Annotated in this window: 29 protein-coding genes, 1 tRNA gene, 2 pseudogenes and 1 riboswitch (2 of these 33 running past the window's edge); of the genes and pseudogenes, 12 read left to right on the forward strand and 20 right to left on the reverse strand. The window is 57.8% G+C overall.

Going from position 1 to position 42,158, the window contains the following annotated elements:
- From lnt to J7I12_RS00520, 6 genes are all read right to left on the reverse strand, one after another.
- Positions 1–648, reverse strand: the start of a protein-coding gene (gene lnt, locus J7I12_RS00495; protein WP_118229552.1) for an apolipoprotein N-acyltransferase. It extends 960 nt beyond the left edge of the window; 648 of the gene's 1,608 nt are visible here — the first part of the coding sequence; its start codon is at positions 646–648; its stop codon lies off the left edge, out of view.
- The gene (locus J7I12_RS00500) at positions 645–1,517 is read right to left on the reverse strand and encodes a hemolysin family protein (protein WP_118229553.1); all 873 of its coding nucleotides are present in this window, start codon (positions 1,515–1,517) and stop codon (positions 645–647) included. Before J7I12_RS00500 ends, lnt begins: the two co-directional genes overlap by 4 nt.
- A 44-nt stretch (positions 1,518–1,561) precedes the next feature.
- The gene (locus J7I12_RS00505) at positions 1,562–2,491 is read right to left on the reverse strand and encodes a PilZ domain-containing protein (RefSeq protein ID WP_118229554.1); all 930 of its coding nucleotides are present in this window, start codon (positions 2,489–2,491) and stop codon (positions 1,562–1,564) included.
- 123 nt (positions 2,492–2,614) lie between these two features.
- Positions 2,615–4,540 (reverse strand): tRNA uridine-5-carboxymethylaminomethyl(34) synthesis enzyme MnmG, encoded by a 1,926-nt coding sequence (gene mnmG / locus J7I12_RS00510; protein WP_118229555.1) that lies wholly within the window; start codon positions 4,538–4,540, stop codon positions 2,615–2,617.
- Positions 4,533–5,774: a M20 family metallo-hydrolase gene (locus J7I12_RS00515; RefSeq protein ID WP_118229556.1), complete on the reverse strand. Its 1,242-nt coding sequence runs from the start codon at positions 5,772–5,774 to the stop codon at positions 4,533–4,535. Before J7I12_RS00515 ends, mnmG begins: the two co-directional genes overlap by 8 nt.
- A gap of 251 nt (positions 5,775–6,025) precedes the next feature.
- The gene (locus J7I12_RS00520) at positions 6,026–6,289 is read right to left on the reverse strand and encodes a PxxKW family cysteine-rich protein (RefSeq protein WP_118229557.1); all 264 of its coding nucleotides are present in this window, start codon (positions 6,287–6,289) and stop codon (positions 6,026–6,028) included.
- Positions 6,290–6,674: 385 nt separating this feature from the next.
- On the opposite strand from J7I12_RS00520, the gene J7I12_RS00525 reads away from it, so the two are divergent.
- The 4 genes from J7I12_RS00525 to J7I12_RS00540 are packed head-to-tail and all read left to right on the forward strand — an operon-like array spanning position 6,675 to position 10,649.
- A complete protein-coding gene (locus J7I12_RS00525) occupies positions 6,675–8,051 on the forward strand; it encodes a PadR family transcriptional regulator (protein ID WP_302548746.1) in 1,377 nt (458 codons plus the stop codon).
- A 48-nt stretch (positions 8,052–8,099) separates the two neighbouring features.
- Positions 8,100–9,101, forward strand: coding sequence for an ABC transporter substrate-binding protein (locus J7I12_RS00530; protein ID WP_498793830.1), 1,002 nt, complete (start codon positions 8,100–8,102; stop codon positions 9,099–9,101).
- Positions 9,094–9,870: an ABC transporter permease gene (locus J7I12_RS00535; protein ID WP_302548747.1), complete on the forward strand. Its 777-nt coding sequence runs from the start codon at positions 9,094–9,096 to the stop codon at positions 9,868–9,870. Before J7I12_RS00530 ends, J7I12_RS00535 begins: the two co-directional genes overlap by 8 nt.
- Positions 9,867–10,649 (forward strand): ABC transporter ATP-binding protein, encoded by a 783-nt coding sequence (locus J7I12_RS00540; protein ID WP_130958288.1) that lies wholly within the window; start codon positions 9,867–9,869, stop codon positions 10,647–10,649. The genes J7I12_RS00535 and J7I12_RS00540 overlap by 4 nt, the downstream gene beginning before the upstream one ends.
- A 12-nt stretch (positions 10,650–10,661) precedes the next feature.
- Here J7I12_RS00540 and ald read toward each other — a convergent pair whose 3' ends face one another.
- Positions 10,662–11,780, reverse strand: a complete 1,119-nt coding sequence (ald, locus tag J7I12_RS00545) for an alanine dehydrogenase (protein WP_118229561.1) — start codon at positions 11,778–11,780, stop codon at positions 10,662–10,664.
- A gap of 511 nt (positions 11,781–12,291) precedes the next feature.
- On the opposite strand from ald, the gene J7I12_RS00550 reads away from it, so the two are divergent.
- Positions 12,292–16,215, forward strand: coding sequence for a glycosyltransferase (locus J7I12_RS00550; RefSeq protein ID WP_303193204.1), 3,924 nt, complete (start codon positions 12,292–12,294; stop codon positions 16,213–16,215).
- Positions 16,216–16,305: 90 nt separating this feature from the next.
- Here J7I12_RS00550 and J7I12_RS00555 read toward each other — a convergent pair whose 3' ends face one another.
- The 6 genes from J7I12_RS00555 to J7I12_RS00580 form a co-directional block, all read right to left on the reverse strand.
- Positions 16,306–19,041: an FkbM family methyltransferase gene (locus J7I12_RS00555; protein ID WP_487125876.1), complete on the reverse strand. Its 2,736-nt coding sequence runs from the start codon at positions 19,039–19,041 to the stop codon at positions 16,306–16,308.
- 632 nt (positions 19,042–19,673) lie between these two features.
- Positions 19,674–21,701 (reverse strand): methyl-accepting chemotaxis protein, encoded by a 2,028-nt coding sequence (locus J7I12_RS00560; RefSeq protein ID WP_498793834.1) that lies wholly within the window; start codon positions 21,699–21,701, stop codon positions 19,674–19,676.
- Positions 21,702–22,376: 675 nt separating this feature from the next.
- The gene (locus J7I12_RS00565; protein WP_118229568.1) at positions 22,377–23,189 is read right to left on the reverse strand and encodes an RNA methyltransferase; all 813 of its coding nucleotides are present in this window, start codon (positions 23,187–23,189) and stop codon (positions 22,377–22,379) included.
- Positions 23,190–23,197: 8 nt separating this feature from the next.
- Positions 23,198–23,797, reverse strand: coding sequence for a DUF456 domain-containing protein (locus tag J7I12_RS00570; protein ID WP_118229569.1), 600 nt, complete (start codon positions 23,795–23,797; stop codon positions 23,198–23,200).
- A 39-nt stretch (positions 23,798–23,836) separates the two neighbouring features.
- Complete coding sequence (locus J7I12_RS00575; protein ID WP_288907806.1) at positions 23,837–25,135, reverse strand: phenylacetate--CoA ligase family protein; 1,299 nt, start codon at positions 25,133–25,135, stop codon at positions 23,837–23,839.
- A gap of 24 nt (positions 25,136–25,159) precedes the next feature.
- The gene (locus J7I12_RS00580; RefSeq protein ID WP_118229571.1) at positions 25,160–26,215 is read right to left on the reverse strand and encodes a DUF1786 domain-containing protein; all 1,056 of its coding nucleotides are present in this window, start codon (positions 26,213–26,215) and stop codon (positions 25,160–25,162) included.
- 113 nt (positions 26,216–26,328) lie between these two features.
- On the opposite strand from J7I12_RS00580, the gene J7I12_RS00585 reads away from it, so the two are divergent.
- Positions 26,329–26,413, forward strand: a tRNA-Leu gene (locus tag J7I12_RS00585).
- Between the two features lie 175 nt (positions 26,414–26,588).
- On the opposite strand, the gene J7I12_RS00590 is transcribed toward J7I12_RS00585, so the two are convergent.
- On the reverse strand, positions 26,589–27,209 hold the full coding sequence (locus J7I12_RS00590; RefSeq protein ID WP_498793837.1) for a transposase: 621 nt from the start codon (positions 27,207–27,209) through the stop codon (positions 26,589–26,591).
- 115 nt (positions 27,210–27,324) lie between these two features.
- On the opposite strand from J7I12_RS00590, the gene J7I12_RS00595 reads away from it, so the two are divergent.
- Positions 27,325–28,457, forward strand: a protein-coding gene (locus J7I12_RS00595) for an IS3 family transposase (RefSeq protein WP_498793839.1) whose coding sequence is annotated in 2 segments (ribosomal slippage) — positions 27,325–27,577 and positions 27,577–28,457 — 1,134 coding nt in all. Because the reading frame shifts where the segments join, the coding sequence is not laid out codon by codon here.
- On the opposite strand, the gene J7I12_RS00600 is transcribed toward J7I12_RS00595, so the two are convergent.
- The 3 genes from J7I12_RS00600 to J7I12_RS00610 form a co-directional block, all read right to left on the reverse strand.
- A complete protein-coding gene (locus J7I12_RS00600) occupies positions 28,431–28,913 on the reverse strand; it encodes a hypothetical protein (RefSeq protein ID WP_498793841.1) in 483 nt (160 codons plus the stop codon). The genes J7I12_RS00595 and J7I12_RS00600 overlap by 27 nt on opposite strands.
- Positions 28,914–29,011: 98 nt before the next feature.
- A complete protein-coding gene (locus J7I12_RS00605) occupies positions 29,012–30,457 on the reverse strand; it encodes a hypothetical protein (RefSeq protein ID WP_487126189.1) in 1,446 nt (481 codons plus the stop codon).
- Positions 30,417–31,535 carry a hypothetical protein gene (locus J7I12_RS00610; RefSeq protein ID WP_498793843.1) on the reverse strand — a complete coding sequence of 373 codons (1,119 nt, stop codon included), beginning with the start codon at positions 31,533–31,535 and terminating at the stop codon, positions 30,417–30,419. The genes J7I12_RS00605 and J7I12_RS00610 overlap by 41 nt, the downstream gene beginning before the upstream one ends.
- Positions 31,536–31,658: 123 nt before the next feature.
- On the opposite strand from J7I12_RS00610, the gene J7I12_RS00615 reads away from it, so the two are divergent.
- Positions 31,659–32,894, forward strand: coding sequence for an ISL3 family transposase (locus J7I12_RS00615; RefSeq protein WP_096152604.1), 1,236 nt, complete (start codon positions 31,659–31,661; stop codon positions 32,892–32,894).
- Between the two features lie 6 nt (positions 32,895–32,900).
- Here the strand turns inward: J7I12_RS00615 and zorA are convergent, their stop codons facing one another.
- Positions 32,901–33,938, reverse strand: coding sequence for an anti-phage ZorAB system protein ZorA (gene zorA, locus J7I12_RS00620; protein ID WP_498793845.1), 1,038 nt, complete (start codon positions 33,936–33,938; stop codon positions 32,901–32,903).
- A 418-nt stretch (positions 33,939–34,356) separates the two neighbouring features.
- Positions 34,357–35,488, reverse strand: a pseudogene (locus J7I12_RS00625) (IS3 family transposase).
- Between the two features lie 62 nt (positions 35,489–35,550).
- Here J7I12_RS00625 and J7I12_RS00630 point away from each other — a divergent pair.
- From J7I12_RS00630 to J7I12_RS00645, 4 genes and pseudogenes are all read left to right on the forward strand, one after another.
- Positions 35,551–35,778: pseudogene (locus J7I12_RS00630) on the forward strand (integrase core domain-containing protein); the annotation flags it as partial.
- Between the two features lie 161 nt (positions 35,779–35,939).
- A riboswitch (FMN riboswitch) is annotated at positions 35,940–36,090 on the forward strand.
- Positions 36,091–36,201: 111 nt separating this feature from the next.
- The gene (gene ribB / locus J7I12_RS00635) at positions 36,202–36,870 is read left to right on the forward strand and encodes a 3,4-dihydroxy-2-butanone-4-phosphate synthase (RefSeq protein ID WP_303193048.1); all 669 of its coding nucleotides are present in this window, start codon (positions 36,202–36,204) and stop codon (positions 36,868–36,870) included.
- 765 nt (positions 36,871–37,635) lie between these two features.
- Positions 37,636–38,031: a squalene cyclase gene (locus J7I12_RS00640; RefSeq protein WP_118230824.1), complete on the forward strand. Its 396-nt coding sequence runs from the start codon at positions 37,636–37,638 to the stop codon at positions 38,029–38,031.
- A 126-nt stretch (positions 38,032–38,157) separates the two neighbouring features.
- A complete protein-coding gene (locus J7I12_RS00645; protein WP_118230825.1) occupies positions 38,158–39,789 on the forward strand; it encodes an outer membrane homotrimeric porin in 1,632 nt (543 codons plus the stop codon).
- Positions 39,790–40,505: 716 nt separating this feature from the next.
- Here the strand turns inward: J7I12_RS00645 and J7I12_RS00650 are convergent.
- Positions 40,506–42,158 carry the 3' portion of a heavy metal translocating P-type ATPase gene (locus tag J7I12_RS00650; RefSeq protein WP_302549133.1) on the reverse strand. Its footprint extends 456 nt past the window's final position, so only the last 1,653 of its 2,109 coding nucleotides appear in the window; its start codon lies off the right edge, out of view — the gene reads right to left on this strand; the stop codon is at positions 40,506–40,508.

The following is a 42,158-nucleotide window of genomic DNA, read 5'->3' on the forward strand; positions in this document are numbered from 1 at the left end:
GTAGCTCAGGAGCAGGGCCGTCAAGGCAAAGCCTGCCAAAACGGCATGGCGGCCGCCGCGCGGGGGGGCGGCTTGTGCCGGGGGGCGGCAGGCGGTTGCGGCGCAGAGCAGGGCCGCGCCGACCCAGACCCCGGCCAGTCCGTACGCGCCCAGTACGTCCGCTCCCTGCACCAGCAGGGGCCAGGGGGCCAGAGCGCCGGAAAGGCTCAGCCAGGGGAAGCCCAGCACGCGGGCAAAGACGTCTTCCAGCACAAACCAGCACAGGCCCAGAACCACGGCCCAAAGCCAGGGAGGACGGCGGCGCAGCTCGTGGGCCGCCAGGGCAAAAAGGCTGCCGGCCAGAGCCAGGCAGGCGGCAATGAACAGGGCGCAGGGCACTGCCAGGGCCCAGGGCAGGCCGCCCACGTTGTGGACGGGCAGGGTCAGCCAATAGAGGGCCGCCGTGCCGCCGGCCAGGTGACAGAGCCAGCCCCGGCGCAGGGCTGCGCCCCGGTCGGGGGCGTTGACGCCCAACCAGGCCAGGGCCACGGGCCAGAGCAGAACCAGGGGCGGCAGGGATGCCAGGTCGTTGGGAAAACCCAGCCAAAGGGCGCAGGCCCCCGCCAGGGCCACGGCCCCGGCGGAGAGGGAGAGCGGAGCGCGGGTCATGCGGGCAGGGCCGGGGGCGGGGCAGCTTCGTCTTTGCTTGCGGGTTCCATGCGCAGGCGGAGGATGAGCTTTTTGTCCGCCTCCAGCACGGTGAAGGTCCAGCCGTCCAGGGTAAAACTTTCGCCCGGGGCGGGCACATGCCCGGCTTCCATGCTCAGGTAGCCGCCGACGGTGTCCACCTCGTCCGAGTCCAGGTTTATGCCCATGTCCTCCAGATCTTCAAGCAGGGCGCGGCCCGTAAGCTCATAAGCCCCGTCGCCCAGGGGCCGGATGTCCTCCTGGCGGGGGGCGTCGTGTTCGTCTTCAATGTCGCCCACGATTTCTTCCAGCACGTCTTCGATGGTGATCAGGCCGGAGGTGCCGCCGTACTCGTCCAGTGCGATGGCAATGTGCTGCTTGCGGGCGCGGAATTCCTGCAGCAGGGTACGGATGGATTTGGTTTCCGGTACAAAGAAGGGTTCGCGCATGACTGCGGCCGCGGGCGGGTCTGCCGCCTGCGCGTTTTGGTTGTGCGCGTCCAGCAGGCTGTGGAGCACGTCCTTGGCGTGGACGATACCCACGATGTTGTCGCGGGTTTCATGGTATACGGGTATGCGGGAATGCCCGGAGCGGACGATGATGCGCGCCACATCGGGCAAAGGCATATCGTCCGGCACGCAGTCGATGTCGGTGCGGGGGGTCATGGTGTCCTGCACCTGCAGATCGTTGAAGCGCAGGATGCCGAGGAGCATGGATTCCTCGTCCGGTTCCACCTCGCCTTCGGCTCTGGCTTCGAGAATGGCTTTTTCCAGGGATTCTTCATCATCGTGCCCGAACAGTTTGCTCAGGCGCGACCAGATGGTACTGTGACCTTCCGTGCCGCCGTCCAAAATATGCCTCCTTGTCAGGGGTCAGCGGGAGCGCCCCCATGCTCTCAGAGCAGTTTGCGCTGTACCATATCCAGATACATGACCCACTGGGTGATAGGCAAGACCCCGTGGGTGGGCGAACAGTGGAACCAGCTGATCTCCGTGCCGCCCGGCTCCAGGATGGCCCAATTGGTAAACCGCACGCCCAAAATGAGGGCGGGCTTGTCCATTTTGATCTCGCGGGTGTGGACCACTTCGCAGGCGCACCAGAAGGTGATGACGCGTTCCTCCCGACCGGCCTCGAAAATGACAAGACAGAGTATCCGGGAACCTTTGTCCAGGTCAACCGGTCTGTTCTCCGGATCCGGCATGGGAAAGCGCAGGGCCAGGCCCGTGCCCGAAATGTCTTCAATGCACAGGGGAGCGTCTTTCATGCCGCGCTTGGCGTAGGTGAAGGGTTTGCCGATTTCAGAAGTCTGGGCGGGCAGCGGCTGCGCAAGCCCCAGCTTCCAGAAGGCCAGCACCCGGATGGATCGGCTGGGCGGCTGCACGCGGATGAAGGTGCGCTTCTGCCCCACGTCCAGATCCAGCGGGGCGGTCACCGTCAGCAGAGAACGCGACCGGCCGGGATCCACATTCAGAATAGTGGTGTGAAATTTGTAAAATGTGGAGCCTTCGGGCAGGGTGGCGCGAAAGTATATTTCTGCGGAAAGGCCTGTGAGCCCGTGCGGGGCGTAAGAAAAAACGTCCAGGACGAGCTGCCCGTCGCTGATGCGCTGCAGCAGGCCGGCCAGGCCTTTGTGGGCCTGACCGTCCAGCACGTTGATTTCAAAAATTTCGTTCTGCGTCTGGGCCAGATCCAGCATGCGGCCCACCACGGCCCTGCGTTTGGCCTCCTGTCGCTGGCGGCTGACGTTGCCGCGCAGGCGCAGCAGCAGCAGTATCAAGGCCAGCATAAGCGCCGCAAAAACGAAAATCAGTTCTTTGCCTGTCATAGCAACCACCAGGAGCACGCCGGCGTACCGGCCTCAAAAAGTGCGCGCAAGGGGTCTTGCAAGGACGCGCTGGTTTCGCTTTCCCGTGCACGGCAACCTGGCGGGCACGGGCCTGCGGGCGGGTCAGAGGCCGGGCGTGCCCACGCGGCAGGGGCGTTTTTCCTGGCGCAGCAGGCCCAGCTTGTGCAGGTGCACTTCCAGACAGGCCACCGCGGCCGGGGTTACGCCGGAAATGCGGCCGGCCTGCCCCAGGTTGCGCGGACGCACCCGGCTGAGCTTCTCTACGACTTCATGGGATAGCCCGGCGATTTTGGCATAATCCAGTTCAGACGGCAAGGCCGTCGCCTCCAGTCGGGCCGTGCGCGCCACCAGTTCGCGCTGGCGCGTGAGGTACCCCGCATATTTGATCTCGGTCTGCACGCCGCGGCGGACGTCTTCTCCTGCCTGGCCCAGCGCCGTGGCCAAGGCCACGCCAAGTTCAGGCGCGGCGTGCTGCAAAAGCTCCGCCAGGGCCGCCAGGTCCAGGTCCGGCCGACGCAGGGCCTCCGCCAGGCTGCGTCCGGCGGGCAGCGCGGCCGTCTTATACTGCATATCGGCAGGCAGGCGCGTTTCCTCAAGGTGTCCGCGCAGCCGGGCGGCGGCGTCCTGTTTGCGGCAAAACAGCTCCCAGTGGGCGTCGTCCACCAGGCCCAGTTCGCGGCCCAGGGGCGTGAGGCGGGCGTCGGCGTTGTCTTCGCGCAGGAGCAGGCGGTGCTCCGCGCGGGAGGTAAACATGCGGTAGGGTTCGCGAGTGCCCAGGGTAACCAGGTCGTCCACCAGCACGGCCATATAGGCTGTGTCCCGCCCCGGCGTGAAGGGCGGCAGGCCGCGCAGGCGGCAGGACATGTTCAGTGCTGCCCAGAGGCCCTGGGCTGCCGCTTCTTCATAACCTGAGGTGCCGTTGATCTGCCCCGCCAGCCAGAGGCCGGGCACGGCCTTGGTTTCCAGGGTGGATTGCAGCTGCACGGGGTCGGCGTAGTCGTATTCGATGGCGTAGCCGGGACGCAGCATGACGGCCTTTTCCAGGCCGGGGATGGCGTGGAGCATGGCGATCTGCACGTCCAGGGGCAGGCTGGTGGGGATGCCGTTGGCGTAGACCTCGGCGCTTTCCAGGCCTTCGGGCTCCAGAAAGATCTGGTGCCGCTCGCGCTGGGGAAAGCGGGCCACCTTATCCTCAATGGACGGGCAGTAGCGCGCCCCCGTGCCCTTGATGACGCCCGTGAACATGGGTGAACGGTCAAAACCGCTGCGGATGATCTCGTGCGCGCGGGCGTTGGTCCAGGTGATGTGGCAGGAAACCTGCGGCAACCGGGGGCCGGGGCCGCGGAAGCTGAAGCCGCGGGGCGGATCGTCGCCCTTTTGCTCCTCCAGGCGGGAAAAATCAATGGAGGTGCCCAGCAGGCGCGGCGTGGTGCCTGTTTTAAGGCGCCCCAGGGCAAGCCCCAGGCTGCGCAGGCTTTCTGAAAGGCCCAGGGCAGGCGCGTCGCCCAGGCGGCCGCCCGGCAGATGGGTGAGCCCCATGTGCAGGCGTCCGTCCAGGAAGGTGCCTGTGGTCAGAAGCACCTGGCGGGCGGTAAAGCAAAGCCCCTGGGCCGTGCTCACGCCCGTAACCCCGGCGTCGTCCGTAGTCACGGCCGTGACCTGGTCCTGCCAGAGGCGCAGGCCCGGCGTGTGGTAGAGCGTCTTCTTGAGGACGCGCTGGTAAGCCTCGCGGTCTATTTGAGCGCGGGTGGCGCGCACGGCCGGGCCCTTGCTCATGTTCAGCACGCGGAACTGGATGCCCGCGGCATCGGCCCAGAGGCCCATCATGCCCCCCAGGGCGTCGATTTCGCGTACCATGTGGCCCTTGGCCAGGCCGCCGATGGCCGGGTTGCAGGAAAGATAACCCAGGCGGTCCAGATTGCCGGTGATGAGCAGCACGTTGTGCCCCAGACGGGCCAGGGCCACAGCGGCCTCGCAGCCGGCATGGCCGCCGCCCGTCACAATGCAGTCAAAAAAAGAATCAGACATGGGCGGCGTTCATAAGGATGTGGGCAAACACCTGGGCGTCCTTGAGAGTTGCGGTGATGGAGGAGCGTTCGTTGGGCTGATGGCAGGTGTTGGCAATGCAGCTCCAGACCACGGCGGGCAGGCCGCGTTCGCGCAGCAGGGCGGCCACGGTGCCGCCGCCGATGCCCACGGGGCGGGCTTCCACTCCATAGATGCGGGCCACGGCCGCGCGCAGGGCCGTGACCACCGGGCTGACCACCGGGGCGGCCGTGGCCGGCTGCCACTGCACCGTCTCCACTTCAATCCGCACCCGGTGGCGCGCGCCTACCTCCGCAGCCGTGGCCTGCAGCCTGGCCAGCACGGCCTCGGGGTCTACCTGGGGCAGCAGGCGGCAGTCCAGATAAAAGACGTCGCTGCCCGGCACAGTATTGATATTGGGCACATTGGGCTCGTGCTTGCTGGGCACGAAGGTGGAAAAAGGCGGTATAAACAACGGGTTGGCGTCGGCAAAGGCCGCGCGCAGGCCGTTGTGGGCGGCCAGAACCATATCCGCCCCGGCCAGAAAGGCGTTGCGGCCCTGCTGCGGGGCTGAGGCGTGGCACTGCGCGCCCGTGGTGCGTACCCGCAGCCACAACTGGCCCTTCTCGGCCACTTCTATGGCGTCGCCGACCGGGGAACCGGCATCGGGCACGATATAGAGGTCGTCCGGGCTGAACAGCTCCGGCGCGGCCGTGAGAATGCGGCGCAGGCCGTAAGTGTTGCCTGTTTCTTCATCGGCCATGAAGACCATGCCCAGGTTCAGTTCCGGCGTGAGCCCGTGGGCCGCCAGTTCTTCAGCGAGCAGCAGCATGCTCACAATGGCCTGCTGGTTGTCCTCCACGCCGCGTCCGTAGAGCCAGTCGCCTTCACGGCGTACCTGCCAGGGGTCGCCGCTCCAGGCGGTCAGATCTCCGGGGGGCACTACATCCGTATGGCCGAACAGCCAGAGGGTGCGGCGGCCTTTGCCCGGCATGCGCGCCACCAGGTTGGGGCGCAGCCCCTCAGGCACGCGAGGGTCCGGGGCGTCCAGACGGGTGAGGTCTGTGACGCTGCAGGCCTTGAGCCAATCAGTAATGCAGCGGATTTTTTCCAGCTCGCCAGGACCGCCGTTGTCCGGTCCCAGAGCCTGGCAGGCGGTAAGCACGGACTGCAGCTCCGCCACCCGATTTTCACGGCCGGCCAGGCCGCGCAGCAGCATATCCAGGTTTTTAAGCATGGCGTGCCCCTGTCAACAGACAAAAACATAAAGGGCCGCAGGGCGGCCCAAGCTGCAACCGTGTCGTCCCGAAACAGTATCGGGGACCGGTTTGTGCCCGGAAGCCGCCGCAACGGCCCGCAAAAATCTGGCGGCTGCATAAGCGGATGCCCCTCCTTCCTCACCGCAAACGCAGGGCGCCTGGGCGGCAAAGCATCGGAAAGGGGCGTCTTGCCTGCCTTTGAGAAAGGCATTCCCAAAGGCAAGCTGCTCTAGCGGCCTTTGGCGGCGCGCTTGGAGGCCTTGAGCGGGTTCACTTTGGCGGCGGCGTTAGCCTGCGCCTTGGCGTGCGTGGCAAAGTTGCAACGGCCTACAGCCCATTTGCGGGCAGGCGCGGGATAACTGGAGCAGAACTGCTCACCGTCAAACTCGCGCATCCGCTCACAGCCGTTGCACTGCTCCACCACAGGGGAAAGAACAAAGCCGTTGACCACCACACCCTCGGCGGTCTTGGTGGCGTTTTCCAGAGGGGTCATGACAAAACCTCCATGCGCCGCAGCGCTCTATGGTATCTGATCTGTCGGCGGCGGACCGCCAAAAATTGTCGGCATGCGCCCGTTTCGGACCAGGACCGGTCCGGCAAAAAGGCCCGCCGCCCGCCGCCGTCACACCGGCGGATTCGGGAATGGAGAAATATAGCCGAATGCGCACTGCTGTCAAGGGCCGCTTTCCTGCCCTGGCGGGTCGGCGTTGCCGCCGATCCGCGGGCCCGCAGGCTGTTGCGGCGGCCGCTGCCGGGCGGCCAGGTTGCGGCGGAACGCAAGGAACTTTCAGCCGTCATGTGCGTCAGGGCTTGACCGCGAGCCCAACGCGGACTACGCTGCCTTAAGATTAGAGTTAATCTACTATTGAGGCACTGTCATGGAAGAACTGGATTTTGCGGGATGCGCCTGTGCGGGTGGTACGCTGCAACGTTTTGTGCAGCCCGTGATTATGGGCCTGCTGGCCCATGGCGCACAGCACGGCTACGCGCTGCTGCAGGGGTTGCGGGCATTGCCCTTGTGGGAGGGCGCGGTTCCGGACCAGACCGGCGTATACCGTCTGCTCAAAAGCATGGAGGCCAGAGGGCTGCTGACTGCGGCGGAAGAAGCGGGACTTACTACGGGCCGTCGCCGTTACGCCCTGACGGAACGCGGAAGGGCGTGCCTGGCGCAGTGGGAGACGACCTTGGAAGACTATCGCCGTACCCTGGACGCAACGCTTATGCTGGTCCGCGAGGCCAACCATATGGATCGGGCCTTTACCCAGTTGGTGGAGCGCGTGGCGCGGGAGGCGCTGGCAGGCCGCATCCCCGTTGCGGCGGATCTGGAGGCTTTGCTGGAAGTTCCCGCCGATTCGGCCGAAGCCGCCTTTCTGGGACGCCGGGCACGGGATATGGCCCGCCAGACGGCGAAAAACCATGGTCGCGTCTGGAGCGCCATCGGCGTGGATTGCCGCCCTTGTCCCATGAACTGCGGTTTTTGTTCTTTCGGCGAAAAGTGGGGACTGGTGCGGGCGCCGCAGGAATGGTCCGCCCCGCGCATCGTGGAAACGGCACGCCGTTTTGTGGCCCAGGGAGCCTATTGGGTGACCCTGCGCACCACGGAATTTTATTCGCTGGAAAAGCTGCTCGATTTGGTGCGCCGCCTGCGGCGCGAGGTTCCCGGCAGCTACCGGGTTGTGGTCAATACCGGTGAGCTGGAGGCTGCCGACGCCAGGGCCCTGGCTGCGGCCGGGGTTAACGCGGTTTACCACACCCTGCGTCTGGGCGAAGGGGAAACTACGGGATTCAAGACGGCAACGCGCCTGGACACCCTGGGCACGGTGCGCGGGTCCAGCCTGGACCTGGCCCATCTGGTGGAACCTGTGGGACCGGAACACGGCAACAAAGAGCTTGTGGCTGTGCTGCTTACGGCCCTGCGCTATGAGGCGCGCTTGTGCGGCGTCATGGCGCGGGTCAATGTGCCCGGCACCCCTTGCGGGGACAGGGCCGGCACGGGGCCTGACGCGGAGTTGTCCCCACAGCGTCTGGCGCAGATAGCCGCTGTGACGCGGCTGGCCGGCGGCGTGCGGACGCCGGATATCTGCGTGCACCCGCCCACACTGCAGGCGCTGAACTGGGGAGCTAACGTGCTGGTGGTGGAAACCGGGGCAGTGCCCCGCGATGTGGCCGAAAGCGACACGGACTGGCGCGCCTTTGGCGTGGAGGACGCCCTCTCCCTGCTGCTGGAGGCGGGCTACGCTTTGGGCGGAGATTGATGGCGGCGGATGTCCCGGTGCAACACAGCAATGCCTGCGGAGGCGACTATGGTTTTGGGTTACGGAAACGGCAGGGGATGCGGCGGGGCCGCGGCGTTTTTGGGGATGCTGGCGACGTTGGCGGTCCTGCTTTGGGCTGCTGTCGCCCCGGCGCAGGAGGTTTGGCGGGTAGGCACCTGGAAGACGGCGCAGACCATCCAGCCTTTTGTTTATGAGCGGTATGCCCCTGCTCCGGTCCCGCGCGTGGAGGTGCGGCCTTTTACCAACCCGGCGGACCAGAAGGCGGCGCTGCTTTCCGGCAGTCTGGACATGACGGGCACTACCCTGGCCCTGGCTATCCAGGCGGCGTCGCGCGGCGAGCCCGTGCGCCTGGTGGCGGCCCTGGGTAACAAGTGTTCGGCGCTTGTGGTGGCCAAGAACGGCCCCATCCGCAGCCCGGCGCAGCTCAAGGGCAAGCGCATTGCCTATGTGCCCGGCACCATGCACGAGATTCTGTTGCGCGAAGTTCTGCAGCGCCAGGGGCTTAATCCGAACAAGGACGTGCGCCTGATGCGTATCGACTTTTTCGATATGGGCACAGCCCTGGCCAAGGGCGACATTGACGCCTTTCTTTCTGGTGAGCCCTTCCCTACCCAGGCCGTGGCTCAGGGCTACGGGCGCATTCTGGCCTATCCCTATTATGACGACAGCATCGGGACCATCAACAGCGGCATGCTCATGCGCGAGGATTTTATCAGAGAGCATCCGCAGCGGGCCATGCGCATGGTGGCCGCGCACAAGGCCGCCACAGAGGCCTTTATGGCGGACAAAAAACTCTGGCTGGATACGGCCGCCGCGCTTTTTCGCGTGGATCGCGCCCTGCTGGAGGCTTCCGCTCCCAATATGGAACTGGCCTGGGATATGGACGACGCTTTTCTGCGGCGTCTGGCTGCCCTGGGCGCGCGCATGAAGGCCTTGGGCGTCATTGCTGCGGAGCCGGACTACAGCCGGCTGGTGGACCGCCGGTTTGTGGACGCCCTGCGAACGGGCCAACCCCTGGTTCATGAATAGAGCCTGGCGCGACCGTCTGCTGCCCTGGTGCCTGCCCTGTCTGCTCCTGCTGGGCTGGTTTGCGGCCACGGAGCACGGGGCGGCCCCGGATTGGCTGTTGCCCCCGCCCCGGCAGGTGGCCCGTACCCTGGCGGTCTATGTGCTCGGCGTGGGCGACGATCCGCAGGCCGGCCGGTTCTGGCCCGACGCGGCGGCCAGTCTGGGCCGGGTGGCCGCCGGATATGCTCTGGCCGCGGTTCCCGGCGCGGTGCTGGGCCTGTGGTCGGGCCGCAGCCCCACCGTGGCCCGGCTGCTGGCCCCGGTCATCAACGGCGTCAAGGCCGTGCCCGGCATCAGTTGGCTGCCCTTGGCCCTGATCTGGCTGGGCGTGGGCTTCAAAACAACGGTGACCCTCATCGCTCTGGCGGGTTTTTTCCCCGTCTACTTCAGCGCGGCGGCCGCGGCGGCGTCCACGCCGCCCAATCTGCTGCATGTGGGCCGTATGCTGGGCTTGGGACGCGCGGCGCTGTTTCTGCGGGTGGTGCTGCCCTGGTCCATGCCGCAGCTTTGCGCAGGGCTGCGGGTGGCCCTGGGCATGAGCTTCGCCTATTTGGTGCTGGGTGAGCTTACCGGCGTGCCGGACGGCCTGGGCGCGCTGATCATGGACGCCCGCATGAACGGGCGGGTGGACATCCTGCTGTGCGGCATCTTGTGCATAGCCGTGCTGGGGGCGGTCTGCGACGCGTTGCTCCTGCATCTGCTGGGGCGCCTGCCGGGGCTGCGCCGATGAGGCCGTACTTTGCCTGCGTAGGCGTGCGTAAGGCCTTTGCCGGGCGCGTGGTGCTGCCGGGCGTGGATCTGAGCCTGCGGCAGGGGAGCGTCACGGCCCTGGTGGGAGCCAGCGGCTGCGGCAAAAGCACGCTGCTGCATATTCTGGCGGGGTTTCTGCCGCCGGATGCGGGGGAGATTTTTTTGACAGGCGCGCCCTGCGCGAAGCCCGGCCCGGAGCGGGTTATGGCCTTTCAGGACGATGCCCTGTTTCCCTGGCTGAGCGTGGCGGAAAACGTGGCCTTGGGGCTGCGGCAGGCCGGATTTTCGCGGCAGGATTGCCGCCGGCGGGTGGCGACGGTGCTGGAGCAGGTGGGCTTGGGCGCGTGGGGCGCGGCCTTGCCTTCCGTTCTTTCGGGCGGCATGCGGCAGCGCGCGGCCTTGGCCCGTGCCCTGGCCCTGCGGCCCAAGCTGTTGTTTCTGGACGAACCCTTTGCCGCCCTGGACGCCATTACCCGTTTGCGCATGCAGATATTGCTGGCCCGGTTGCAGGCAGACGCGGGTCTGACCGTTATGCTGGTAACCCACGACGTGGGTGAGGCCTGTCTGCTGGCCGATACGGTCCATCTTATGGAGGAAGGCCGGGGGCTTACCCAGTGTTGGGAGATTGCCGCCCCGCGACCCCGCGATCCGGACGCGGTGGAGCAGGCCGCCCTGCGGGCGCGGATTCGTCTGGCGCTGGGTGCGGCGCAGGCGGGCGGCACGTCACAGGGGCTTGGGGGGAAAGCCCCTGGTTGGTGAAGACTCCCTGATTTATGCCAGAAATTGCGTGGCGGGTGTGTAGTTCAGGCCCAGGGCTTCGGCCACGCCGGCAAAGGTGCACTGGCCGTCCACGGTGTTGAGGCCGCGTTGCAGAGCGATATTTTCTTTGCAGGCGGTCTTCCAGCCTTTGTCGGCCAGGGCCACGGCATAGGGCAGGGTGGCGTTGGTCAGGGCGTGGGTGGAGGTGATGGGCACCGCGCCGGGAATATTGGCCACGGCGTAGTGGATGACGCCGTGCTTCTCAAAGGTGGGCTGGTGGTGGGTGGTGGGCTTGCCCGCCGTGGTTTCAAAGGATCCGCCCTGATCAATGGCCACGTCCACCACTACGCTGCCCTTGCGCATGGTTTTGATCATGGCCTCGGTGACCAGTTTGGGCGCCATGGCCCCAGGAATGAGCACGGAGCCGATGACCAGGTCCGCCTCCCGCACGGCATCGGCGATATTGTAGACGTTGGAGGCCAGGGTCTGCACGCGGGCGGAAAAAATGTCGCTCAGGTAACGCAGGCGGTTGAGGTTGCTGTCCAGGACGGTCACATCCGCGCCCAGGCCCATAGCCATTTTGACCGCCTCGGTACCCACGGTGCCGCCGCCCACGATGACCACCCGGGCGCGCTGCACCCCAGCCACGCCGCCCATGAGCATGCCAGCGCCGCCGGCCTGTTTGGTGAGCAGGTAGGCGCCCACCTGTACGGACATGCGCCCGGCCACTTCGGACATGGGGGCCAGCAGGGGCAGGCTGTGGTCTTCGGGCTGCACGGTTTCGTAGGCCAGCCCCACGACTTTGGACTGCAGCAGGGCCTCGGTGAGGGCTTTGTCCGCCGCCAGGTGCAGGTAGGTGAACAGCAACAGGCCGGGCTTGAAGTACCGGTATTCGCACTCCAGCGGCTCCTTGACTTTGACGATCATGTCGGCCTGTTCCCAGACCGCCGCCACGGGCAGGATGCGCCCGCCGGCGGCCGCATAGGCTGCATCGTCAATACGGCTGCCCAGGCCCGCGCCGGCTTCCACCAGCACGGTATGTCCGCGGTCAGTCAGAGTTTTGACGCCCGCGGGCGTAAGCCCCACGCGGTATTCATCCGCCTTGATTTCCTTGGTAACGCCGACAATCATGGTAAGACCCCCTGTAGCGGTTGGTGGTGGGCTGGTTTGCCCGGCATGGCGCGGCCCCTGGCGGCGTGGCCTGTCTGCGGGAAGTAAAAGGTTGGCAGCACAATGAAGTTACCCTATTCTATTCTTTAAAAAATATACCATAAGGCGTCGGTGCCCGCAATATTTCAAGAAGAAATTTCGTTAGAGCAGTTTACGAATGAAATGAGTTAATTGCTCTGCAAGGATTTTCTTGAAAATCCTTGCCACGAAATGCGAGAAGGCAGGCTTTTGCCTGCCGTAAGCGAGCATTTCAAGTGTTAAATACTCTAGGGAGGCGTCCCTCGCGCGGTAGGCCCTGAAGCGGCCGACAGTCAGGCACAATGCTTGCATATCTTTGCCCTGCCGGGTGGACGGCACGGCCGCCCTTGGTGCGGGTGGGCGTGTGCCCCTGGCGAGTGTTTGCGGTGTGGAATTTATTGGTGTACCTCTAAAAAACAATAATGACGCGCTGTGCCGTGACTCAGGGGGGCGGATGTCTGCGGTTGAATCCTCCATCATTATCCCGGTGTTTAATCAGTGGAACCTGACGCGCGCCTGCCTCAAGGCCCTGGCGGCCACTATCAAAGACCGGGACGTGGAAGTCATTATAGTGGACAACGGCTCCACGGATGTGACGCCTCAGGCCTGCCCCGTTCTTGGCCGCACGCTGTTTGGGGAGGCCTTTCGCTACCACCGCTCCGCAACCAATTTGAACTTCGGCCCGGCCTCCAACCTGGGGGCCAGGATGGCGGCCGGGGAATTTCTCATTTTTCTCAATAATGATACGGAGCCGCTGCCCGGCTGGTATCAGCCTCTGCTGGACGATTTTGCCGCATGGCCGGACATTGCCGCTACCGGCCCCTTGCTGCTGTATCCGAAAAGTGAACCTTTCGGGTATACGGTGCAGCATCTGGGGGTACGCATTTCTCCTTTTATGAGCGTTGGTCATCTTTACGAGGGCATTCCGGCGGAGAGCCCTTTGGCGCAAAAACGGCGGTTTTTTCAGGTCATCACCGCCGCCTGCATGGTTATGCGGCGGTCGGTATTCATGGAAGTGGGCCTGTTTGACGAGCACTACATCAATGGATTCGAGGACGTGGACCTCTGCGCCCGGCTCAGTCACCAGGGCTATCGCATGACCGTCAACCCCGAAGCCAGGGTCATTCACCACACCAGCCAGACCCCCGGCAGACACAGCCACGAGGAAGAAAATTCCGCCTATCTGATGGAACACGGCCTGCAGCTGCTTGTTCCGGACTGGCACCAACATGTGAAAGATGATGGGCTGCGGCCGCATATTGGGCCGTGGCAGACGTTGCAGATTTTTTTGCCGCCCGATCAGCGCGCGCGTCTGGACAGGGTCGCGGACAAGGCCCCGGCAGCGGTTCTCAAAGATCTGTTGTTGCACAATCCTTTTTGGGAAAAAGGCTGGAGTGCCCTGACCCAAAAGGAGGAGAATGCGTCCATCCGTGCGGCGCTGGAATTTACATGGTTCAAGTTATACCCTTCGCCGGAAGGGGCCATGCGGCTCTGCGCTTCTGCCCGCGCCGCGCATGACGCTCAGGCTGCCGCAGAGGCGCTGCATCGTGGGATTTCCTTTTGTAAACCCTTTGATCAATATCTTAAAAAAGCAGAAGAAATGCGCGCGTGGTGCGCACACCTCGGCCTGGCCCCTCTGGCTGAGCAGTATGCCGCATGGCTTGCCGGGGCGGAGTCCTTCCGGACGGAACGCTATCTGCCTTGCCTTGCGGCGCTGCGGCGTATGGCGGCTGAGATGGACATCCCACTCATGCCCCACGAGGACTGGACCTATACCTTGTGGCGGGAGTTGGCGGACCTGCCGGGTCGTGCCGCAGCCGCGCCGCAGTCCGTGGAGGCTGGGGAGCCGCCTGTGCGTTTTTCTGTTCTCATGCCGGTCTACAATCCCAAGGCAGAGCATTTTGTTGCCGCGCTGGAATCTGTTTTGGCCCAGGACTACCCGCACTGGGAGCTGTGCGTCGCGGACGACGCCTCCACCGACCCCCATGTGGCCGCCATTCTGGTCGACTATGCCGCCGGAGACGGCAGAATCCGCTATACCAGGCGGGAGAAAAACGGCCATATCGCCGCCGCCACCAATACGGCACTGGAGATGGCGCGTCATCCCTGGACCGTACTGCTGGATCAGGACGATCTGCTGACCCCGGACGCCCTGCGTCAGGTGGCCGCAGCCATACAGGATTACCCCGACGGCCTGTTGTTTTTTTCTGATGAGGATAAAATCCGCGAGGATGGCTCTCTGTTTTATCCCTATCTTAAAAACGACAAGTGGGATTGGGAACTGCTCTGCGGCCAGAATTTCGTGAGTCATCTCGGCGTGTACCGCACGGACAAGATACGCCAACTGGGTGGTTTCCGTGAGGGGGTCCGCGGTTCACAGGATTATGATCTGCTTTTGCGTTATGTGGCGGGGGCGGACGCCGCGCGCCTCATCCATATTCCCCATGTGCTCTACCACTGGCGCGCCCATGCGGGCAGCACGGCTACGGATGTGGGCGTTAAAAGCGAGGCGGTGGAGAGTGCGCGGCGGGCGCTGCAGGACTATCTGGACGCAGCTGGTTCTGCAGCCGTGGTGGAGGTGTTGGAGGGTTCTCAGTTTTTGCGGGTCAGGCATCCGCTGCCCCACAAGCGGCCCCTGGTAAGTCTGATCTGCCATATGGGAGAGGATCTTGCCCCGTTGCAGGCCCAGCTTGCCGCCTTGCAGGAGAATACCGCCTACGGCAAATATGAAATACTTGTTGTGTGCAGCGAAGCCGTTCCGCAACGCCAGCTTGTCAAGGCGCGGCGGCTGACTGAGGGCCAGAAAAATATCCATTTGGTTCTGCATCCGAAAAATTTTTCCCAGGCGCAATGCCTGCAATGGGGCGCGCAAAAGGCGCAGGGGCAGGTGCTGGGCTTTCTATCCGGCGGCGTGGCGCCGGTGACGCCGGGCTGGCTGGAGGAACTGGTGGCCTGCCTGTGCCGTGCGGGCGTGGGCGCTGTGGGCGGCAAGCTGCTGCGCCGTAATGAAACGAGTCTGCACTGCGGCTACCTCACGGACGCCAGCGGCACATTGGCCCCGGTGTTGTCGGGCATGCCCCGCCATACGCCCGGCTGGTTCAACTGGAATATGATGGCCCGAACCGTAGACGCCCTGGACGGCCTGTGCCTGTTTACCCGTGCGGAAACCTTGGCGGGGGCGGGCGGCTTTGACGCGGCTGTGCCCGATGCGGCTGTGCCGGACTACTGTCTGCGCCTTGATGGGCAGGGATTGCGCACCGTCTGGTGGCCGTTTGCTGCGTTTGTGCTGCTGGATGACAAGAAGGCGCGCCGTTGCGACGACTGGGTGGACACTGCCGCCTTTGCGGCACGCTGGAAAGGGCGGCTTACGCCCTTCAGCAGGGATCTTGCGGCCACGCGGCAGGGCTGGGCGTTGCAGACCGACGCCGTGGGATCGGAGGCTGCGGGTGGCATCTTACGGTTAGAGGCTGAAGGTGTTCCGAAGGATTTTTCTCCGGAGGAATACTTGCTTTTGTATCCGGATGTCCGCGCCAGTGGGATGGACCCCCTGATTCATTATCTGCAGTGCGGGCGTCAAGAGGGACGCAAGCCCTGCTGCAGCCATATAGACTACAGCGGCCTTACGCCGGAACGGCTGGCCAGGTTTCGCGCTGCGCCGCCCGGTGATGTGGTGGTCTGCACCTCTGTTGCGGGGAACTACGAGCGCCTCTTGCCCCCGGCTTATTTGAACGACGGCTGGCGCTATGTGTGCTATACAGATACCCCTATGGAATCTTACGGAATATGGGAAATGCGCCCCATTCCTTATGCTAATGCCGATCCCACGCGCCGGGCCCGCTGGGCCAAGCTGCATTTGCCGGAGCTTTTTCCCGATGCGCGTTGGGTATTATGGATGGACGCGAATATCGCTATTGCCGGGGATTTTTCTTCATTGTTAACGATGCACGATGGCACCTTGCCTTTATATACCATACCTCATCCGGTTCGGGATTGCATATACGATGAGGCTGTAGCCTGCATTGCGACCCAAAAGGATGAGCCTAAAATTATTTGTAGTCAGGTTGCCTTCTACCGGGCGCAAGGTATGCCTGAGCATTTCGGATTATATGAAACCAATCTTATGTTGGTGAACCCAGTCCATGAACTGGCACGGAGTTTGTTTGCCTTGTGGTGGGCAGAGCTTGAGTCCTATAGCAAAAGAGACCAGATTAGTCTGCCTTATACACTGTTTCAGCTGAATATTCCGGTGGTTAGTCTTTTGCCAGGAAATGGAACACCGCGGTGCAATGACCTGTTTTATTTTTTAACGCATGAGGAAACAATGTTGACGGTCGCACCTATGGGAGGTGGTGGCGAGATTTCCGGGAACGTTGTCTAATTATTTTTTGAGAAAGCCTCAGGTAAGTTTTTTATGCCATGGTAACAGTTGTCTATTAAAATGGGATGCTGGCCTACGCACCGCGAAATATCAATAGGCGTAGAGCACAGTATCCCAATGTGGGAAAAGAGCGCTGTGGTGCCCTAGTGATAGTCGATAGTTATTGTTGTATTTTTTTATCAAGATGGGGATCTCCCATAAGTCGTCATAATTGTGGTATACGCATACAGCGAGTTTTGGTTTTATTTTCTCTAAGGTAGTTTTTCCCCCTCGGATAGCGCCTTGCTCTGCGCCCTCTATATCTAGCTTGATAAAGGAAGGTTTGAGGAAGTATTTTGTACAGAAAGAATCAATAGACATGACTCGGATTGTAGTATTCCCCGGTGCATGTAGGCGGACTCCTTCAATAGATGCGTTAACCTCGCCATTAGCGACAAAATTTACGGTCTTATCTGCGTCCCATAGGCCGATATTAATTGCTTTGCCATTAAAATTGCTAATTTTATTTATACAATTTTGCAGTTTTTTGAAGTTTTTGTGGTCAGGTTCAAAAGAGATTATAACACAATTCCCACCGACATAGTTTAAGAATTTTTTTAACGTATCACCATCGTAGGCCCCAGCATCAAAGATGCAATCCTTTTTTTCTGGTAAGCACAGAGGATGAAAATATTCTTGATAGTTAGACGTGCGTATATACAATGGGTTGCATGTAATCCTATAGGCCAATGTGCCAAAAAATGTAGTCCTTGAAATATCATCATCAAATATTTTTGACGCAGCGAGGATGTTGGGCAGGCTGTTTTTTATGTTATCGAGTGAAAAGTGCTCTGGGTATGACGATATAAAGAACAAATCAAAAATGTAGTCAAATCCGAGTTTGTGTATATATCTTGATATGTTGAGCGAATTTTTGTCAAACAGGATGAAAAGAACTTTATTGGATGCCGTCCCTCTTAGGTAGTATTTTGATACTGCCTCAAGGCTATTTGCCAGAGAGGAACTGTCACTGGGGATGTAATAAAAAGGCTTAGTTTTTAGTGATGCTGATATATGTTTGTATGTGCTGTTTTTGTTGTCTCCTATAAAAACAATTGCTTCAAATTGATCTGCGTAAGAGAAGAGGTTCCATTTTCCTTTTAGAGCTTCTGTAAGTAGCTTTAAGAAGGCACTATATTCATTGATAGCAGTATGTTCTTCCTGTCGTTTGGTTGTAACTGCATTATCTGTCTCTTCCATGTTAATAGCGGGCTTAAGTTGAAACAATTCCACAGGATTCTCTTGTGTCTCGTCATGAATACCACTTTTAAATTGGATAGAAGATAGCTTTTTATATTCGTCATTTTCTATGGTTGAAAATATATGCGCTAAATAATTTGCAAAGTTGCGTTCAGTTCTTATTTTAAGCCTTTTTAAGATAGGTTCTAATATGCTGATGCAGGCGTTGACGCCTCTATGCATCTCTCTTGCAATGTTCTGCAAATTTGTATGGGTGGTATCATTTTTAAGGAAAGTTGGCGAAAATCCTCTTTCGCAACACTCTATGCCTGTAATAAGCGGGTGATCGGCCATAAGAAGGAAATCCAGCATATTTAAGAAAGGTTGAATGTCGTGGGGGGGATTTGTAAAAAACCCTTTCATTTTTGACGGACTGTTAGTTTGATCTACTCTTATATCAATGTAGTAGCCAATTACATCATGTTTTATTTTGTGCGTAGTAATAAAATTTTGAATCATGCGCTGCAGTGTCCCATGTCGCCCGACATCAACTATAGCAGAATTTTTTTCAAAAAAATTTATATGATAAAGATATTTTAGCATGGTATCCGCGGGATCTTTTTGTAGGGCTTTTTGCCATAGGCAGCGCGAAGATAGCATGTATGTCGTTTTTATATTTGATGTCTGAATTTGATCAAATGTTTTTTTAATAAGTAGGCCATCTCTAGCCTGAAAAAACAGATGCTTTATTTTTTTGTTTCTACATTCATCTTCTAGCCAAAGGCAAAAAGTTAATAAAATAGGTGATGTGAGTTGTGCTCCAATCCAATACCATTTGTTTTCTTCTGCTTTAGTCGCATTTGAATTTATCGTCATTGTATATAATGCGCCAAGTAACATGCTTGCAATGTTACTTTTATTATGAATTGCTGCTATTGCCTTGTACCATCTGTCGAGCTGTGGTTGTGGTGTGAGTCTTTTTTGTGCAGGTGTATATTTTATAGCTTTTATATTGTATTTATTTGAGTTTTGTATGTCAGAAATATCATTGTCGCCTATGTGTAATATTTTGTCTGCTGTGATGGAAAGTTTTTGTAATATGTGCGCATATAATCCACCGCTTGCTTTTGTTTTGCCTACTTCACTAGAAATAAATATATGATTATATTTTATGTATCCTGCATTATGGAGGATTTTTTCTATAGTTTCCTTGTCAATATATATATCTGAAGTGAAAATAATTGTCTTCCCAAGATTGACTGCAGCGCTATATAAATTATATATTTCGCTGTTTCGAACTGAGCATAATATTTCTATTTCTTTTTCTACCTCAATTATTTTATTTATATTTTTAAGATTATTTATTATCTTAAATTCGTTATATATTTCATTAAGAGTTATTTCTTCACAAGAAGATCCATTTTTTTGGGATCTTGCTTTTTGTGAAGATTGGTATCGTATCTTTGCAAAATTTTCTATTGATAAATAATTTTCTATAACATTAAAAATATCATATGGTTTGAAAAAAAGTCGTAAAATTGCTGTATCAAAAATATCAAATGATATAACATCGTATTTTTTAATAGTACTATTCCACTTAGAATGCATTTTTTATTCCTCAGTATCTATAAATTAACAATTTTATAATTGTAATTTATTCTGTAATATAAATTTAAAATACTTTCCTGCTTTGTGCGGTGAATAAAAATACACCTATGCCGTATTATTCTCGCTTATCCAGCGTCGGAGATTTTCTGTTTGAATGCGATTGATGGAGTTATCCTCTGCTAAACTAGATACTCCCAGTCTTGCAATGACGGATGGACTCACGCGGTGAAAGCATTCGCAGAGCCTTATCTGGGACCTTTTCATTATTATATTCAATCTAGCCATGCCGCAACGCCATCACGGTTTCCGCAGCTGGCCGACAATTCAAGAAACGTATTTTGATTGAATATTTTGACAAAGGCTTCGGCATGCCGTTGCTTTGGGGGCTGTGCGTCGCGGAGTAAATTTATTGGCGCGGTAATTACTAGTTTTTCTGTGCAGCTATAAGTATAGCCTCTGACAGTCGCACTAACTTTGTGGTAGGAGTTATGTCCCCGGTACTCATGTTGGGGCGTCCATTCTTATAACTCCAGAACCATAGGGTGGCAACGGCTCTATTCTTTCAACACTCTCAAAAAGATATTGATTGAGCCTGTGATAGCGCACGTGTGGCTGTAGCTGTGCCCCTGCCCCTACCCCCGCTTCAGTTCTTCCACCAGCTTGGCCATGTCCTGCGCCTGGGTGCGCAGCAAGGCCATTTCGCGGGCGGCCACTTCCATGGAATCCGCCGTGGACTTGGCAATAAAGTTCACGTCCTCCAGGGACTTGTTGATGGCCGCACTGGCGGCGGACTGCTCCTCGCTGGCCGAGGCGATGGCCCGCACTTCGTCGGCGGTCTGATCCACCATGCCCACGATTTTGGTCAGCGCTTCACCAGACTTATCGGCAAAGCCCGTGGCCGCGTCAATGGTTTTCACGGTGGCGTCCACCAAGGACACGCTGGTTTCCGCGCTCTGCTGGATGGCCGTAACCGCCTGGGCCACGTCCGCAGTGGAGGCCATGGTCTTTTCCGCCAGTTTGCGCACTTCGTCAGCCACCACGGCAAAGCCGCGTCCGGCGTCGCCGGCCCTGGCCGCTTCAATGGCCGCATTGAGGGCCAGCAGATTGGTCTGGTCCGCTATATCCGCAATGACATTCATAATTCTGGTGATGGCCTGGGTGTGCTCGGCCAGTTGGGCCATGCCTTCACGCAGCTTCAGGGACTGGCGCTGCACTTCCTCAATGCCGGCAACAGCCTGGGCCACCACCTGGGCCCCAGCCTCGGCTTCCTGCCGGGCCGTGTTGGAAATATCCGCCGCGCCCCCGGCGTTTTGGGCCACGTCCAGCACGCTGGTGTTCATTTGCCCCATGCCCGTGGCGGTTTCCGCCAGGCGCTTGAGGGCCTGGCTCAAGGCCGTGTGCGTGTTGTCCACCTGGTCGGCAATATCTTCGGCGGCGGCATTGAGTTTGTTCACCACGCCGCCCATGCGTTCAGCCGCGCTGACAATGCCTTCGCGCCGGGCTTTTTCGGCCTCTTTTTGCGCCTTGTGGGCTTCTTCCACAGCTTGCCGGGCCTCTTCGCTCATGCTGCGGGCTTCTTGGGTTTTGGCGTGCGCCTCCTTCACCAGTTTGCGCAGGTTGGTTTCCATCTGGCGCAGGGCGTCGGCCAGTTGCCCCATATCGTCGTTGCTGCGCACGCCCAGCCGGGCCGAGGCGTCACCGCCGGCCACGGCCAGGGCATAGCGCGTGATTTTGGTCACGGGCGCGCTGATGCGCAGCCCCACAAGCACAGCCAGAACCAGCAGCACGGTCAGCAGCCCCAGCGCGGTAAGCACGGCGGCGCGGATGCCGGCGTGCTCCAGTTTTGCCAGATCTTCAATGGGGTTGCCCACAAACCACATGCCCAGAATTTTGCCGTCCGCGGTCCGCACGGGCCAATAGGCCGATTGATAGCGCACGCCTGAAATAACGTTGCGCACCACGCTCACTTCGCCGCGCTCCAGCACGGCTTGCACCACGGCCGGAGCGTCCAGTTTGGTGCCGATAATCCTTTTATTGTCGCGCAGGATGGTGGTCATGACCCGCGTGTCGCCCTTGAAGATGGTCACGTCCACCCCGGCAAGGCGCTTGAGGTCATCCAGAAAAGCCGGAGTGGTGAGCTGCACGCCCACAGAAACCGTGCCCACCACGACCCCCTCGCGTCGTATGGGGCAGGAGGCGCGGAGCATGAAGGGGTTGATGGGGCCGGTAACCACAGCTGCTGCCGCTTCGCCGCGCATGGCCTTGGCCACGGTGCCCTGCTTGGCGATATTGTCGCCGAATTTGGCGGCGTGCCCGCGGGCAATGACTGTGCCTTGGGCATCGGTCACGGACATGAAGTCCGAGCCCGCGGCGCGCATGAGCTCCTGCGCCAGGGCATACACGGCCGCGTGGTCCTTGGCGGCCACGGCGGCGGCAAAATCCGGATTGCGCGCAATAAGGTCGCCGCTGTGCAGGAAGCGCCCCGACGTAGCGGTGATGGCGGCGTCCACCACCTGCTGGCTGCGGGCCATGCCGTCCACCAGTTCGGCGTCAAAAGGTTTTTTCATATGATAAATGGCAACGACCAACACTACGGCGCAGCAGACGATCAAGGCAATAAACAATGAACCTACATACTTGTGCGTAAGCGTAAGGCGCATGACAAGTTCTCCTCCACGTCATGGTGTCGTATGCCACATAAGGGCCGTCAGGCTGCGCGGACGGCATCGCCAGCGTCGGGTATAACCCGGCGTTGCGCATGGTTCCCTGTCCAGAGGCGCATAGCCTCAGGCCTGACGCAACCGGCGGTGCGGGAATAGCCGCGCATACGTGCTTGCCTGACCGCCCCCCTGCCAAGGAGCCGTCAGACGCTTTTAGTAGCCTTTTAACCTATATCGACCAGAGATATAAAAAGTTAAGGGGACGTATAGCGAACGTTATAACTGCTGTCAAAAGCCAAAAGCGGATTTGGCGTCAGTTCGCAATAAAAGATTTATTTCACATTTGTGGCCATGGCCTTGCAATTTTGCAATGTCCTGGCGATTGCGTAAGCAAGACGCTCGCCGTGGAGGCGCAAGCGCAGCTGTAGCCATTGCGAAGCAGGGGTTGCCCCGTTACGGCGAAAAGTTTACGGGCTAAGACAGCAGCGCTAGTTACGGATACAGACAGCAACGCTATGTAGTTGCACGGGTAAGCGCTGAAATGAGCGTGCCTAACCATTGAGAATACATATTCTCAACATGAATCTGTGTTATGGGCGCAAACGCAGAAACCGCTTGCAGACGGACAAAAAACTGGAGTGGAAGGAAGCATTGCCGTGCGCGGAAATGCCGGGATCAGCCCAGCTTGGCGCGGACCTGACGGCAGAGTCCCATGAGGGCGTCGTATTCGTGCCGCCGCAGCCCGGCCCGACTGAACAGCCGGCGCCAGGGCAGCAGGAAGTAGTCCGGATTGTCCCCGTGCAGATAGTCCAGGCGCAGAAGCATATCCTTGAGTGCAGCCATGAGGCGCTCCTGTTCGGCGGCTGTGGCCGCCCGGCCGCCGGGCACGGGGTCTGGAGGCCGGCTTTGCGGGGACGCGAGAGCGGCATCCGGCGCGGCAGCCGTGGCGTCTTCGCTTGCGGGAGAGGGGGCGGCGCCCCCCGCGTGGCGCAGGGCCCGCACGGCGTTGGCGCATTCGTAGGTCAGCAGCAGTACAGCCTGGGCCAGATTGAGGGAGCGGGCCGCCGGATCGGTGGGGATGGTGACCAGTTGCTGGCAGTGGGAGATTTCTGCATTGTTCAGGCCGCGGTCTTCGGGGCCGAAGACCAGGGCAACGCGCTCGCCGCGCGCCAGGGACGCCGCAACCAGTCTGCCGGCCTGCGGCGGCGAAAGCAGGGCCCTGCGCCAGCCGCCCACCCGGGCGGTAGTGCCCAGCACCAGTGCGCAGGGGGCCACCGCCTCTTGCACAGAGGGGTGAACGCTCAGGCTGTCCAGCAGGGGGATGCCTTTAGGTGTGGCCAGGGGGATGGCCTTCTCTTTGTCCCAGCGTTCGGGATCCACCAGGCGCAGGGAGGAACAACCCATGTTGACGCAGGCCCGCGCCGCCATGCCGATGTTCTCGGGAAAGCGGGTCTTGACCAGGACTACGTCCAGACCTTGCAGCAGCATCATGCGCCTCAGCACAAAAAGTGAAAGGCCGCCAGCACCTGGGTGGCGCCTTCAGCCGGTTCCAGCAGCAGGGCAGGGGGCTGGGGCCAGATGTGATTGGCCGCCAGAGCCAGCATGGCCCCGCCGGCCCCGCACTTGCAAACAGTGCCCAGAAAACGGCCCATCATGGCCCCGAAGGCCGCGTCCAGGGCCTCGCCCAAGGGGCGGCCGCGGACGAGTTCCATAAGAAAGCAGCCCGTCCAGGCCCCGGCCAGCGCGCCGATAAGCGCCCCCAGGCCGAAAAACAGGGGCGCCAGCAAAATAGCCCCGGCGATGGCCCCGATCATGCCCGCAAAGGTACCCGAAGAGCTGGAGCCGTAGCGCCGGGCCTTAACGATCTGCAGGCCCATTTCAAGAGCCTCTCCGGCCAGGGCAATGCCCACCATGAGCACCCAGAACCAGACGTCCATGGACTGGGCCGCAGGGTGGATCAGCTTCCACAGGGCTACCAGCCCCAGCAGCAGCCAGTTGGCCGGCAGGCCAAAGATGTTGAGCAGCAGCACAAAGCCGAGCAGCGTGACAAACGCGCCCGCCAGGACTGATGCCAAAGGAAAAGGCAAGAAATCCATAAACCACCTGTGGGGCCGGTTGCGCCACGGAAACGGGCGTTATTTTTGCTCGCGCAGATCCTTGAGGCGCACGGCCTTGCCCTCGCTGCGCGGCAGGCTGTTGCTTTCCACCAGCTCCACCTTGGGCGTCACCAGTATTTCGTCGCGCAGGCGCGCGGTAATGGCCTTTTGCAGGTTGTGGAGCACGCGCATATCCTCCACAAAATATTCGTCCCGGATCTCTACCTGCACCCGCATGACGTCGCCGATGCCGTCGTTTTCCAGAATAATAAGGTAGCTCTGCCCCACCTCCGGGAAGGTCATGATGACTTGCTCCACCTGCAAGGGGTAGATGTTCACCCCCTTGATGATGAACATGTCGTCCGCCCGGCCCAGAATACGGTCAATGCGGCGGTGCTTGCGGCCACAGGCGCAGAAGCCCGGCAAAAAGCGGGTCAGGTCGCGGGTACGGTAGCGCAGAATGGGCATGCCCTGACGGCACAGACAGGTCATGACCAGCTCGCCCACCTCGCCATCGGGCAGGGCTGCGCCCGTCTCCGGGTCCACAATTTCGGGGATGTAGGCGTCCTCCCAGATGTGCAGGCCATTTTGTTCCAGGCACTCGAAGCCCACGCCCGGGCCGTTCATTTCTGACAGGCCATAAGAGTTGTAAACTTTCATATCGAAAAGATTTTCGATGCGGCGGCGGTATTCCTCGGTATAGGGCTCTGCGCCCACCATGGCGATGCGCAGGGGGAATTGGCGCGGGTCTTTCCCCATTTCACGCAGATGTTCACCCAGGATCAGGGCGTAGGAGGGCAGGATGTGGGCCACCGTGGTGTTAAAATCCTTGGCCAGCTTAATCTGACGGCGGGAGTTGCCCGCCCCGGCCGGGATGGTCATGCAGCCCAGGCGCTCGGCCCCGAAGTGGATGCCCAGTCCGCCCGTGAACAGGCCGTAGCCGGACATATTCTGGAATACGTCGTCCCGACGCACGCCCACCATGTACATACAGCGGGCCATGAGGTCCGCCCAGGCGTTGATGTCGTTCTGCGTGTGGCAGATGGCCACGGGTGAACCTGTGGTGCCGCTGGAGCAGTGCATGCGCACCACCTCGGATTGCGGCACGCAGAGCAGCCCCGTGGGGTACTGGGAGCGCAGGTCGTTCTTGGTGGTAAAGGGTATGCGCCGCAGATCGTCCAGGGTGCGCAGCGATTCGGGGCCCACGCCAGCTTCGTCCAGCCGCTGGCGGTAAAAAGCACACTTGCGGGTCTGCGCTACCGTGTTGCGCAGGCGCAACAGCTGGGTTTCTTCAATGTGTTCGCGGCTCCACAGTTCCGCTTCATCAAAAACGTCCATACTTTCCCCCTGAAGTGGCGCGTTTTACTTCGCCTGCCGGTGCGCCCAGCCCCAAAGCAGTCCGAAACAGCCCGCCAGCATCATGTCGCCGTGCGGAGCCAGAAATGTGCCGCAGCCCTCCAGCAGGGCGCGTTTGGGGCCTGTAATAAAGGTGGGCGCGTAGCCGCCGGCCTCTTCACAAGCGGGCCCGAAGGCCGTGCCGTGCCCGCCGCTGGCCTGCACCGCTTCGGCAGGCAGCCAGTGCTTGCGAAACTGCTCCAGGTCTTCCAGAAGCTGCTCCCGCGTGCGCATGCCCGTATGGTGCTCGTAGATGCCGCGTACCTTGCCCTGATAGAGCAGGGCCGCCACGGTGTGGCCGTTGCCCACGTTGACAATGGTCAGACCCTGGCGGAAACTGCGTTCCAGCACGGCCGGGTCGCACAAGGCCCCCAGCAAGGCGCTGGTGCCCGTGTCGGCCACGGGGCCGCCGGTCTTCTCGTGCAGGGCCTGCATGCGGGTCAGCGAAGGCGGCGGCGCAGCATGGATCCAGCTGGTCGGGTCTGCGGAGGCGGTCAGAAGGTCGCTCCAGCCGCGCATGCGGCCCTGCCGGTTGTTGTAGACGTGAAAACCGTGATCCTGTGCGGCGGCCAGCACCAGATGCGGTTGCGGCAAGCTCGCTAAGCGCAGTATGCCGGCCCAGAAGTCCGGAGCGTAGTCGGTCAGGAATACGGGAACGCAGTTTTCCGGGCAGTTGGCGCTGATGGTCACGCCCAAGGCGCGCACCACATCTTCGCTGTCGTGGATGCCGCGGGTGGCCGGAGCCGTGGAAAAGACCGCCAGGCCGGCGGCCAGGTGCTCCTTGATGGCCTGGGTGAATCCCCCGCCCATGTTGCCGCCGTAAAGCCAGATGTTGCGCCGCAGAAGCGTGAGCTCGCGGATGCGCTGGGCCGTCAGACGGGCCGGCGCAGGCAGCACAAAACGCGGCCAGTTCTCGCCTTCCAGGCCGGGCCGGGCCAGCAGGGCATCTTGTGTGCCGCTGCCGATGTCCACGCAGAGCACCGGGCCCGCGTTACGCAGAAATTTTTGTACGGTTTCGTCCATGCCTCACTCCATCGGGCTTGAAAGAGTAGCCGCAACGGCTTTGGAGCGCAAGCCCGCCAAGATGGAAAAAACACTTGCCATTACCAGCACTATGCGATAGAAGCCTTGTCTGCGCCGAGGTGGTGGAACTGGTAGACACGCTATCTTGAGGGGGTAGTGAGAATTCTCGTGCGGGTTCGAGTCCCGCCCTCGGCACCATAAAGACTTCCAAAGAAGTTCAAAAAGTCCGCAAGGCCAATAGCCAGGCGGACTTTCTGCTTTTTTAGCGGGTCTACACCAAAGACGGGGGCAAGCGGCTCTACACCAAAGACGGGGGCAAGCCCCTTCAACGGGCAGTTTTTCCGACAGGTTTCTGAACAATTCCCCATCCATTTCAGCAGCACAATACGCGCACCCGCAGGCGGTAATTTTCGAAGTTGCGGAAGCCATACGCTCGCCGTTGAATCAACTTCATTTTTCGATGGAAACCTTCTGTAATGCCGTTATTCCGAGTAAAACGGAACATTCTGGCCACTTCTTCCCGCCAATTATGTAACGTCTTGCCCAGGGTGCGCAACGGCGCGAAGGGTGTTTTTCGAAGTTGATCAATTTTATTCAATAATTCAGCCACATATCTGCGGCAGGAATCGACGTTTTGCGCCCGGACACGCAATAAATCCGCGGTTTCATGCAAAAACTCGTACAGCGATTCAATGTCTGGTCTGGCGGCAAAGTATGTTCGTAGTCGCTCTTTTTGGGCGTCTGTTAATCGATCTCTGCGGGTCAGTAAAATACGCATCATGCCGCCGCGCCCATGAGCAAGATGTTTTTCATCAATTTCTTTGCATAGCTCTGAAAAGTGCTGATTCACCAGCCTGATAACATGAAACCTGTCCGCAACAATGCGCGCATTGGGAAACCATTCCCGCACTAGTCGGCGATACGCAGAATTCATATCAATACAGACCATTTTTACCTTATGACGGCCTTGCAGCGACTGCAAAAAATCGCGCATATCGGCGGCGCTGCGCCCCTTAACCACATCAAAGACCCTACGCCGGGCCAAATTGACCCTCCCCCCGAAAAGTATGCCATTGAAAAGTTCGTGTTCCTGACATAGGAGCACAAGGATGAAACGCAGCAGATTTACCGAAGAGCAGATTATTGGGATATTGCGGCAAGCCGAGGCAGGAGTGCGCGTTGTCGATTTGTGCCGACAGAACGGCATCTCGGACGCGACATTTTATAAATGGCGCAGCAAATTCGGTGGGATGCAAGTCTCTGATGCCAAACGACTACGGCAATTGGAGGATGAAAACGCTCGGTTGAAGAGGATTGTCGGCGAACAGGCTCTTGATATTGTCGTCCTGAAGGATGTGCTCTCAAAAAACTTCTGAAGCCCGCAGCTTGCAGAGAAGCCGTGCAGTACGTTCTGAGGGAGCACGGCTATTCCGAGCGGCGGGCTTGCCGAGTCGTCCAGTTCAACCGCGGCTCCGCTAGGCGGCCGCCATCCAAGGACCGCGATCTGCTTTTGCGCACTCGCTTGCGGGAACTGGCGGAAGAGCGACGGCGTTTCGGTTCTCCCCGGTTGCATGCACTGTTGCGCCGCGAAGGCTTGGTGCAGAACCATAAACGGACAGAAAGAATTTACCGGGAGGAGGGGCTTTCTCTGCGTACACGGAAACGGACGAAGCGCCCGAGCCATACCCGGGTCGAGCAAGTGGGCCCTACAGGCCCGGATGAACAGTGGGCGATGGATTTTGTAAGCGATGCCCTTATGAATGGACGCCGCATCCGGATTTTGACGATTGCGGATCTGTGGGATCGCTCAAGCCCGGCACTTGAGGTAGATATGTCACTGCCTGGCTTGCGTGTTGTGCGAGTGTTGGAAAGATTACGCCTTCAAGGGAGAAAGCCACAGCGGATAAAAGTTGATAATGGCCCGAAATTTAGTGGTAAGGCACTGGATGCCTGGGCATTTGAGCATGGCGTGGAGATAGAGTTTACTCGTCCGGGGAAACCCACGGATAACAGGCATATTGAAAGCTTCAACGGGAAATTCCGTGATGAATGCTTGAATCAGTATGTGTTTTCATCCGTACATGATGCCCGTCAAACAGTTGAAGCCTGGAGACAGGACTATAACCAGCGGCGCCCGCACAGCTCCTTGGGCTGGCTGACGCCAGAAGAATTTTGCCGACAGAACAGAACCCATAACCCAACAGGAACCACTAACTTACAAGTGGTATACGCAATGGGGTAAGGTCACTTGCAATACGCCTGAGAATTGCCCATTAATGGAAGAAAGGCTTAAGCTTCGCAAAAGCGAGGTGTTAAAAACTAGCTCATTACTGATACCATCTATTAAGCTTGGAATGAAGACTATATCTTTTAGTCCGGTCAGCAACGCCTCCCGAAAATCAACAGGTAGCTCGTATATTGCTTTATAATAACTAACGTCTTGACCTACGGAGAAATATCCGTTGGGCAACTCTTGAAAGTTGGAAGGCAAAGTTGAGTAAGTTTTTTCAGCAGTGGTTTGCCCACGAAATCCTATTTTTACTTGGCCTATATCGTGCTTTTCTCCCGCTTCATCGTACACGTTTATGTAGAACATCGTTACAAAATGATAATCATTCCATCGGTCAATACGAAGATGAACGGCATTTCTTGCACCTGTTGGTTCTCTGTCGTTCCTATCAAGAATAGTAAAATTCAAATTAAACCTCGTTTACGGATTTTATATGCAGGGCATTTCAACATATAAGTTATGGCCCCTTGGTGTAAGAACTATATATTCCACTGATATATTACGTGTTATCGCGAAAAAGAACTTGGTTTCGGGATCCCTCCTTGAATAAGGCAAGTAATCACATAAATTGGGGCTGTTGCTGTCTGAACTTTGACAATAAAAAGGCCGTCTTCTATCGGAAATGGAGGATTTTTTTTGTGGCTACAGTCTAGAATACATAAAAATGCTAAACGACGATTAGTTCCCACTCCATATGTGGCAGCTTGCTCAGTATATTGCTTGCAGTCCTCAGGTAAAAGACAGTTCGAGCGTTCAGACTTTAGCTCAATACGAATCCCTCTGAATGATAGATCCGTTCGGCCACCAGCCGCATGAGCCTGTTCTTCGAGTTCAACAGCTATTGTGGGAGATTGGCGAAGAAATTGCCTAATATCGCGTTGGAACTCTTCCTCCAAAATAGGCTCCGGATAACGGGAATCCTGAACTGCTTGTCCCATTAAATTCCCGATTGACGCAAGTAAAGTTAAGGCATCAGCAATATCATTACTAGGAAGATCTGGTTCTTGGCGCATTTGCTCTCTAATGCTCAAAATTTTTAAATCCACAGCAGGATAACCGGTAATAGGATTTTGACGGGTATCACTACCGTCTAGCCGTAACGTACGTTGCCCTGCTACTGCGACAGGCTGTTCGCTTTGTGGCGGATAGCATTCAGCTGTGTACATAAACTCATATGGACGCGCATGAAAACTCTGTGGTGCATGGAGAACCATGCGTCCAAGACGTCTAAGCAAATACGGTGGATCTCCGCTCGGTTTTTCAAACTCAAATACTGGAAGCTCGAATGTGCTTGGTGGTTCAATCGATACAGGGCTAAGGCGGACAACAGTGGCATGTTCTGGCCACCTAGAAATACGAATAAGTATTTCAAGATCATTAGTTTGATGCGAAGGAAGCCAATGTACTCGTTCGGCAGGTCGTCCGTTGATAGAAAATTCTAAGAAAGCTACAGCAATACCTTGCGGGAATTTTTGTTTGCTTTGGATGTTGTGCTTAGCCCATTCTGGAGGCTCGGGGATTGGATCTGCATAGATGGGCACGGGCATTGGTACTTTAGCTAGGGCTCGCCGAATAGTGATAACTTCCGCTAATTGTAGCTCGCTGTTTACGGGCTGAAGTATCGAAAGGACCGTTTGTTCAAATACTGTATTACCAGCAATTTCGGAGACGATCTGTAATCTAGCACGAGCAGCTCGCAATAAGCGGTCTGAATCAGTTTCGCCTGCAAGAATTGCTCGCCTCCAATCTTCAAGGAAGCTAATGCAACTAATAGCCTCAGCGAAAATGTTCCACAATTTCGCGGCAGGCGCGCGACCTAACAGACTTGAGGCCTCTCGCACTCGTTCTGCACATTCCCCTATGGCGTCTATGTCAATTGCACCACTTGAGCAGCGCAGGAGCTCTATTGCTTTAAGGCGCAAAGGGAAAATTTTTTCGAAAATTTCTTTCATTTGACTCTGCTATTTGCCTTGTTCGCTCGGTAAAATTCTTTTCCCATTGTATGGAGAAATCTACGACAAGAGATTCATTGTCAGACTTAACTGCCGCTTCAAACTCAACTGCTATCTCGATAGAGCGCCCTTTGGTACGTAGTTTTCGTTTAAGTTCAGTATCTGGTATTTGAGTAACACAAGCACCTGCTAATTTCAAAGCTCCCTCTGTAGCTCCTGCAAAACTCAGGCGCTCAACAATCTCGTATGCGACCCAAGGGGCAACTTTGAGTGTTGAGATGCCAAACTCAACAAAACGTTCTTGCCTGTCTACAACAGAAGAATCTGATAGTTTTTGGAGGAGATTCCAACTCTCATTGTCATGGTTATTGAGAGTTATAATATATGGCAGCATGTGAAGCACTAAATCTGCTAAATCATCACAACTATCAAGCCAATGTGATAAAAAGTTAAGTCCATTATGAAGATAAATAGGGTCAATTTTTAAAATATTTTTTATTATTATTTTTTTCATTATGTCTAAATCACATTCAAGTGTATCAAGAAAACTCGCCAGGACGTCAGCACAATCAACAATAAATTGTTCATCACTACATTTTTCGCTGTAGTATAAGAAAATATCAAATAATACTTTGGCTGCACGTGGGCGATATTCTTGAGGCAGGTTAAATCGCCGCAACGCGCGTACTGCAGATTTATGAACTATAACATATTGATCAAAAAGTAATATTGAAAAAGCCTCATATACTAATGGTGGAATATTCTTGTGCCCTTGTGAACTAATTTCTCCCAATGCAGTCGCTGCAGAAGCTCGGACAAGAGTTGAAGCCCCCACCAAACCGGAATATAAATGAGGTAGCATTGCGTTTACGCCAGCTACGGATACGGCTAAGTGTTCAATTGCCCTCAGCGCAATTCCTCTGAGTTCTTCTCTGTCTTCAGGAAGGGAGCCGATCATCGCACAGACCTTTTTTATCAAGGCATCGTCTTCCCCCGCAGCTATTGCGGCCCATTCAACATAGTTAGACATGAGACTTTTTATAGCATTACGACGATTATTGCGTTCTATTTTAGCCAAAAAATCCTCATCAAGTTCATGAGGCTCCTCATTGATTACCCGCAACCGGTCATCTAGAAGAATAGGCTCTTCCGGGTTTTCCGTGGGTAGCTGATCTGCTAATGTCCTTCCCGGAGGGCACCAATGAAGGATACGGACCTATATTTTCGGATTCTCGGGCTGACCGAGCCCTGGTTTGTTGAGGCTGTTGAACTGGACACGGCGGAAGGTCGGGTAGACATCCGCGTGGAGCATGGTCCTGGTGTTCGCTGGTTTTGCCCTACTTGTGGTCGAGAGCTGGCTTGCCGCGACCATGCCGAGCCTCGTGTCTGGCGCCATCTGGACACGTGCCAGTTCAAGACGTTCCTGCATGCTCGGATTCCCCGAGTGGACTGCCCCGAGCATGGCGTCCTTCAGGTCAACGTGCCTTGGGCCGAGTCCAAGGCACGTTTCACCATATTGATGGAGCGATTGATCATCGACGTGCTGACCGAGTGCGCCACCGTAACAGGAGCGCGGCGCATCCTGCGCATCACCTGGGACGAAGCATGGGGTGTCATGGAAAGGGCGGTGCGCCGGGGCCGGGAGCGCAAGCAATCGAATCCCTCGCGGTATCTTGGCGTTGACGAGAAGGCATTCCGCAAGGGGCACGACTATGTGACCGTGGTTTGTGATCTGATCGGCAGCACGGTGGAGTATGTGGCCGACGAGCGTAAGGCCGAAAGCCTTGAGGGGTACTACCTTCAGTTCACCAAGGCGCAGTTGGAGCGGATCAAGGCCGTGGCCATGGACATGTGGGAGCCCTATTTTAAAGCTACGCTCAAACATGTGCCGGACGCGGCGGGGAAAATCGTTCACGATCGGTTCCACGTCATGAAACACGTAGGCGAGGCTGTGGACCGGGTACGCAAGCAAGAGCACCGCGAACTCACAAGTCAGGATGACCATCGACTCAAGGGCACGAAATTCCTCTGGCTATACCGGGAGGAGAATCTGCCGGACAAACACCGGCCAGCCCTGGAGGCCTTGAAGACAGCGAACCTCAAGGTGGCCAAGGCCTGGGCCATGAAGGAAAGCCTGAACGACGTCTGGAAGTACCTGAGCACGGGATGGGCCAGACGTTTTGTGAAGCGATGGCTGGTCTGGGTGAACAGGTCAGATCTTGCCCCAATGCGCAAAGTGGGCGGACTGATTCAGAGACATCTTGAGAACATCCTGACCTTCTGCCGCCACAGGATCACCAACGGCGTGGCCGAGGGCCTCAACAGCAAGATCATGGCCATCAAGAGGAAGGCTTGCGGTTATAGGAACCGGGAGCATTTCAAGACAGCCATCTACTTCTTCTGTGGCGGTCTAAACCTCTACCCGGCCAGTTCCTGACAGGGGTTACCCACGGAAAACCCGGAAGAACCGAATTTTGTCTGCCAATTCTTTGGTCAGGTTAGAAATAACTTCTTGTGACTCTGTTGCCCTGTCAGAACGGAGTGAACAAAGCTCACTAACCATTTTTTCCATTAATGGCTGCATCTCTTTGGAAAACATTCCATTTATTGCTTCACTAATATTTTGTCCAACATGATCTACGAAAACCTGCATTAGATCGCGTTGCTCTTCCTGTAAGGCAAGCTGTTGCCTACTCATATCTTCGGAAGTAATCAGATGTACACGCTCATCAAGAGCGTTAACAAAGTCGCCAAGGTGTTTTTGCAACGCGCGTACGGTGCGTTTTTCGCAGAATGCAAAGATTAACGAACATGCAAGCCCCACGATGGATGTCATAAAAGCGAGGCCTGCGCCGGATAGAAGCTGATTGAGCGCCGTGCGTAATTTCTCCGTGTTATCTGCGTCAAATCCGCCGCTCAACCCCGCACTTGCTAGGTAAATACCACCGGCAAGGCCGAGAAATGTTCCCAAAATACCGAACCCAGTGAGGTAGTTAGGGGTAGCGGTATAGGTTGCTGCACTATAGTGGGGAAGAATTATGGTGTCTTCATTGAAGAAAAACGCTGCGGAATGTGAGTTCCGCACAGGGGTGGTATTGTCACTGCTATGAACCAGTGATTCCGTAAATTCAGACCAGTGATGCTTGAAAATAGTATTCTGACAAATTGCATCGTTGATACTAAAAAAATTATATTTAAAAACTATCTCGTTGCGCCGTTTTTCTTCATTAGGCAACCCAGTTTCATTTTGAGACTCAAGCACTGCAGAGGGCAACACATCGTCATTTTGCAGTTCAATCTTTACAGCTTGCGTCGCTTCCTTACAGGCCAGCACAATGCATCTTTTTTCTCGAGCTATGCAGAACAATAGAATGATAAAAAATATAAAAGTGCCGAGGCAATATATAAATGTAAAGTACTGACTTTGTGTAAGCTGAGCAGCATAGTTTGCAAGCTCTCTTAACAAATTATAAATTTCCACATCTCCCCCACGGTAGATATGTGTTATGAAACTTTGATAGCAATAGAGCAATAACTAAATGAATTCATTAGGTAGTCATTCTAAACAAACCAATTTCCCAATTACCACGTAGAGCCAGTCGTAGAGTGTCCAGAATTTTTTCGCAAAACCTCACCAGCGAAAAAACTTTAACTTTTTGCACTACGCGCTTCGCTGTTGCATCCAAGGCAGATCAAATTCCAGCACCATTAGGCTTTCACGTCAATTTCACCCTAAAACTACGACTGACAAAGTGAAAGAGTGACGCGATCATACTAGTTTTCCGCAGATACTCAAACGATTTATAAAGAACTACCTGTATCAACACCCTCAAGTTTCGTACAGCTTTCAGAATTCGATAGGTTCAGGGGATTACCAAAGGAATTCAGAAGAGCTGACCTTACCCCATTGCGTATACCACTTGTAAGTTAGTGGTTCCTGTTGGGTTATGGGTTCTGTTCTGTCGGCAAAATTCTTCTGGCGTCAGCCAGCCCAAGGAGCTGTGCGGGCGCCGCTGGTTATAGTCCTGTCTCCAGGCTTCAACTGTTTGACGGGCATCATGTACGGATGAAAACACATACTGATTCAAGCATTCATCACGGAATTTCCCGTTGAAGCTTTCAATATGCCCGTTATCCGTGGGTTTCCCCGGACGAGTAAACTCTATCTCCACGCCATGCTCAAATGCCCAGGCATCCAGTGCCTTACCACTAAATTCCGGGCCATTATCAACTTTTATCCGCTGTGGCTTTCTCCCTTGAAGGCGTAATCTTTCCAACACTCGCACAACACGCAAGCCAGGTAGTGACATATCTACCTCAAGTGCCGGGCTTGAGCGATCCCACAGATCCGCAATCGTCAAAATCCGGATGCGGCGTCCATGCATAAGGGCATCGCTTACAAAATCCATCGCCCACTGTTCATCCGGGCCTGTAGGCCCACTTGCTCGACCCGGGTATGGCTCGGGCGCTTCGTCCGTTTCCGTGTACGCAGAGAAAGCCCCTCCTCCCGGTAAATTCTTTCTGTCCGTTTATGGTTCTGCACCAAGCCTTCGCGGCGCAACAGTTCATGCAACCGGGGAGAACCGAAACGCCGTCGCTCTTCCGCCAGTTCCCGCAAGCGAGTGCGCAAAAGCAGATCGCGGTCCTTGGATGGCGGCCGCCTAGCGGAGCCGCGGTTGAACTGGACGACTCGGCAAGCCCGCCGCTCGGAATAGCCGTGCTCCCTCAGAACGTACTGCACGGCTTCTCTGCAAGCTGCGGGCTTCAGAAGTTTTTTGAGAGCACATCCTTCAGGACGACAATATCAAGAGCCTGTTCGCCGACAATCCTCTTCAACCGAGCGTTTTCATCCTCCAATTGCCGTAGTCGTTTGGCATCAGAGACTTGCATCCCACCGAATTTGCTGCGCCATTTATAAAATGTCGCGTCCGAGATGCCGTTCTGTCGGCACAAATCGACAACGCGCACTCCTGCCTCGGCTTGCCGCAATATCCCAATAATCTGCTCTTCGGTAAATCTGCTGCGTTTCATCCTTGTGCTCCTATATCAGGAACACGAACTTTTCAATGGCATACTTTTCGGGGGGAGGGTCAATCTCCATGGACGGCCGGGGCCGCTGGCTGGACAATGTCTTCATCGAACGCCTCTGGCGCTCGCTGAAATATGAGTGCGTGTACCTGAACGCTTTTGAGACCGGCTCGGAGGCCCGTGTGGGTATTGGAAGGTGGATTGACTTTTACAACCGTTTCCGGCCGCACAGCAGCCTGGGTGGAGTCCCCCCGGAACGTTTTCATGAACAAGGACTTTTAAAGGCAGCCTGATAAGGGTAAAACTAGCTAACAAAGCGCTATTTGCTGTCCGAACAATGGGGACCACCTCTCTTACAGTTTCCTGGCTGATCGGGCAGGTACCTTCCATTTTTCGCTGCGCGAAAATGTCGTCCGGCATCCTTGTCAGGACGAGGGGAGAGGGGTAGGGTAGGCGTGTTTCTCAGGGCGGGGTGCAAGTCCCCACCGGCGGTGATGCGGCGGACGCCAGTCCGGCCGTCAGCCCGCGAGCGCCCGTGACCGGGGTCAGCAGATTCGGTGCGAATCCGAAGCCGACGGTAACAGTCCGGATGGAAGAGAACGGCTTTTTGCCGCCACGCACGGCCTGCGCGGATTTTTCCGGCGTTGTTGCGTTGCGGCCCGTCCACGCCCTGGTGCACCCTCTCCCGGCACGAACGCCGGCTTCGGAGAATGGTTATGCATCAGTCCCCGTTAACTTTGGATTCCTTTGGCAATGCCGCCGAGCGGCTGCAACGAGCCCTTGCCTCCCTGCGCGACGGCGGCGGCGTGCTGGTTGTGGATGATGCGGACCGGGAAAACGAGGGCGACCTCATTTTTTCGGCCAGCCAGATCAGTGTGCCGCAGATGGCCATGCTTATCCGTCACTGCAGCGGCATTGTCTGCCTGCCACTTACGGCGGAACACGCCCGTCGGCTGGACCTGCCGCTCATGACCGCGCACAACACCAACACCCAGCAGACGGCTTTTACCATCAGTATTGAAGCGGCCACCGGGGTGACTACGGGCGTTTCCGCTGCGGACAGGGTGGCCACCGTGCGGGCCGCCGCAGGGCCACAGGCCCGTCCGGAGGATCTGCGGCGGCCGGGGCACGTCTTCCCCTTGCTGGCCCGTCCCGGTGGGGTACTGGAGCGGCGGGGGCATACCGAGGCCACCGTGGACCTCATGCGCCTGGCCGGGCTGGAGCCCTGCGGCGTGCTTTGTGAACTGACCAACGACGACGGCAGCATGGCACGCTTGCCGCAGGTGGCGGCTTTTGCCCGGGCCCACGGCATGCCCCTGTGCAGTGTGGAGGACATCGTGGCCTGGCGTTCTGCCGGACGCGACCATCGGGCTGTGGCTGTATAGGGCATTGCAACGTTGCAATGCTCTGGCTGTTGCGTCAGCAGCCGCCCGCCATAGAGAGGCGCAAGCGTAGCTTCAGCCGTTGCAGCGCAGGAGCTTGACCCGTTACGACGAAGGAAGTTACGGACAAAGGCCCAGCTCTCGTTACGAACAAAACAGCAGCGCTGGCTACAGCTGAAGACAGCACCACTCTGTAGTTGCGCGGGGAGGCGTCGGAACAAGCGTGCCGTAAACTTTGCGAACACGCATTCTCAAAGGTAATCTGCTTGGACGACCGGGGAGCGGGCGGCAATGTCGTCCGCTCCCCTTTTTCAAGGTTTCCCCGGCTCGTTCCTTTTTGCAGCTATTTTTTCGTGGCGTCCTTCCTGGATACGCTCTTCATTACATATTCAGAGGCTGCAGGTTTGTGTTCTGCGGTTCGCACGCGTGTGGCCGTGCAACGAGTCTCGGTGCGGCAGCGCAGCTTTGCCAAGGGGTATTTTAAAAATTTATATAATTGTAATTAACTATATTGAATAATTATATTTTATTCCACAACCCCGGTCATTGCAGGCAGAGTTTTTTTCAAAAATAACATTGCTCTGCCGTCGTTTGTCTCACAGGCGTCATAAAAATATGAGGAAACCGTTTGATACAAAAAATTGAACATTTTTTTTAAATTATTCCACATAGATAAATGTCGATTTTGAAAAGTAATTTCAATTCTGTTGACACAATCCGTGTGCTGTGCCACTATGCCTCATTCGCAAATTTTAGTGGAGGCACAGTATGGAAGAGCACGGCACGCCGGATTTTCAGGTCACCCACCGCTTCAGCCACGACAATCTGCACATCAGCCTTCAAGACCCCTTCGGCCCGCCCCAGGCGGACGCTGTCATCGCTCTTCTGTACGGCAACCAGCACGCCTGCAAACGTATTTTTATTGATGTGCGCCGGGTTTCCCGACCGCATCCCAGGGCTGTGGACGCCCTGAAGAATTCCCTGCTGTTGGGCGGCCTGAGCACGGAGCAGATCGTTTTTAAGGGTAAAACCGGCTTTGACCTGGCCGTCAACGGCAACCGGGTGCTCATTGAACAGAAACGCAGCCATGTCTGCAAGGGCAACTGCGCCCATTGCAAGTGCGGCCACCACAAGCACGATCACGCCCAGGCGCGGGAGCATTAGTCCCCCGCCGCTGGCGGCGAGTTCCTTTTTTGCAGCAAAAAAAATAAGAGATATTACGCAATCACCACGGCTGTTGGGGCGGATTATCCGTAGCGGCCGTAAAACCCATACCGGAGGAACAAGAGTATGCATCAGAAAGAAAGGAACGCACTGCAACGCTTCAAGAAAGCCTGCATGGTAGCCATGCTGGCCGCCGGCCTGTTGGTGGGCGCGGCCGGGGGGGCCAAGGCCATTGACTTCAAGGCCCAGGGCGAATGGCTGGTGGGCTTTGGCGTGGCCAATACTAGTCTGACCAAAAACACCAGGGGCCCCAACGACTCTCAAAAGACCAAGAGCAATACGGAAGACGACTTTGGCGCGTCCCAGCGGGTGCGCCTGCAGTTGGACGCCGTGGCCTCCGAAGCGCTTTCGGGCACGGTCTTTTTTGAACTGGGCGACCAGGCCTGGGGCAAGTCTGAAGATGGCGGCGCCCTGGGCGCGGACGGCAAAGTGGTGAAGGTGAAAAACGCCTACATTGACTGGCTGATCCCCAATACCGACGCGCGCGTGCGCATGGGCCTGCAGGCCACTGCCGTGCCCAACGCCGCCGGCGGTTCGGCTATTATGGACTGCGACTCCGCTGCTCTGGTGGTCAACTACAAGTTCAACGACAACGTGGGCCTTACTGCCATGTGGTCCCGCCCGGTCAACGACAACTTCGGCGAAGACTATTTTGATGAAAATGGAAAGAAGAGCACGGAAAAATCCAACTATCTTGACAATATCGATCTCTTCATGCTCTCCGTGCCACTGTCCTTTGACGGCGTGGAAGTGACCCCCTGGGCCATGTACGGCATGCGCGGCAAGAACTCCCTGCGCGGCCTCGAAGAAGTCAATGACAATGAACCCTGGGAAACCAGCGATGGCAACCTGGGCCTGACCCTGTCCGGTCTGACCCCCGGCTTCAACTACGCGGGCAGCACGCCGCTTACGGCTTCCACCACCGGCAAGCAGTACGGCTCGCTGTTCTGGGTGGGCCTGCCTGTGGCTATCACCATGTTTGATCCGCTGAACATTGAATTCGATATCAACTACGGCTATGCCGAAGCCATGGGGCGGTACGATATCGTCAAGCGGCTCAATGGCAACGACATCGTGCGCGGCAGCACCGAGCGTCAGGGCTGGCTGGCCAAGGCCTTGATCGAATACAAGATGGACTGGGCCACCCCCGGCATCTTCGGCTGGTACGCCAGCGGCGACGACGGCAACGTCAAGAACGGCTCCGAGCGCATGCCCTCCATTGCGGGCGCGGGCAACTTCACCTCCTTTGTGGGCGACGGCAACCTGGCCTGGGGCGCGGGCCCCGGCGACGTCTGCGACTGGAGCATGAGCTACGCCGGCACCTGGGGCATCGGCGGTCAGCTGGCCGACATGAGCTTTGTGGAAAACCTCAAGCACACCTTCCGCGTGGCCTACTGGGGCGGCACCAACGCGCCTTCCATGGTCAAGTACATGGACAGCGCCTCGGCCTGGAGCGGCAACGGCATCGGCGGCGACGGCCCCTACCTGACCACCAACGACGGCCTGCTGGAATTCAACCTGGTCAACCAGTGGCAGATCTACGAAAACCTGGAAGCCAACCTGGAACTGGGCTACGTGGTCAATATGGTGGACCAGGATACCTGGAAGAAGAACGGCTATAACAACGGCCAGGGCAACGGCAGCTTCTCCAAGGAAGACGCCTGGAAAGCCCAGTTGGTCTTCGCCTATACCTTCTAAGTCTGTGTAGCGCCCACACCGCGCGCGTTCCCTTCCCGCGCGCTTATACCGCCGCTTCTTCGGAAGCGGCGGTTTTTGTATGGAGGCCCCGCCTGGCGGGGCCTTTTGCAGGCAGCCCCCGCATATTTCTATAAGAATTTCAGCGCGTCTTCCAATCAGGCCCAGTTGCGGCAGCTGAACACCAGTGTCCGTTCTGTGGGCAAGGCCGTAAATGGGTAACGCCGCTTGGCGCCGCCATGTCCGCCAAGTTGGGAGAATCCCCAAGGTTGTGCAGCAATTATCGAGACTTGCCGGAAACCTGCTCAATACAGGGAGCGTCTGCATCCGTCTTCCCAATAAGGCTGCCTGCCCTTGAGCGGAGGCGTGCAACAAGTACGGCGCCCACTTCGGTGCGGTGCCGCGCAACTGCCCCGCGCACGTACTCCTTGCCAAAAGCGTCTGGGCGTGCAGCCCCAAAGGCGGTTACACGGTAACCTTGTCCCAACGCTCGTACTGCAAAAAAACAAAGCTCTCCCGGCCGTTTTCGAACCGGCCGGGAGGGCTTTGTTTTTATCGGCCGCGTCTTGTGCGTGCCGATTCAGATTGTCTGAGCATCTTTCCGGCCAACCAGTTCGGGATGTCCGGCCAGGGCCGCCAAGCCTTTGACCCCGCGAGCCCTTCCCCGGCTGCGGCTGTGTCGTCCTGGCGAGGGCAAGAGGCGCGGCGGGGTTTGCGCCTCAAGCGTCGATTCTTCCGGCGCGGGCGGCGTTAAGCACGGCCATAAGGGCCACGCCCACGTCGGCGAACACGGCTTCCCATAGGCCGGAAAGGCCCACAATGCCCAGGGCCATGAACAGCCCCTTGATGCCCAGAGCCATGACAATGTTCTGCCAGACAATGGTGCGGGTGCGGCGGGCAATGCGCAACAGCTCAGGCAAACGGGCGGGGTTGTCGTCCAGAATGACCACGTCGGCGGTTTCAATGGCCGCTTCCGCGCCCAGGCCGCCCATGGCCACACCTACGCCGGCCGTGGCCAGCACCGGGGCGTCGTTGATGCCGTCGCCCACAAACAGGGTATGTTTGACCGGCCCCAGCGCCTGCAGGGCGCTGGCCTTGGTTTCGGGCAGCAGACCGGCCTTGAGCACGTCCAGTTTGAGGCGGGCGGCCACGGGGCGGGCCTGTTCCTCCCGGTCGCCGGTGAGCATGGCAATGGTGCGTACGCCCAGGCGGCGCAGGCCTTCCACGGCTTCGGCGGCCTGGGGTTTGAGTCGGTCCGAAACCACCAGTGCACCCAGCAGGCGGCCATTGCGGGCCACCTGCACCACGCTGCCGGGCAGGTCCACGGGCTGGGGTGCAATATTGTGGCTTTGCAGCAGGGCTGCGTTGCCCGCCAGCAAGGTGTCGCCGTTGGCGGTGGTCACCTGCACGCCCTTGCCGGGCACTTCCGTCATGGCGGTTACGGCGGCCTCGTCGGGGGCGCTGTCCGCCTGCTGCGCCGCGCGCAGCACAGAGCGGGCAATGGGGTGGTTGGAGCGGCTTTCGGCCAGGGCGGCCACGCGCAGCAGTTCATTTTTGTCCACGCCAGCGGCGGGCAGCACGGCGTTGACCTCAAACACGCCTTCCGTCAGCGTGCCGGTCTTGTCCAGGGCGGCCACGCGCATGTCGCGCAGGTTGTCCAGCACCGCACCGCCCTTGATGAGAATGCCCCGCCGGGAGGCGGCCCCGATGCCGCCGAAATAGCCCAAAGGAATGGAAATGAGCAGGGCGCAGGGGCAGGAAATGACCAGCAGCACCAGGGCGCGGTAAAGCCACTGTGAGAATGTGCCCAGGCCCAGCAGGGGCGGCAGCACGGCCACCAACAGGGCAAGCCCCGTGACGGCCGGCGTGTACCAGCGGGCCATGCGGGTGATGAAGCGTTCTGTGGGGGCCTTGCGGGCCACGGCGTTTTCCACCATTTCCAGAATGCGGGCAATGGAGGATTCCGCAAAGGGCGCAGTCACTTCTACCCGCAGCGCGCTGTTGAGGTTGATGGTGCCCGCCAGCACCCGACCGCCCGGCGCCACCTGCTGCGGCACGGATTCGCCCGTGAGCGGAGAGGTGTCCACCTGGGAGCGGCCTTCCAGCACCTCGCCGTCCAGGGGGATTTTTTCACCAGGACGCACCAGAATGTGGCTGCCGGGCCCCAGCACGTCCGGGGCTACGTCGCGGGTGGTTCCGCCGTCCAGCAGTTCGTGGGCCACACTGGGACGCGCCGCCAGCAGCGCCCGTACCGAACGGCGGGACCGCCCGGCGGCGCGTTCCTGCACAAATTCGCCCACCCGGTAGAAGAGCATGACGCCCACGGCTTCGGGCAGTTGCCCCAAGGCTATGGCGGCCACGGTCGCCCCGCC

Origin of the sequence: Desulfovibrio diazotrophicus, assembly GCF_902498985.2 — a bacterium.
In the GTDB taxonomy this organism is placed as follows: Bacteria; Desulfobacterota; Desulfovibrionia; order Desulfovibrionales; family Desulfovibrionaceae; genus Desulfovibrio; species Desulfovibrio legallii.

Bases quoted from the DNA above. Each gene is read 5' to 3' on its own strand.
- J7I12_RS00505 (WP_118229554.1), bottom strand. From the start codon at position 2,491: ATGACAGGCAAAGAACTGATTTTCGTTTTTGCGGCGCTTATGCTGGCC.
- mnmG (WP_118229555.1), bottom strand. From the start codon at position 4,540: ATGTCTGATTCTTTTTTTGACTGCATTGTGACGGGCGGCGGCCATGCC.
- J7I12_RS00515 (WP_118229556.1), bottom strand. From the start codon at position 5,774: ATGCTTAAAAACCTGGATATGCTGCTGCGCGGCCTGGCCGGCCGTGAA.
- J7I12_RS00520 (WP_118229557.1), bottom strand. From the start codon at position 6,289: ATGACCCCTCTGGAAAACGCCACCAAGACCGCCGAGGGTGTGGTGGTC.
- J7I12_RS00525 (WP_302548746.1), top strand. From the start codon at position 6,675: ATGGAAGAACTGGATTTTGCGGGATGCGCCTGTGCGGGTGGTACGCTG.
- J7I12_RS00530 (WP_498793830.1), top strand. From the start codon at position 8,100: ATGGTTTTGGGTTACGGAAACGGCAGGGGATGCGGCGGGGCCGCGGCG.
- J7I12_RS00535 (WP_302548747.1), top strand. From the start codon at position 9,094: ATGAATAGAGCCTGGCGCGACCGTCTGCTGCCCTGGTGCCTGCCCTGT.
- J7I12_RS00540 (WP_130958288.1), top strand. From the start codon at position 9,867: ATGAGGCCGTACTTTGCCTGCGTAGGCGTGCGTAAGGCCTTTGCCGGG.
- ald (WP_118229561.1), bottom strand. From the start codon at position 11,780: ATGATTGTCGGCGTTACCAAGGAAATCAAGGCGGATGAATACCGCGTG.
- J7I12_RS00550 (WP_303193204.1), top strand. From the start codon at position 12,292: ATGTCTGCGGTTGAATCCTCCATCATTATCCCGGTGTTTAATCAGTGG.
- J7I12_RS00555 (WP_487125876.1), bottom strand. From the start codon at position 19,041: ATGCATTCTAAGTGGAATAGTACTATTAAAAAATACGATGTTATATCA.
- J7I12_RS00560 (WP_498793834.1), bottom strand. From the start codon at position 21,701: ATGCGCCTTACGCTTACGCACAAGTATGTAGGTTCATTGTTTATTGCC.
- J7I12_RS00565 (WP_118229568.1), bottom strand. From the start codon at position 23,189: ATGCTGCTGCAAGGTCTGGACGTAGTCCTGGTCAAGACCCGCTTTCCC.
- J7I12_RS00570 (WP_118229569.1), bottom strand. From the start codon at position 23,797: ATGGATTTCTTGCCTTTTCCTTTGGCATCAGTCCTGGCGGGCGCGTTT.
- J7I12_RS00575 (WP_288907806.1), bottom strand. From the start codon at position 25,135: ATGGACGTTTTTGATGAAGCGGAACTGTGGAGCCGCGAACACATTGAA.
- J7I12_RS00580 (WP_118229571.1), bottom strand. From the start codon at position 26,215: ATGGACGAAACCGTACAAAAATTTCTGCGTAACGCGGGCCCGGTGCTC.
- J7I12_RS00590 (WP_498793837.1), bottom strand. From the start codon at position 27,209: ATGCGCGATTTTTTGCAGTCGCTGCAAGGCCGTCATAAGGTAAAAATG.
- J7I12_RS00605 (WP_487126189.1), bottom strand. From the start codon at position 30,457: ATGAAAGAAATTTTCGAAAAAATTTTCCCTTTGCGCCTTAAAGCAATA.
- J7I12_RS00615 (WP_096152604.1), top strand. From the start codon at position 31,659: ATGAAGGATACGGACCTATATTTTCGGATTCTCGGGCTGACCGAGCCC.
- ribB (WP_303193048.1), top strand. From the start codon at position 36,202: ATGCATCAGTCCCCGTTAACTTTGGATTCCTTTGGCAATGCCGCCGAG.
- J7I12_RS00640 (WP_118230824.1), top strand. From the start codon at position 37,636: ATGGAAGAGCACGGCACGCCGGATTTTCAGGTCACCCACCGCTTCAGC.
- J7I12_RS00645 (WP_118230825.1), top strand. From the start codon at position 38,158: ATGCATCAGAAAGAAAGGAACGCACTGCAACGCTTCAAGAAAGCCTGC.